Genomic DNA, 56,179 nt, shown 5'->3' on the forward strand with positions numbered 1-56,179 from the left:
GGGCGACGAGGTCGTGCAGACCCAGTGGGGTCCGCTCGGACCTGCCGACCGGGACTTCATGGACCGGGTCAAGCAGGCCGGGTTGTGGGAGAAGCCCGCGGGCGAGAAGGGCAAGGCCAAGAGGCCGGACCAGCCCAAGATCCAGGAAGCCAGCAAGCACCTCATCGAGGGGCACACGCTGCTGGACGGCGTCGTGAACCGGGCAGGTCTCCTGCTCGGCCACGAGCTGCCCACGGAGCCCACCGATGAGCAGAAGAGCTGGCTGGCCGAGATGGACGCGGCGAACGGCGACGAATTCGACGCCGTCTTCGCCAACCGGCTCCGCGCGGCGCACGGCAAGGTGTACGCCTATGCCGCGCAGATCCGGGCGGGCACCAAGAACGAGCTCATCCGCATCCTCTCCACGCAGGCGATGATCACCGTCTTCGACCACATCAAGGTGATCGAGGACACCGGTCGCGTCGACTTCGCCGGTCTGGAATCCCCTCAGCCGCTCGCACCGGCGACGGCTGCCTCCGGGACTCCGGAACCGACCGGGGACAACGCGAACGCCACAGCCAACCCGACCGATGGCGTGACCCCGACCGTGCCGGACGGCACCAAGTTCACCCGGACCGCCGAGAAAGGCGTGTTCGGCGAGAACAACGGTGTCTTCTTCGGTGCGATAGCGGTGCTCGCGCTCGCGCTGGTGGGGATGCGAGTGATATCCCGATCGAAGAAGAAAACACCGACACGGCGGAAATCTCGTTCGTTCTAATCGCACACCCAGGTTCAACCCGAAGATAGCGGCTTACCGCCGTCAGCTTCACCATGCCGTTTTATCGGACTACCACGAGGTGGCAAATGGCTATTCACCGGAGGAAATCCACGATCTGGCTGACCGCCGCCGCAGCGGCGATGGCCCTGGTCGCAGGCGGTGCCGCGGTGGTGGCAATCGGATCTTCCGACGGCTCCGCGCTCGCCGACGGTGCCGACAAGTCAGAATTCGTCGACATCACCAAGGTGAAGCCGAACGTCAAGAAACCAAAGCAGCAGAACGGCGCCACCACGGGTACGTTCACGGTCGACTGCGGCCGGAACGAGAATCAGCACTTCAACCCGGACAACTTCATCGCGCAGCCCGGCGTCCGCAACGGTGCCCAGCACCTGCACGACTACGTCGGCAACCTGTCCACGAACGCCGACTCCAACAACAAGTCGCTGGTGAAGGCCGGCACCACCTGCAAGAACGGTGACAAGTCGGCGTACTTCTGGCCCGTCGTCCGCATCGACAAGAACGACGAGAAGGACAAGGGCAAGCAGAACCCGCCGAAGAAGAACGACAAGGCGCAGAAGGACCAGGACAAGGCCGACAAGGCCGCTCCGCGGGTCGACTGCCCCGACGTCGCCTCCGCCCTCGGCGACGACATCCCGGACAAGGCGCAGGCGGAGATCGACCGCGAGCTCGGCAACCTCGACAAGCAGATCGACGAAGCGGACAAGCGGCTCGAGACCATCAAGGCCGGCGACATCAACAACGCCGTCCTCGGCCCGCTGAAGGACAAGCGCTTCGCGGCCCTGAACCGCATGATGCTGGCGTTCAGCCGGCTGGGCCAGCAGGCCCCCGACCTGAACCCGCTCGCCGCCTGCAAGCTGAAGGACCAGAACAACAAGGGCGTCGACAACGGCGGCGACAACAGCGACAACGCGCAGGCCGAGGGCACCGAGGACAAGGCCAAGAAGGCCAACCCCGAGCCCAACGACAAGCTCCAGCTCGAGGGCAACGACGGTGACATCCAGCGCGTCGAGTCCGCTGACCTGACCTTCCGCGGTTCGCCGGTCGGCAAGGTCGTCGCGATGCCGAAGTTCCTGCGCATCCTGTACGGCGACGCCAAGGTCGGCCAGAACGGCCCGAAGAACGCCAAGGACTCGTGGACCTGCTCCGGCTTCGAGGACAAGGTGCTGATCAACAAGTACCCGATCTGCCCGCAGGGCTCGAAGGTCAAGCGCATCCACGACTTCCCGGGCTGCTGGGACGGCAAGAACATCGACTCGGCGAAGCACCGCGAGCACGTCGCCTTCGCCGACGGGAACGGCAAGTGCCCGAAGGGCTTCAAGGCCATTCCGCAGCTGCGGGTCACGCTGACCTACAACATCCCCAGGGACGTCCAGCTGAAGGGCCAGTACAAGGTCGACTCGTTCCCCGAGGAGAAGCACAACCCGTTCTCCGACCACGACGACTTCGCGAACGTGATGTCGCAGCAGATCATGAACCGCCTGGTCAACTGCGTGAACTCCGGCAAGAAGTGCAAGGAGTGACCCAGCTCTGAATGCGACGAGAATCCCCCGGTGCACCTCCCGCGCACCGGGGGATTCTCGTTGTCCGCCTTCAGGTTTGTTCACCGACGTGAACATCGCCGAGGAGCATTGACGGCAAAGGTATAGACCACCAACACTGGCGGCATGGTCACCCGTTCCTGCGCGGTGCTGATCGCACTGCTGGCATCGTTGCTAGTACCGGTCACCGGCTCGTCCGTCTCGGCGGCACCGGCGACGTTCGTCCACCCGGGAGTCGTCGTTTCCCGGCCGCAGCTCGACTTCGTGCGCGCCAAGGTCCAGGCCGGCGCCCAGCCGTGGAAGCTCGCCTACGACCGCATGATGGCGTCGAAGTACGCCGACCTGAACCGCACGCCGAAGCCGCGCGCCGTCGTGGAGTGCGGGCCCTACTCCAACCCGAACTACGGCTGCACCGACGAGCGCGAAGACGCCATCGCCGCCTACACCCTGTCGCTGGCCTGGTACGTCACGCGCGACAGCCGGTACGCGGCCAAGGCCATCGCGATCATGGACGCCTGGTCGGCCACGATCCGCGACCACACCAACTCGAACGCCCCGCTGCAGACCGCCTGGTCGGCCAGCAGCTGGCCGAAGGCCGCCGAGATCATGAAGCACGTCTACGGGAACTGGCCGAACAGCGCCAGGTTCGCGACCATGCTGCGCACCGTCTACCTGCCGGAGATCCAGAACGGCCGGGCCGGCACCAACGGCAACTGGGAGCTCAGCATGATGGACGCCTCGCTGGGCATCGCCGTCTTCCTGGAGGACCGGACCGCCTACGACAAGGCCGTCGGCATCTTCCGCACCCGCGTCCCGGCGTACATCTACCTGACCTCGGACGGCTCCTTGCCCAAGACGCCGCCCGGCAGCGGCATCGACACCCGGTCCGAGATCATCTCGTACTGGCACGACCAGTCCACGTTCGTCGACGGGCTCGCCCAGGAGACCTGCCGCGACTTCACGCACACCGGCTACGGGCTGGCGGCCGCGGCGCAGTTCGCCGAGACCGCGCGGCACCAGGGCCAGGACATCTGGGGTGAGATCAAGGACCGCATGCGGTACGCGTGGGGCCTGCACACCAAGTACCAGAACGGCGAGCCGATGCCGTCGTGGCTGTGCGGCGGCACCAGGTCCGGTTCGCTCGGGCCGACGTCCGAGATCAGCTTCAACGCCCTGAACACCCGGCTGGGCATCGCGATGGCGAACACCCGGCAGTACACCGAGGCACAGCGTCCACAGGGGACGGACAACCTGTTCGTCGCCTGGGAGACGCTGACTCATGCGGCGAATCCCGCCTAGGTGGGACTAGCGTGCGTGGCATGACAGACGTGAAGCCACGCAGCCGCGACGTGACCGACGGCCTGGAGCGCACCGCCGCGCGCGGGATGCTCCGGGCCGTCGGCATGGGCGACGAGGACTGGGAGAAGCCGCAGATCGGTGTCGCCTCGTCGTGGAACGAGATCACGCCGTGCAACCTGTCGCTGGACCGCCTCGCCAAGGCGTCGAAGGACGGGGTGCACGCGGCCGGCGGATATCCGCTGGAGTTCGGCACGATCTCGGTGTCCGACGGCATCTCGATGGGCCACGAGGGCATGCACTTCTCGCTGGTCTCGCGCGAGGTGATCGCCGACAGCGTCGAGACGGTGATGCAGGCCGAGCGCCTGGACGGCTCGGTGCTGCTGGCCGGGTGCGACAAGTCGTTGCCGGGCATGCTGATGGCGGCCGCACGGCTCGACCTGGCTTCGGTGTTCCTCTACGCCGGCTCGATCCTGCCCGGCCGGGTCACGCTGACCGACGGCACCGAAAAAGAGGTCACGATCATCGACGCGTTCGAGGCCGTCGGGGCCTGTGCGCGCGGGTTGATGAGCCGCGAGGACGTCGACCTGATCGAACGCGCGATCTGCCCGGGTGAGGGAGCGTGCGGTGGCATGTACACGGCCAACACCATGGCCAGCGCGGCGGAGGCGCTGGGCATGTCGTTGCCCGGCAGCGCCGCTCCCCCGGCGACCGACCGGCGGCGTGACGGGTTCGCACGGCGTTCGGGCCAGGCCGTGGTGGAGATGCTGCGGCGCGGCATCACCGCCCGCCAGATCATGACGCGCGAGGCGTTCGAGAACGCGATCGCCGTCGTCATGGCGTTCGGCGGCTCCACCAACGCGGTGCTGCACCTGCTCGCGATCGCGCACGAGGCCGGCGTCGACCTGACCCTGGACGACTTCAGCCGCATCGGCGCGCGCGTGCCGCACCTCGCGGACGTGAAACCGTTCGGGCGGCACGTGATGACCGACGTCGACCGCATCGGCGGCGTGCCCGTGGTGATGAAGGCCCTGCTGGACGCCGGTCTGCTGCACGGCGACTGCCTCACCGTCACGGGCCGCACGGTCGCCGAGAACCTCGCCGACATCGCCCCGCCCGACCCGGACGGCCTGGTCCTGCGCGCGCTGGACAAGCCCATCCACCACACCGGCGGCATCACGATCCTGCGCGGCACGCTGGCCCCGGACGGCGCCGTGGTGAAGTCGGCGGGCTTCGACTCCGACGTCTTCACCGGCACCGCGCGGGTGTTCGACCGCGAGCGCGCCGCGATGGACGCCCTCGAAGACGGCACGATCACCGCCGGCGACGTCGTGGTGATCCGCTACGAGGGCCCCAAGGGCGGGCCGGGCATGCGCGAGATGCTCGCGATCACCGCGGCGATCAAGGGCGCGGGCCTGGGCAAGGACGTCCTGCTGCTCACCGACGGCCGGTTCTCCGGCGGCACCACGGGGTTGTGCGTGGGCCACGTGGCACCGGAGGCGGTCGACGGCGGGCCGATCGCGTTCGTCCGCGACGGCGACCGGATCACGCTGAACGTCGCGGAGGGCACGCTCGACGTGGACGCGGACCTGGAGAGCCGGAAGGAGGGCTGGGCTCCGCTGCCGCCGCGGTACGAACGCGGTGTGCTCGCCAAGTACGCCAAGCTGGTCGGCTCGGCGTCGCGCGGCGCGGTCTGCGACTAGTGACCCAGGCGGCACCTGCCCGCGGACACTGTCAGCGGGCAGGTGCGGATGAGGCGTGCTCAGCCGAGCCCGGCGGGATCAGCCGTCCTTGGCGAAGATGCGGGTCAGCACCGCGAAACCGATTCCGGCGACCGCGAGCACGATGCCCGCCACCGGCAGGCCGGACGCCGCCAGCGCGGCCCCGGCCGCCGAGAAGAGGATGAACTCCAGCACGAAACGAGTCGGTTCCACCAGGCGGCGCTTGGCCCGCGGGGCGATCGCCAGGCCCCAGATCGTCGCCGCCACCACCGGCGCCAGCACTCCGCCGAGAACGCTGAACAACGTGGTGCCACCGAGACGTGCGCCCGCCACCGCGAGGCCCGCGAGCAGCGCGAGCTCGGTGAGGAAACGGATCGCCAGCACGAAGCTCGCGGTTCGCCGCGGGTGCGCGGACTCGGTTGTCATGGCGCCGAGCCTACGGGCACCGGGCAACGGTCACGGCGTCAATAAAGGCCGTCCAGCACGTCGGCGTAGCGCTTCTCGATCTCCCGGCGGCGCGGTTTCAGCGACGCGGTCAGCAACCCGTCCTCGACGCTGAAGTCGTGCTCCAGCACGGCGAACCGCTTGATCGTCTCGTGCCGCGCCAGCTGGGCGTTGACGGTCTTGATCGCGTGCTCGACCTCGGCCTCGGCGTCGGCGAGTCCGGACGCGGTGTCCGGGTCGAGCGTCACCAGCGCGACGCAGTACTTGCGGCGGTCGCCGTGCACGATCACGTTGCTGATGTACGGCGACGCCGCGTTGATCATGCTCTCGATCCGGGTGGGCGCCACGTACTTGCCGCCCGAGGTCTTGATCAGTTCCTTCTTGCGGTCGGTGATCTTCAACCGGCCCGCGTCGTCGAGCTCGCCGATGTCGCCGGTGTGCAGCCAGCCGTCGACCAGCGTCTCGGCGGTGGCTTCCGGGCGGTTGTGGTAGCCGCGCATGACGCCGGGGCCGCGCAGCAGCACCTCGCCGTCGCCGGCGATCTTGACCTCCATGCCGGGGATCGGCGGCCCGACCGTGCCGATCCGGATCATGCCCGGCCGGTTGAAGAACGTCGCCGCGGAGGACTCGGTCAGGCCGTAGCCCTCCAGGATCGTGATCCCGGCGCGCTCGAAGAACTCCGCGATCTCCCGGGCCAGCGGTGCCGAGCCCGACACGAAGTACCGGATCCGCCCGCCCACGCGGTCGCGCAGCTTGCGGTACACCAGGCGATCGGCCAGCCAGCGGGTCGCGGGACCGTGGTCGCGGTCGGCCCACCGGAAGATCCGGAACGCGAGCCCGCCCTTTTCGCGCGCTCCCGCGACGATCCGGCCGTGGATCTTCTCGAAGATGCGCGGCGCGGCGGCCACGATCGTCGGCCGCAGCTCGCCGAGGTTGTCCACGATCCGCTCGACCGACCCGTCGACGGCGGTGGGCACGCCCGCGGCGATCATCGCCATCGTCAGCACCTTGCCGAACGCGTGCGACAGCGGCAGCCACAGGAAGTGCAGGTCGCTCGGCTGCAGAATGCCCAGTGACGCAACGGCTTCCGCCGTCGTCAGCCAGTTGTCGTGGGTGAGCTCGACGCCCTTGGGCGTGCCGGTGGTGCCCGAGGTGTAGATCAGGGTGGCGAGGTCGTCCGGTCCGAGCTCGCCGATCAACGCGTCGTAGTCGCCGCCGGCCTGCGGGACCGCGCCGAACCGGAGCACCTCGACGTCGCCGGGCATGAGGCTCGCGTGCTCGTCGGTCTGCACGACCACGATGCGGCTGCCGGAGTCGCCGACGATGTGCGCGACCTCGCCCGCGGTGCTGTTCGGGTAGATCGTGGTGGTGGCGCCACCGGCGGCGAGCACCGCGAGGTCGGTGATGATCCACTCGATGCTGGTGCCACCCATCAGGGCGACGCGATCGCCCTTGCGCAGGCCCTTCGCGCGCAGCCCGAACGCCTCGCGCGCGACCCGTTCCTCCAGCTGCGCCCACGTGAGCGAGGCCCAGCCGCCGTGGTCGCGGAACCGCATCGCCTCGGCGTCGGGCGTGCGGGCGACCCGGTCGCGCAGCAGGCCGGGGATCGACAGCGCCATTGCTCTTCCCTTCTCTGGAGCGTTGCTCCAGAGCGGTACTCTAACCGTCATGGCCGACCGAAGACAGTCCCTCCTCGACGCGGCACTCCAGCTCGTCGACGAGGGCGGCCTCGACGCCGTGACGATCGCAGCACTGACCGAGCGATCCGGCATGTCGAACGGCAGCATCTACCACCACTTCGGCAGCCGTGCGGGCGTGTTCGCGCAGCTCTACGCCGACAGCTACGGCCGCTGCGTCGCGGCCATGCGACCCGCGCTGGACGACCGCCCGGCCGTCGAGGCGGTCAGGGACCTCGCGCTGCGCTACCTGGACTGGGTCATGGCGAACCCCAGCCGCGCCCGGTTCCTGTACGCCGCGCCAGACCACGCCGACCCGCAGGCCAAGCAGGCGGAGTTCGCGCCGGTGCTGGCGTGGTTCCTGGCCCGCATGGCCACCGGCGAGCTGCGCGAGGTCCCGCCGTGGGCGCTGGAGCCCGTGGTGATGGGTCCGGCGCACGAGTCGGTGCGCCGGTTCCTGCTCGGGGTGTTCGACCTGGCCGAGGCGCGCGAGCTGGTCGCGGACGCGGTGCAGGCCGTGCTCAGACCTCAGCGGTAGAACACGTGTTCGATTATGCTGCGATCCATGCGCCAGGGATCGCTGTTCGACCTCGACGCGGAACCGGAACTGGCTCCGCTGGCCCCGCGCCGCACCGAGCTCGGCCACGGCGCGTGGATCGACGTGCAGCCGGGCTGGCTCTGCGGCGCCGACGCGCTGTTCGACCAGCTCGTGGCCGAGGTGCCGTGGCGAGCCGAACGCCGGCAGATGTACGACAACGTGGTCGACGTGCCGCGCCTGCTCTGCTTCTACCCCGGCGCACTGCCGTTCGACGTGCTGACCACCGCCCGCGACCTGCTCAGCCGGCACTACCTGCCCGAGCTGAAGGAACCGTTCACGACCGCGGGCCTGTGCTACTACCGCGACGGCCGCGACAGCGTGGCGTGGCACGGCGACACCATCGGCCGCGGCCAGACCGAGGACACGATGGTCGCGATCCTGAGCGTCGGCACGCCACGCGCGTTGCTGCTGCGGCCGCGCGGCGGCGGTGAGACGCACAGGTACGCGCTGGGGCACGGAGACCTGCTCGTCATGGGCGGATCGTGTCAACGCACCTGGGAACACGCCATCCCCAAGACCGCGAAGGCCGTGGGCCCGCGGATCAGCGTGCAGTTCCGCCCGCACGGGGTCCGCTGAGCCCTTTGTCGACCGTTTGTCGACGAGTTGCAGACGGCGGCTGCGAAGGTCATCTTCACGTCCGAGTATTGGAGCGAAAATGGCCAAACGCGTCATCGTTCGATTCGCCACCGCATTCGCGGCAACGGCACTCAGCCTCGTGTCGTGGACCGCTTCGGCGTACGCGAGCGAGCCCGACTTCCAGATCCTCGTCAACGACCGCACGGACAAGTGCATCGACGTCGCCGGGCACTCGGCCGTCGCCGGCGGAGTCCTGCACGAGTGGGACTGCGGCCACGACAGCAACAGCCACAACCAGCACTGGGGGGTGCGCAACACCAACTCCAGCGGCTTCTTCAACCTCGTGGTGCACGAGCACGGGTTCTGCATGGCCGAGCACGGACTGAACGCCCAGCTGACGCAGGAGAACTGCGACGGCCGGTCGAGCGAGCTCTGGCGGTGGGCGCCGGACGCGTCGGCGGGACGGCTCTGGCTGCAGTCCGTCAGCGGCCTTTGCGTCGCGCTGATTCCGAACACGGTGAAGAACGGCACTCCGATCGGTGTCCAGTTCTGCAGCGACAGCTCCGCGTCGCACTGGCACGCCGAACCGACCCAGTAGTCGTCATCGGCTGACGCACCGAATTTCCCGGATTCCTCCGCGGCGGAATCCGGGAAATTCAGTCACACGGCCTGGACGGCCAGCAACGCGAGGTCGTCGTGGTCGTCGCGGTCGAGCCACTTCAGCACGGCGTCCTCGCAGTGCCGCGCGATCTCCTCCGCCGACATCCCCTTGCACTCCTTCAGCACGGCCCGCAGCCGCTGCTCCCCGAACAGCTCGGTGCGGTCGGCGTGCGCGCGGGCCTCGGTGAAACCGTCGGAGTAGAGCACCAGCGTGTCGCCGGGGGCGAGCGTCACCTGTTCGCCGTGGAACCGGACGTCGGACAGGATGCCGACGATCGCCCCGACCGCGCTCACCTCGTGCACCGACCCGTCGGCGCGCAGGACGAGCGGCGCCGGATGCCCGCCGGAGGCGAGCGACAGCCGCACTCCCCCGTCCGGCAACGGCACCAGCTCGCCGACGACGATCGTGGTGAAGAGCTTGGACCCGGTGGCGCGCAACGAGGTGTTCAGCAGGTGCAGCAACCGCACCGGGTTCGTCTCGACGAGCGAGAGCGCCTGCAGCGACTGCCGCACCCGTCCACTGTGGACCGCGGCTTCCAGGCCGTGGCCGCAGACGTCGCCGAGCGCGAACGTCGCCGAGCCGTCCGTGCGCGGGTGCACGTCGTAGAAGTCGCCGCCGACCAGGGCGCGCTGGTGGGCCGGGATGAACACCGACCCCATCGCCACCCCGCGCAACTCCGGCAGCGGCAACGGCAGCAGCGCCGAGCGCAGCACGTCGATCATCCGCTGCTGCTCGGTGAGCCGCGACGCCGACTCCAGCGCCACCGCCGCGTGCTTGCCGAACAACCGGACGCGCTCGACGTCGTTCGGCGCGAAGTCACCGCGCCGCAGCACGACCAGCGCGCCACCGACGCCGAGCGGCACGGCCAGCGCGGAGCCGAAGTCGTCGGGGACGCCCCAGCTGCCGTCACCCAAAGAGGTGATCCTCGTCAACGTCGACGTGCCGGTGAGGACCTCGGACAGCACCGAGGCCCGGCGCGGCGTGCGGGTGACCGTGGGCTCACCGCCGCCGCAGCGCCACCACTCCAGGCGATCGCGCGTGGCGGGCACGACGGCGACGCAGTGCTCCCCCAGCAGCTCCGCGGCGAGCTGCACGATGGTCTTCAGCGTGGTCTGCCGCGAGGTGCCGCCCGCCAGCCGCAGATGGGCGTGGTCGAGCGCGGAGTCCGTGAAGTACCAGGCACTCCAGCCCTCGCCGAGGTCGTGCTGACGGCCCGCCACGTGCACGTCGAAGTGCTCGCCGAGGCACAGCCGGGGGAACCGGTCGGCGGCCGCCGCGTTGCGCACGCGCACCACTCCGGCGGGGTCCACGACGAGAACGGCTTCGCGCAGCCCGTCCACCAGGCGTTGCCAGCCGTCCAGGTCGATCCCCACGGCGCTGCTCATCCGCCGGAGTCCTGTGGCCGGGTCATCACGGCCTCCTGCGGGTAGTTGGCGTGCATCGCGGCATCAAGTTACCTCGCTCCCAACCTAACGTGGCAGGCTTGGCTGCGACCACCGAGGCACGGAGGCTTGGAGTGACCACGGTCAACGAAGAGACGGACGCGACCCTCGAGAGGGTTCTCTCGGCGATGAGAGACCTGCGTGACGGCAACTTCCGCCGCAGGCTGGTGGTGCCGGGCAACGGTCCCGTGTCCGCCCTCGCGGACGTGTTCAACGAGATCGCGGAGCGCAACCAGTGGCTCGCCGGTGAGCTCGGCAGGGTCCGCCAGGCGGTCGGCCAGGAGGGCAGGCTCACCGAGCGGGTGGCGCCCGCGGGCACGGCCGGTGGCTGGTCGCTGATCGCGGACTCGGTGAACGGCCTGGTCGAGGACCTGATGCGGCCGACGACCGAGCTGAGCCGCGTGCTCGCCGCCGTCGCCGAGGGCGACCTGACCAAGCGCATGTCGGACCAGACGCTGCGCGGTGAGTTCGCCACGCTCGGGTCCACGGTGAACGGCCTGGTCGACCAGCTCTCGTCCTTTGCGGACGAAGTCACCCGCGTGGCCCGCGAGGTCGGCACGGACGGCCGCCTGGGCGGTCAGGCGAAGGTTCCGGGCGTCGCCGGCACGTGGCGCGACCTGACCGACAACGTCAACTCGATGGCGAACAACCTGACCAACCAGGTCCGCAACATCGCCCAGGTCGCGACGGCGGTGGCCAACGGCGACCTGACCCAGAAGATCACGGTCGACGTCTCCGGCGAGATGCTGGAGCTCAAGAACACGCTGAACACCATGGTCGACCAGCTCAGCTCGTTCGCCGACGAGGTCACCCGCGTCGCCCGCGAGGTCGGCACGGACGGCAAGCTCGGCGGCCAGGCGAAGGTGCCCGGCGTCGGCGGCACGTGGCGCGACCTCACCGACAACGTGAACTTCATGGCGGAGAACCTCACCACGCAGGTCCGCAACATCGCCCAGGTCACCACGGCGGTGGCGCAGGGCGACCTGACCCAGAAGATCACCGTCGACGCGCGCGGCGAGATCCTGGAGCTCAAGTCCACCATCAACACGATGGTCGACCAGCTCAGCTCGTTCGCCGCCGAGGTCACCCGCGTGGCCCGCGAGGTCGGTTCGGACGGCCGGCTCGGCGGTCAGGCCCAGGTCCCCGGCGTCGCCGGCACCTGGCGCGACCTGACCGACTCGGTGAACGTCATGGCGAACAACCTGACGACCCAGGTCCGCAACATCGCCCAGGTCACCACCGCCATCGCGCGCGGCGACCTGACCCAGAAGATCACCATCGACGCGCGCGGCGAGATCCTCGAACTGAAGACCACGATCAACACGATGGTCGACCAGCTCTCGTCGTTCGCCGAGGAGGTCACCCGCGTCGCCCGCGAGGTCGGCACGGACGGCCGGCTCGGCGGTCAGGCCCAGGTCCCCGGCGTCGCCGGCACCTGGCGCGACCTGACCGACAACGTCAACTTCATGGCGAACAACCTGACCAACCAGGTCCGCAACATCGCGCACGTCGCCACGGCGGTGGCCAACGGCGACCTGTCGCAGAAGATCACCGTCGACGCGCGCGGCGAGATCCTCGAACTGAAGTCCACTTTGAACACGATGGTGGACCAGCTGTCCTCGTTCGCCGAGGAGGTCACCCGCGTCGCCCGCGAGGTCGGCACGGACGGCCGGCTGGGCGGTCAGGCCCGCGTGCAGGGCGTCGCCGGCACGTGGAAGGACCTGACCGAGAACGTCAACCTGATGGCGGACAACCTGACCAACCAGGTCCGCAACATCGCCGCCGTCGCCACCGCCGTCGCGAGCGGCGACCTCTCGAAGAAGATCACCGTCGAGGCGAAGGGCGAGGTCGCGGCCCTCGCCGAGACGCTGAACGGCATGGTCGACACGCTGCGCGCGTTCGGTGACGAGGTCACCCGCGTCGCCCGCGAGGTCGGCACCGAGGGCATCCTGGGCGGCCAGGCGCGCGTGTCCGGCGTGGCGGGCACGTGGAAGGACCTCACCGACTCGGTGAACTTCATGGCGGACAACCTGACCAACCAGGTCCGCAACATCGCCCAGGTCACCACCGCGGTGGCCCAGGGCGACCTGACGAAGAAGATCGACGTCTCGGCCCGCGGCGAGATCCTGGAGCTCAAGACCACGATCAACACGATGGTCGACCAGCTGTCGTCGTTCGCCGACGAGGTCACCCGCGTCGCCCGCGAGGTCGGCACCGAGGGCAAGCTCGGCGGTCAGGCCGAGGTCGACGGCGTGGCCGGCACGTGGTCGAAGCTGACCGACAACGTGAACCAGCTGGCGTCGAACCTGACCACCCAGGTCCGCGCGATCGCCGCCGTCGCCACCGCGGTGACCGCGGGTGACCTGACCAGGCAGATCACCGTCGACGCGTCCGGTGAGCTCGCCGAGCTCAAGGACAACGTCAACCAGATGATCGCGAACCTGAAGGAGACGACCCGCGCGAACCGCGAGCAGTACTGGTTGAAGACGAACCTGGCGCGGCTCTCCGGTCTGATGCAGGGTCACCGCGACCTGCGCGCGCTCGCGTCGTTGATCATGAGCGAGCTGACGCCGCTGGTCAGCGCCCACCACGGCGCGTTCTTCCAGATCCAGGAGGACGACGACGCCAAGCAGACGCTGGAGCTCACGGCGTCCTACGGCTTCCGCCTCGACGCCGCCCGCGCCACCCGGCTGGCCATGGGCGAGTCGCTGGTCGGGCAGTCCGCGCTGGAGAAGAAGACGATCCTGGTCACCGACGTGCCCGGCGGCTACCTGACCGTGTCGTCCGCTCTGGGCGAATCAGCGCCGGTCAACCTGGTGATCCTGCCGATCCTGTTCCAGGGCGAGACGCTCGGCGTGATCGAGCTGGCCTCGCTGAACGAGTTCACCGAGGTCCACCTCGACCTCCTCGACCAGCTCAAGGAGGCCATCGGCGTCAACGTGAACACGATGCTCGCCAACTCGCGCACCGACGCCCTGCTGGTCGAGTCACAGCGCCTCACCGCGGAGCTGAGGGCCGGTTCGGAGGAGCTGGAGGACCGCGCGCGGCAGCTGCAGACCGCGTCGAAGTACAAGTCCGAGTTCATGGCGAACATGTCGCACGAGCTGCGCACGCCGTTGAACTCGCTGCTCATCCTGGCCAAGCTGCTCGCGGACAACCTCGACGGCAACCTCAACGCCAAGCAGGTGGAGTTCGCCCGCACGATCCACTCGTCCGGTTCCGACCTGCTGCAGCTGATCAACGACATCCTCGACCTGACCAAGGTCGAGGCCGGTCACATGACCGTGCACGAGGACCCGGTCCGGGTGGACGAGCTGGTCCGCTACGTCGAGACGCTGTGCCTGCCGCTGACCGCCGAGAAGAACCTGGAGTTCTCGGTCAGGGTCGACCCGGACGTGCCGGAGACGCTGCGCACCGACGAGCACCGCCTGCAGCAGATCCTGCGCAACCTGCTCTCCAACGCCGTCAAGTTCACCCACGACGGCGGCATCCGGCTGCACGTGCGCATGGACGACGCGTCCACGGTGGCGTTCGACGTGCACGACACGGGCATCGGCATCCCGGCCGAGAAGCTCGCCGTCATCTTCGAGGCGTTCCAGCAGGCCGACGGCACGACGTCGCGCAAGTACGGCGGCACGGGCCTGGGCCTGTCGATCAGCCGCGAGCTGGCCCAGCTGCTCAACGGCGCGTTGCGGGTGCGGTCGGAGCCGGGCATCGGTTCGACGTTCACGCTGTGCCTGCCGCTGGGCAAGGTCGTCACCGACGCCTTCGTGGTGCCCGAACCCACGCCGATCGTGACGCCGGCCCCGGTGCTCGCGGCATCCGGCACGATCCGGTTCCACGGCGAGAAGGTCCTGGTCGTGGACGACGACCTGCGCAACGTCTTCGCGCTGACGAGCGTGCTGGAGCTGCACGGGCTCGAAGCGATCTACGCGGACAACGGCATCACGGGCGTGCGCGCGCTGGAGCAGTACGACGACGTGGCGATCGTGCTGATGGACATCATGATGCCGGAGCTGGACGGCAACGCGACGATCTCGGCCATCCGCGCGATGGAGCGCTACGCGGACCTGCCGGTCATCGCCGTCACCGCCAAGGCGATGAAGGGCGACCGGGAGAAGTCACTGGCGTCCGGCGCCACCGACTACGTGACCAAACCGGTGGACACCGAGCACCTGATCAGGCTGATCGCCTACTACCTCGGGGTGTCCGCGGAGGCCTGAACGGCGGCGTCCACCGTCTCGTGCAGGCTCAGCACCCCAGTGACGTCCGCGAGGTCGAACAGCCGCTTCACCGGCGGCTGGGTGGCCGCGATGCGCAGCTGCCCCCCGGCGTCGGTGAGCTTGCGGTGCCACTCGAGGACGAGGGCCAGTCCGGTCGAGTCCATGAACTGCAGACCGGACAGGTCCAGCACGGCGCGCGCGCTGGTGACGTCGGCGTCCAGCCGTGCCGCCAGCACAGGGACGGTGTCGATGTCCAGCTCACCGGCGACCGCGAGCACGCGCCACCCCTGCTGGACCTCGCTGCCGACGTTGAGCTCCATCGTCGCCGTTCCTTCCGCCACGCCCGACTCGTGCGCCCCAAATCGTGCAGCACGGCGGCAGGACGTGCGACCACCGGGGGGCTGAAAGATCCGAACGGGGGGCTGGATGTGCGACGATGCGCCTTGTGCTGAACGACCCACTGGCTGAGGTGCGGGTGACTCTGTCCGCGGAGGGCGGGTCGTGCGCTCGTGCACGTCAGGTGGTGCGCGACGCCGCCACCTCGTGGGAGTTGTCCGAAGACCTGGCCGACGACGCGCAGCTCGTCGTGACGGAGCTGGTGTCGAACGGCATCGACCACGGTGAGGGACTGATCACATTGACGGTGAGCCGCAGACCGGGCGGCATGCTCGTCGAGGTGCACGACGAGTCGTCGAAGCAACCTCAGGTGAGACCCGTGGACCCGAGCTCGGCGCGCGGCCGCGGCATGCAGCTCGTGCAGGCGCTGAGCGCGCGTTGGGGGACGACGCCGGACGGGCGGGGCAAAGTCGTGTGGGCCGAGTTGGAAGGCTGAGAACGGGTACCTGACCCGGTATGACAGCCACACCGCCCGATCCCGACCCGATGAGCACTCCTGGACTGGAGCCCGGTGGCGGGGTGCGGCCGGGAGACACACCGCCCGAATCCGGACAGACCTCAGGTGTTTCCCACCGCGAGCCCGCTCCGCCGAAAGCGGCCACGGGACGCGTGGTGATCGCGCTGATCCTCGTGGCCGCCGCGTTCGTCGCCGCGATGCTGCTGACTCAGGCGTTCCTCTTGCACTAGCTGCTCGCTACTTGGCGAGGCGCGACGCGAGCAGCGCCTTGCCCTGCTCGGCACCCTTCTGGCTCTCGTTCTGCGCCTTGCGGAAGAACTCCGCGAGCTCGGTGTCCCCGTCGCGCTCGGCGTCGGAGATGTAGGTCTCCAGCCGCAGCGCGTTGTCGAGACACGCCTCGGTGAACCAGAGGATGTTGTAGTCCTTGTCCTTCGTACCCGTGATCTGACCGGTCTCCGTGGTCGACACGGCTCCTCCTCGTCTGTCAGGGGTTTCTGGGGGTCACTCGGCGTGTACCCGACGTGGCCTGGCGAAAACCGGCTCGGCTTGTGGTGCTCCCCCGAAGGCGCGTACGGTCGGTGCGGACGGGAGTCCTAATGAACCAACTTCGCCAGAGAACTACCTACGTCCAGTCCATTCCGATCGTCGCGCTCACCGGCGAGATCGACATGATGTCGTCGCGGCCGGTGACGAACAACCTCGCCCAGCTGCTCGACCGCAAGCCGCCCGCGTTGGTCATCGATCTGCGGGGAGTGCGCTTCTTCGGGTCGGAGGGCATCCGCACGCTCGTGGAGACTCAGGCCCAGGCCGACGAGCTCGGCATCAAGTTCGGCGTCGTCAGCGACACGCGAGTTGTGTTGCGCCCCTTGGCAATGACGGCCGTCGACCAGTTGCTGCTCTTGTTCAACGACGTCGACGACGCCGTCACCGCGCTCAGCGCCTGTTAGCGCTCAAGCCGCCGATTCGCGTCTGCCGCGCGAACGCTCCACCAGGTCCAGCAGCAGGCCCTCTTTGGTGGACCACGGCGAAATGTCCACGACGTCGTGTCCCGCGACCCGCATCAGCGCTTCCGCGACCACCGCGCCCGCCAACGACTGCTGGGCCCGGTGCCGGGAGATCCCCGGCAGAGCGGCGCGTTCGCGCACCGACAGCTTCGCCAGGCGCGGGATCCACTTCTCCAGGTCCTTGAGCTTCAGCTGCCGCGGCACATAGGTGCCGGTGCGCGCTCCAGCGAGCCGGGCCAGTTGCTCGAACACCTTGGAGCAGCCGACGGCGCGAGCGCTCTCACCGGGCGGGAAGGCCTTCGCGATCTTGTGCAGGACCTCGGCGCGCATGTCCTGCACGGTCAGTCCGGCGCGGGTCAAAGTCCTTGCGCCCAAAGGCAAGGAGACCGCGCGGTCGGGTTCCGCACCGGAGCCGGAAGCCAGCTCCACGGTGCCACCGCCGACGTCCAGCACGACCATGGGGCCCGCGCTCCAGCCGAACCAGTGCCGGGCCGCGGTGTAGGAGTAGCGTGCTTCTTCCTTGCCGGACAACACCTTCAGCTCGACGCCGGTGCGTCTGTGCACCTTGCGCATCACCTCGTCGACGTTCGCGCTGTCCCTCACCGACGACGTCGCGAACGGCAGGAAGGGCACGTCGCCGGCCGTCTTCCGCGCGGCCAGCACAGCCGCGCACAACGACTCGATGCCGACGCGGCTGATGGCCCCCTTGGAATCCAGCTCGCGGTCCAGCCGCAGCCGGACCTTGTGGGACACCAGCGGCCGCATCAGGTCTCGTTCCACGACGACCAGGTGAGCGCTGAAGCACCCGACGTCCAGAACACCGACCGACATCCGCCACCTTCCTTCTCTCAACTTCCCTTTACTTCATCGGTCACCATTGTGCGAGTCTTTGCACCCGATCAGGGCAACTTGACGTAATGAGATGCGTTACAGTGCCCCGATGTCCCTGGCAGAGATCCCTTCCCGGCTCGACCACGCGGTGAAATCGGCGAACCGCGGCGTAATAGTCCTGGCCGTGGACGGGCTCTCATCGGACGTGGCCGAACAATCCTGGCTGTCGGCCTCCGTTTCCACGCTTTCCTCCACCGTGCCGACCACGTCCGCGACGGCGTGGCTGACCGCGTTGACCGGTGTCCCGGCCGACGTCCACCGCGTGCCGGGAACGGTGTACCGCAACGGATCCGGACTCGTGCACGCCGTCAACGGCGCACCGGAGATCCCGGAGCTGCCGACCGTTCTGCAACGGCACGGCGCCACCGTGCTGGCTCGCGAACTCGACCTGCTGGAGGGAACCTGGGCCCAGGCCCTCCTGCGCGGCTGCACCCGGATACCCGCGCCACCCCGGCACAAACTCACCGCTCAGGCGGAGGATCCGCCGCTGCTCGTCGCCAACGTCGTGGCCGATCTGGACAAGGCGCTGCCGGACTCGCGGTTCCTCTGGACCTACGTCAACATCGACGACCACGTGCACCGCCACGGCTACGACGAGTCCGCGCACGAGGCGATGCTGCGGCTCGACGCGCACGCTTCCCGTTGGGCCGCACAGGGTTGGACGGTCGTCGCGCATTCGGACCACGGCCTGGTGCCCGTCGATCCCGACCCGGACCTCGTCGAGGCCTGGGAGGAGATCGTGCGCGAGGAGTGCGAGCTCCCGTCCGGCGGCGCGGGCCGGCTGCGCTGGCTCTACCCGAGGCAGGACCGGCTGGAGGCCGTTTTCGACCGCGTGGCAACGACTCTGGGCGCCACCGCGACCGTGCACCACGCCACCGACCTCGGGCTGCCGCAGCCGGAGGCCGGTCCGGTCGTGGCCGTGGCGGCGTCACCGCGGTTCCCGATCCCGGACCCCTCGGTGGCCTACGAGCACGGCGGCCTGAGCCGGGAGGAGATCGACGTTCCCTGCGCGGTCTGGCAGACCGTAGAGTGAGCGGGTGCGCGTCGAATTTTCGAGCTCCATAAGGGAAATCGATGCTGCCGATTGGAATTTCGTGGTCCGCGAGAGCGGCGCTCCGGTGTTCTACGAACACGCGTACCTCCGCGCGTACGAACAGACGCCGCTGACGGACGTCGACGCGTTCGCCTATTTCGTCGTGCGGGACGGCGAGAAGCCCGTCGCGGTGACGCCCGCCTACCTCCAGACGGCCGCGGCTCCGTTGCGCTGCCTCCGCACGGCCTATCCCGAGGCACGCGACCAGCCCGCGCTGCTGAGCCACGTCTGGCACTGCTACGACGCGCACGTGCCGGCCACGACCGAGGTCCTGCCGCGCCTGCTGGACGCGATGATCAGGACCGCGTCGGTCTTCCGGGCGCGGTGGTGCGGGTTCGTGAACGTCCAGCGCGGCAGCGCGCTCTCGCAGTCGCTGCGCGCGAACGGGCTGCCCGCGCGGCACCTGCTCGACAGGTGGACCGCGGACCTGGGCGGCGTCACCGACTACGAGCACTACCTCGCGCGGCTGAGCCAGCGCGCGAGAGCGAACCTCAGACGCAACGAGCGAAGATCGCGGGAAGCCGGTGTCACCATCGAAGTGGTCCCGGTCGAGCACGCCGCGCTCGAGGAGTTCCTGCTGCTGTGCACCAAGACCGCGTCCCGCTTCGAGAACAACGGCTTCCACCCCGACCTGACCTTCGCCGCGTTCGTGCGCGGACTCGGCGATCTCGCGCACGTGATCGAGGTCCGGCAGCACGACAGGCTCGTCGCGGCCGGCGTCTGCCTCGCCGACTCCACCCGCCTGCACACCTGGACGTGCGGCGTCGACTACGCGGTCGACGGCAACTACAGCCCGTACGGCGTCCTGTTCGCCGAGTCGGTCAAACTCGCGGTCCGGCTGGGCAAGCGCGTGCTGGAGGGCGGCCTCGGCAACGGGGTCTTCAACCAGCGGCACGGCCTGAGCCCGCGCCCTCTCGACGCCGCGCTGATCCGCACCTGAAACACCATTCGCAACAAATTGTTCATCCTTGTGAATTGTTGTCAGAATGCCGCGCGTTCTGACAGGGTGAGGCTGGGCGCAAGGACACGAAAGGGACTGGACGGTCTCGTGAATCTGTCTCGACGCACCCTGCTGGCGTCTGCCGCGGCCACTCCTCTGGTCATGGGAACCGGTACCGCGAAAGCCGGCGCCTCCCCCGCGAAGCTCCGCGGAGCGCTCGACCACGGCCTGGCCAAGCTGAAAGCGGTCGCACCGGGCATCACGTCGTTCCCGGAGATCACCCGCTTCGAGAAGTGGACCTACGTCGCCGACGGTGGCTGGGTCGGCGGTTTCTGGCCGGGCACGCTGTGGCTCGCGCACCTCGACAGCGGCGACGCCGGGTTCCGCGCGCTGGCCGAGGCCGCGAACGACCGGCTGGCGCCGCGCCGGCTCGACGCGCGCGACCACGACCTGGGGTTCCTGTTCTACCCGTCGTGGGTCACCGCGTACCGGCTCACCGGCGACCCGAAGTGGCGGGACGGCGCGATCGACGCGGCGAACACGCTGATCCTGCGCTGGAACGCGGCCGGCAGGTTCATCCGCGCGTGGGGCAAGCTCGGCACGCCGGGCAACGCGGGCCGCGTGATCATGGACACGATGATGAACCTGGACCTGCTCGCGTTCGCCACCGAGCAGACCGGCGACCGCAGGTTCCTCGACATCGCGACCGCCCACGCCAGAACCACTCAGGCGAACTTCCTGCGGGCCGACGGCTCGACGCCGCACGTGTTCGACTTCGACCCGGACACGGGCGCGCCGATCGGCCAGAACACCGTGCAGGGCTACAGCCCGACCTCGTGCTGGTCGCGCGGCCAGGCGTGGGGCATCTACGGCTTCACGACGATGTACCGCCGCACGGGCCTGCGCGAGTTCCGCGACACCGCGCGCAAGATGGCCGACTACGCGTTGTCCGTGCTGACGCCCGACCACGTGCCGGTGTGGGACTACCGTTCCCCGTTGGGCATCAACGACGTCAAGGACTCGTCCGCGGGCGCGATCATGGCGTGCGGCCTGCTGGACCTGGCCAGGGCGACCGGCTCCGGCCGCTACCGCGACCGCGCGCTGAAGATCCTCGACGGCCTGGCCGGCACGTGCCTGACCACCAATTCCACCCGCGCCGAGGCGATCCTGGCCCGCGGCACCCGCAACCGCCCGTCGGAGGACGGCGTGGAGGTCTCCCTCCCCTACGGCGACTACTACCTCTTCGAGGCGATCCTCCGCGTCCTCAAACCGGCGCAGATCGCCAGGGCCATCGGGTTGTAGGGATCATTTCTCGACCACCCTCGCCGTCGGGCCGTTGCTCCAGGTCGCTTCCAGCCTGGACAACCGCCCGGCGGTGGTGCGGAAGTTGACCACCAGCGGGCCACCGGGTTGTTCGACGGCGACCGACCAGCCGTCGGACGGCGTGGCCGACATGGCCTCCACGCCCTGCGGCCGGTAGCGCACGACCACGTCACCGCCCCGCAGGTGGAAGGCGTGGACGTAGGAGCCGTCCGCCTGCCATTCCCCCTCCTGGAGTTGAGCCGGGGACGCACCTCCATCCGTACTACTGGGAGGAGCCGGAACAGACGAGCTGACCACAGGAGGCCTGGTGGACGACGAGGGCGTGCCGATCGGCGTGACGGTCGGCATCGGCAACACACCACCCGGCCCCGTCGTGGCCTCCAGGGCGGCGACGGGCGCCGGTTCCATGGCCGAGCGGATGCCGAACCACGACAGGCCGACGGCGACCGCGGTCACCACCGCCCACGCGAGCAGGTATCCGACCGACCGTCTCACCGCGACGACCCTCCTGTAGCGACTCATGGCATCAGTACTGCTGGTCGAGGACGACCCCGTGGTGCGAGCGGCGATCACGCGGGCTCTCACCGGCCAGGGCCACATCGTGCACGGTGTCGCGCTCGCGATCGAGGCTTTGCGCGAAGTCACCGCCAACACCTACGACGTCGTGGTGCTCGACCTCGGGCTGCCCGACCTCGACGGCGGCGACGCGCTGCGGATGATCCGGGGCGTCACGAACACCCCCGTGGTGATCGCGACCGCCCGCGACGACGAGGCGGAGATCATCCGCCTGCTCAACGCGGGCGCCGACGACTACCTCGTCAAACCGTTCTCCAGCGAGCACCTCGAAGCGCGGCTGCAGGCCGTGCTCCGCAGGGCGCGCGACCGCAGGCAGCTCGTCGTCGGAGGGCTGGAGATCGACACCAGCCTCCGCAGGGCCACTGTGGACGGACGGGAGCTCTCGTTGACGCACAAGGAGTTCGAACTGCTCTCGTACCTCGCGGCGCGCTCGGGCGAGGTCGTCCCGCGCGCGGAGATCCTGGCGAACCTGTGGCCGTCCACCCGCGACGACCAGACGCTCGACGTCCACCTGTCGTGGCTGCGCCGCAAGCTCGGCGAACGGGCCGCGCAGCCGCGTTACCTGCACACGGTGCGCGGGGTCGGCGTGCGTCTGGTCGCACCGAGATGAGGCGGTCACTGGTGCTGGTCGCTCTCGCGGCGACCAGCATGGTGGCGCTGGCCTTCCTGATCCCGCTCGCGATCGTCGTCAAGACCTCGGCGTACCAGCGCGCGCTCAGCGAGGCGGAGAAGCAGGCCAACGCGCTCACCCCGGCCTTGCTGATCACCCGCAAGCCGCAGGAGATCCGGCAGGCGATCAGGAGCACCCGCTACGGCGGCCAGCAGCGGCTGGCCGTGCACGTCAGCGCACCGTCGGCCACGTACGGCACGTCGCACATCACCGCCGCCAACCTGCAGGACGCCCAGAACCTCGCGACGGCGTCCACGCTGGAGCGGCCCGACGGCGTGGTCTACCTGCAACCGCTGGCCACCAGCGCGAACGGGATCGTGATCGTCGAGGCGTTCGTGCCGCACGAAGAGCTGACCCACGGCGTGCTCGGCACGTGGTGGGCGCTGGCCGGTGTCGCGATCGGGCTCGTCGCCGTGTCGGTGTTCGCGGCCGACCGGCTCGGTGCGCGTGCGGTGAAGGCCACTCGCGCGCTGGCCGAGGGGGCGCGACGGATGGGGCACGGCGACCTCTCCGCCCGCGTACCGGTGAAGGGGCCGCCGGAGATCAAGGAGGTCGGCAAGGCGTTCAACGCCATGGCCGAACGCGTCCGGCACCTCGTCGCCGCCGAACGGGAAGTGGTCGCCGATCTCTCGCACCGCCTCAGAACGCCTCTCACGGCGCTCCTGCTGGACGCGGACACCCTCGGCAGGGGTCCGGGTGCGGATCGCGTCCGCGAGGCCGTCCAGGGCCTGGAGAGGGAGGTCGACGAGATCATCAAGGCGGCCCGGTCCGGTCTGCAGCCCGACGACACCGGGGTGGACGTGGCGGGCGTCGTGCGCGACCGGCTGGTGTTCTGGTCCGCGCTCGCCGACGACCAGGAACGGCCGTGGACGATCCGCGGCGCGGACAAGCCCGCGCACGTGCCGCTGGCCCGCACCGACCTCACCGCCGCGCTGGACTCGTTGCTGGGCAACGTCTTCCGCTACACGCCGGAGGGCACGCGGTTCGCCGTGACGCTGGTGCACCAGGCCGATCTGGTGGCGCTCGTGGTCGAGGACGCCGGTCCCGGCATCACCGACGTCGAGCACGCGTTGCAACGCGGCGCCAGCGGTGGCGGATCCACCGGGCTGGGGCTCGACATCGCCCGCCGCGCCGCGGAAAGCACGGGTGGCTCTCTCCACGTCGACCGCGGGCCTCTGGGCGGGGCACGCGTGCAAATGAGGCTCCGGAGGCTCTAGGACCCCTGGTTCGGGGCCGGAAAGAACACCGCCGGCGGCGCGGACCGTGGGACGGGTCCGACACCGCCGGCGGGCACCGGCCGGCTGCGCTGCACCGCTGCCGCACCACCGAGTTCCGAGCAGGAGGGAGGAACCCGATGAGCAGTGCGCGCTTGCCTTCCCACACCGGTGTAACGAGGTGGATCAGCCGGGGCTCTCGGCGCCAGGTGTGGGGACCGGCGTATTCAGGTGGTCCGTGTTGATCGTTTTTCGCGATCTGTCACGAAGTTAGCCGACCGCGCGCCGTCGCCAATCCACCGTTCAGACGATTAATCCGTTTTAAATATATTTAAGTTCGCCCGGTCGGCTGTCCACCCCTTAAGTCTATTTAAGATAACGTCACCGTCACGCCGCCATCCCGATCCCCCGAAATGAAAGGCGCCTCATGCTCAGTGTGATGGCAGCTACGAGTTTGGCACTGTCGCTCCTCGTCGCCCCCGAGGCGCCGAGCACCGCGGATGTCGTTCCCCCCGGCAAAATCACCGTCGACGTGGTGACGGTCAACGGTTCCGGTTGCCCCGCCGGAACAGCCGCCGTCGCGGTCGCGGACGACAACACGGCATTCACGGTCACCTACAGCGACTACACCGCGCAGGCCGGTTCCGGATCGGCTCCGACCGACTTCCGCAAGAACTGCCAGCTGAACCTTCGCGTGCACTACCCGCAGGGCTTCACCTTCGGGATCGCGAAGGCCGACTACCGCGGGTTCGCGTCGTTACCCAGAGGCGCGAAGGGCATGCAACGCGCCAGTTACTACTTCTCCGGTTCGTCCTCCACCGGCACGAAGTCGCACGACATCCCCGGCCCCAAGGTCGACAACTGGCAGTTCACCGACTCGACCGAGGTCGCGGAGATCGTCTACGCGCCCTGCGGCATGGTGCGCAACCTCAACGTGAACACCGAGGTCCGCGTGTTCACGAACAGCTCGAACCAGCCGGCGTTCGTGTCCATGGACTCGACCGACGGCAGCGTCAACACCCGCTACCAGTTCGCCTGGAAGCGATGCTGAGCCGAGTTGGTCACAGAGCGCTCCCGGCGTTCTACCCAGAGTGAGCGCCGGGGCGTCTCGCCGTGACCGGGTCGTGACTTTTGACGGGTGAGTCAACCAGGGCATTGCTTCCCGCGTATACCCATGTAGATTCCCGCACACCGCGACGGCCATTCGGGTGACCGTCGATGGATCGCGCGCCGCACGCGAACGGAGGCTGCATGCCGGTGAACGCCCAGACTGCACAGGTCGACGACCTGACACTCATCGCGCTGCCCACCGCGGTGAACTGCGCAGATCTGTTCGTCCGCTTCACACTCGGCGAGTGGCGCCTGCGGAACATGGTGGACGACTGCTCCAGCGTCGCGTGCGCGCTCGTCGAAGCGGCGATCGAGTCCGCCGATCCCAAGACGTCGCGCCTGATCACGCTGCGTCTGCGGTTGAGCGGCGACTACCTGGTCGTCGAGCTCGAAGCGGCCCGCTTCACGATGCCGCCGACCTCTCCCGACCTGCGCACCGGCGAGCTGCAGCTCGGTGGCGGGGTCAAGCTGATCTGGTGCGAGCTGCCGCTGCCGACCGGCGTCAACGCGAACGCCGTGCCGCTGCCCCGGCGCGAGAAGCGCCGCTCCCCCGCGGCCGAGGCGCTGGGCGACGAGCCGGACGTCGATCCCGAGCTCATCCAGCGCATCCTCTTCGGCCTCGGCGGCTCGATGGGCGGCGGACCACAGAGGTAGCCGGCCGTCCCATCGGCAGGACATCGATGAACCGGTGTAGTTCGAGTTTCACCCGCAAGGGCGCGTCCAACGGTGGACGCGCCTTTGTCGCATCAGCGGGTTCACAATTGTGGACACTTCACCAATTGAGTTCCCCGGCCCGGACGGCGTTACGCCCGCCTGGGCCTGTTACATTCTGCGCGGCGTTCCGACCACAGCGTTCCTGAATGGCGTTCTTTCGGTACGGACGGCAATTCACCGACGACGCTTCCGGCTCGCCCATCAGTACGGTGACCGATTGACCACAAATAGTGACAAATGGCCTCAGCACATTGACTTGAGCCGACGCGACCCAATGTTGCTCTGGTTGGCGGACGTCCATTAACACCCTTTCCGATACGGTCTCGTGTCACGCCGCCCGACATGTCCTGCACATTCGGAGAGGTGTCTCATGATTAGCGCGTTGGCTGCGGCCGCCCTGGCTCTGTCCACCATCACCATTCCCCCGGTCGCGGATCCGCCCCCGACGGGCCAGATCACCATCGACGTCATCACGGTCAACGGCTCCGGCTGCCGCCAGGGCACGGCCGCCATCGCCGTCTCCCCCGACAACAAGGCTTTCACCGTCACCTACAGCGACTACCTGGCGCAGGTCGGCCCGCAGGCCAAGCCGACCGATTTCCGCAAGAACTGCCAGCTCAACCTCAAGGTCAACGTGCCGGGCGGGTTCACTTTCGGAATCGCCCAGGCCGACTACAGAGGATTCGCCCAGCTGGAAAAGGGGGCGAAAGGCACGGTCAAGGCGAGCTACTACTTCCAGGGAATGTCGGACACCGACCAGCGGTCGAAGACCTTCAACGGCGCGCTGAGCGACAACTGGCAGGTCACCCACAAGACCGATGTCGCCTCGATCATCTACCACCCGTGCGGTGAGAAGCGGAACTTCAACATCAACACCGAGCTCCGCGTGGAGAAGGGAACGTCGGACCCGAAGAAGACCAGTTTCATGGCCATGGACTCGACCGACGGCTCGATCGAGACGATTTACCACTTCGCGTGGAAGAAGTGCCCCAAACCGTAGGTGAAAGCGTCGCAGAGCAAGGCCGCCGGGCCCCTCGGTCTCCCGCCAGATGAGACCGAGGGGCCTCCTCGTTGTGCCGGTTCCACAAGGTCAAGTAGCCTTCGAACGCAGGCGTCAATGCGTTTCTCTTGCTGGAGGAATTCGTGCGACCGATCGACGCGGCGGTGGATCCGGAATGAATGCCGACACCGTGGTCTTCGACCTCGACGGGACCGTCGTGGACACGGTCACCGGAATCACGCACGCCGTGAACACCGCGTTGCGCTCATTCGGCCTGACCGAGGTCGACGACGACGAAACGCGGAAGTACGTCGGTCTGGGCGGCAAGGCGTTGGTGCGAGCGGCTCTGCAGAAGGCCGGAGCCCCAGAAGAGCTGGCTCCGGCCGTGCAGGAGGCGTACCTCACCGCGTACGCCGACGACCCCGGGCACCTGGCCCGTACGTATCCGGGTGCCGAGGACCTGCTGACGCGGCTCAGGGCACGCGGGGTGAGACTTGCCTTGTGCACCAACAAGTCCGCCCGGATCACGGGCGGGATGCTGGACGCGCTCGGCCTCGGCGAGGCGTTCGACGCGGTGGTGAGCGGCGACGAACTGCCCTACCGCAAACCGGATCCGCGGCACCTGCTCGACTCGGTCCGGCGCGCGGGCGGCACGGCGGCACTGATGGTCGGGGACAGCATCAGCGACGTCCAGGCCGCCCGCGCGGCGGGCGCGCCCGTCGTCTGCGTGTCGTTCGGCTACGGAATCGCCGGTCTGGAACCGGATTCCTGGATCGACAGCTTCGACGACTTCGAGTCAGATGTTCTGGTTCGCGAAGCCCTTGGTCGCGATCTTTGACAGCATCGCCTGCCACACCGACGAACTGGTGTGCGGGTCACCGGTCACGCCGAGCGCGGACTTGAGGCCGTTGAACGCGTTCTGCGTGTTGGTGCCCCAGATGCCGTCGATCGCCAGGCCCGCGGCGCGGAAGTTGTTGCACACGGCCTGCACGAACTTGGTGTCGGACTCGGAGTCCTTCAGCACGCGCACCGGCAGGCCGCCGAAGTCGGAGTGGATGTGGTCGTGGTGGTCGGCGTTGTACCAGCCGTCGAGCACGTACCGGAACCGGCGGCGGCACACGGCCTCGGTGGCGAGGTAGCGCTTGCGGATCGCCGCGTTGGTCGAGGCGTGCGCCTGGTCGAGCGGCGAGATGGTGTTGCCGCCGGACCAGCGCACGTGGTCGAGGTCCATGGCGGTGCCGGCGCCGTGCTGGCCGGGCTTGTCGACGTAGAAACCGGCCGAGACGATGTAACTGATCGAGCCGTAGCTCGACGACAGCGAGCGCAGGTCCCGGATCCACGCCACGAGCGCGTTGTAGAACGCGTCGGTGCACTGCCAGTTCCGCGGGGTCGTGTTGCCGCGGTCGGAACGCCAGTAGTAGACGGGCGTGCCGTCGATCTTCTGGAACGTCATCATCGCCAGCGCGCCGGCCTCGGCCGCCCGGATCTCCGACTCGGTGTGCTGATCTGCGAGCTTCGGGTCGGCCGCGGCCAGTCCCGGAGCGATGGTGGACAGGCCGGCGAGACCGGCGACGGCCGCCGCACCCGTGACGAAGCCGCGCCTGGTGACGTCTTTCTCGAACACCTCGAACACCCCAGTTCTCCCTCTGCGTTCTTGCGGTGCGAGGGAGTCTAGGGACCCCGATCAGCCCGGGGAATGCGCGCTGACCTGCGCTTTTCCTTCGCCTTTACCGCACGTCACCGAGCACGCGGATCAGGCTGCGCTCGGTCTCGGTGCCGAGTTTCTCCAGTGCCAGCTTCGCCACCGGCGCCCCGAGCTTCGCCAGTCCCGCGAACTCCAGGTGGGCGTGGTAGGCGATCCTGGTCGTGCCCGGCGTCGCCCCCGCGGTGATCGAGATGTCGTCGGTGGCGGTCGCGGTGTCGTTGCGGCCGACGAACCTCAGCCCGTCCTTCTCGTCCCGGGTGAGCTCGTAGACCAGCTCGGTCCTGCGGCCCAGGAACGTCGACACGGTGTGCCAGCGCGAGCCGACCTCGACCGGGCCGTCGTCGAGCCTGATGCAGGACACCGTGCCGGGATCCCACTGCTCGGTGCGGCCGAAGTCGCGCAGGTACTCGACGACGCCCTCCGGCGAGGAGGCGACGGTGAAGGTCCGCTCGACGTCGACGCCGGACGTGGCCGGCGCGGTGAACGCCTGCGGCGCGAGGCGGAGGCGGTACTGGTCGACCAACTCCGCCTGACCGGCGGCCCGGCGCAGCAGGCGGTCGAAGCGTTCGGCGTCGGGCAACGTCTGCAGCGCACGCCACATCGCGGCCTTGCCCTCGATGCCGATGCGCAGCGTCTCCAGTTCGAGGACGTCGCTCAACGGCGAGCGGCCGAGCAGCCGCCCGTTGAGCTTGAGCCGGCCGGCCTTCTCGGTGAGCCAGCCGATCGCGGCCTTGTGCGGCCGCGGTTCGACGCCGTACGAGCGCATGACGTCGAGCAGCTCTTTCCGGTCGGCCTCGATGTCGTCGGCCAGCGCGCGCAGTTCCGGATGCGTGCGGCTGATGCGGCGGGCCAGCTCGGTGCCCGCCATCGCGCCGGCCAGGTGGTCGTTGAGGTAGATGCCCAGCAGCTCGGTGTTCACCTGCGCCGGGTACCCGCTCACGGCCCTGCCGGACCCAGTTGGTAGCCCTGGTTCCACAGGGTTTTGATGACCAGGCCGAGCGGGGCGATCCGGCGCCGCAGCCGCATGATGTGCAGGTGCAGCGCGTTGCTCGTGTCGCCGTCCTTCGTGGGCAGGCAGAGCAGCAGGTCCTCGCGCGAGGTCAGCGAGCGGAAGCGTCTCAGCAGCTCGGCGACCAGCGCGCGTTCCGTCGGTGAGAGCACCACGGAACGCGAACGGAAGCGCAGGATGCCGGACATGTCCAGCTCCGGCACGGCGTAGCGGGCCGCGCGCGCCCGCAGCATCGCGATGCGCACGGCGAGGTCCTGCTGCGGCACCGGCGCGCGGACCCAGTCCTCCCGCATGTCCGTGAGGACGGGCGCGGGCACGTTCTTCTCCAGCACCAGCAGGCACAACGTCCCGCTGCGCTGGCACGCCTCACGTGCCGCCGCGTCCACCGGCCACCGCACGACCTCGACGGGCAGTTGGTTCACCAGGTTCGACATTCGTCCACTTCCGCGGTGTGGCTTCGGCTTCCGCGGACGCTAGCCGCGCCTGCTATTTCCGCTCTATCGCATGCATCGGCTCCAGGATGATCGGCTGCGCGCGGCGTCCGGTGAGGATGTTCCAGCCCCACTGCGCGAGCACCGCGGCCCGGTTGCGCCACCCGACCAGGAACGCGATGTGCACGACCGCCCAGGCCGCCTTGCCGATGAGGCCCTTCAGCCGCAGCTTCCGGATGTCCGCAACGGCGTCACCAGGCGAAATGGTCGCCATCGTGCCGAGGTCGAGGTACTTGAACGGCTTGGCCTCGCGCCCGTTCAGCCGCGCCTTGATCACGCGGGCGACGTGGTGGCCCTCCTGGATCGCGGGCTCGGCGATGCCCGGCAGATCGTTCAGGTTCACCATGTCGCCGATCGCGAAGACCTCGCGGGTCACCGAACAGTCCGAGGGATTCACCAGAATCCGGCCCTTGCGGTCGACCTCGGCCCCGTACGCCTCCGCGAGCCCGCGCGCCAGCGGCGACGCCTGCACGCCCGCCGCCCAGATGATCGTCCGCGCCTCGATCCGATCGCCGTCCTTGGTGGTGATGCCGGTGTCGTCGATCGACTCGGCCATCGCACCGGTCAGCACCGTGACGCCCAGCTCCTCCAGCTTGCGCCGGGTGTGGTCGCGCAACGGCCCGGAGAACGGCGGCAGCACGTGCGGCGCGGCGTCCAGCAGCGTGATCCGGATGTCGCGCGGGTCGATCTCCCGGAACTGCCCCTTCAACGCCCGGCGCGCCAGGTCCGCGAGCTGCCCGGCCAGCTCCACCCCGGTCGGTCCCGCCCCCACCACGGCGAACGACAGCCACTCCTTCGCATCCCCGGCCGCCACCGCGGTCTCGAACGCCCGCAGCAACCGCGACCGCAGGTCGACGGCCTGCTCCAGGGTCTTCATCGGCGGCGCGACCCCGGCCCACTCGTCGTGCCCGAAGTAGCTGTCGCGCGCCCCCGCCGCGACGACCAGCGTGTCGTACCCGACCGTGCGCGACGTGCCGTCCGGCAGGTCGACGTGGACACCGCGGTTCTGCGCGTCGAATCCGGTCACCTCGCCCAGCAGCACCTTCGCGTTGCGCTGCTTGCGCAGGACCGCCCGGAACGCCGGCGCGATGTCGCCGGCGGGCAGCAACGCCGTGGCCACCTGGTAGAGCAACGGCTGGAACAGGTGGTGGTTCGTGCGGTCGATCAGCGTGACCTCGACGTTCGCGCGCTTGAGGCCGCGCACGACGTTCAGGCCGCCGAACCCGCCACCGACAACGACAACTCGGTGCGTACCCATGCGGGTCGCATACCCGCCGGCGCCGGGTGTCATGCGGCGGGCGGGGCATGGCCACCCGGTGCGCTGGACCACAGCCACCCCGACCCCGCCGCGCCACCGCAAGCCGTGCACGTCAAGCAGGGTCCGGCACGCCGTCCCGTCCGGCACCCGAGCGCGCCAACGCGGCCCCGCATACCCGCTCCACCCGCCGGGTATCCGCGACCATGACCACCACCGCTGACCAGTCGCTCTGGCTGTCCGCCCTGCCCGACCGCCCGCGCCCGCCGTTGACCGGCAAGCACGCCTACGACGTGGCCGTGGTCGGCGGTGGCATCACCGGTCTCACCACCGCCCTGCTGCTCAAGCGCCGCGGCCTGAGGGTCGTCGTGCTGGAAGCCGGGCGTGTGGCCTCCGGCGTGTCCGGCAACAACACCGCCAAGGTCACCGCGCTGCAGTCCACTGTGTACTCCCAGATCCGGCGTGCGCACGGTCTCGCCGCCGCCACCGACTACGCCACCGCGTCCCAGGCGGCCGTCGCGCAGGTGGCGAGCCTCGTCGAGCTCGAAGGCATCGACTGCGACCTGCGGCGCGCCCCCGCGGTCACCTACGCCTACACCGAAGCCGAGGTGCGCGACGTCGACCACGAGCTGATCACCGCCCGCCAGGTCGGGTTGCCGGTGCGGGCGAGCGTCGACGTCGGCCTGCCGTTCGAGGCGCACGCGGCGATCCGGCTGGACGACCAGCTCACCCTGCACCCCGTGAAGTACCTGCTGGGCCTGGCCGACGCGATCGACGGTGACGGCAGCGCGGTCTGCGAGCACAGCCGCGTGCTGGACGTGAGCGGCACCCTTCTGTCCACTGCGGACGGTCAGGTGGACGCGAACCAGATCGTGATCGCCACCCACTTCCCCACGCTGGACCGCGGTCTCTACTTCGCCCGCATGGAGCTGACCCGCGCCTACTGCATCGCCGCGCGCGTCGCGAACCCGCCGCAGGCACTCGCGATCAGCACCGGCAGCCCGTCGTGGTCGATCGCCGCGCACGGCGACAAGCTCATCCTCGCCGGGCAGAGTCACGCGACCGGTCAGCCCGCGGTGGAGCCGTTCCGGCGGCTGGAGGACTTCGCCCGCCAGCACTGGCAGGTCGAGGAGATCACGCACCGCTGGTCGGCACAGGACCCGACCGCGTACGACCACCTGCCGATGATCGGCAGCTACACGCCGGGCAGCACCACGATCTTCACCGCCACCGGGTACATGAAGTGGGGCCTGACCAGCGGCACGTTCGCGGCCTCGCTGCTCGCGGACCTGGTGACCGGCAAGCCGAACGACCTGGCCGAGAGGTTCAGCCCGCACCGGTTCTCGCTCAAGTCGTTGCCGGAGCTGGTGCGCAAGAACGCCGAGGTGGCGGCCGAGTTCGTCGGTGACCGCGTGGTGCCCGCCGACGCCACGTCCAGCGAGAACCTGCCGCCCGGCCAGGCTCACGTGGTGCGTGACGGTCTGGGCAAGATGGGTGTCTACCGCGACGAGGAGGGGCATCTGCACGCGGTGTCGATGCGCTGCACGCACCTCGGTTGCCTGGTGCGGTTCAACGCGGCCGAACGCAGCTGGGACTGCCCGTGCCACGGGTCGCGGTTCGACGTGGACGGCGAGGTGCTGGAGGGACCGGCGACCCGGCCCCTCCCCAAGCGCAAGCCGCGTTAGCTCTTCGACACCAACGTGAGCACGTCGTAGCGAGCGACCGACTCGCCCTTCTGGTTCACCACGTCGGCGTCCCAGCGGACCTCGCCGTAGTCCTGGTCCTCGCGCGGCGTGATCTGCTTGGCCGTCAACGTCACCGTGAGCGTGTCGCCGGGGAACGTCGGTGTGAGGAACCGCAGGTTCTCCAGGCCGTAGTTCGCGAGCACCGGGCCCGGCTCCGGCGACACGAACAGGCCCGCCGCGAACGACACCACCAGGTAGCCGTGCGCGACCCGGCCGCCGAAGAACGGGTTGGCCGCGGCGGCCTCCTCATCCATGTGCGCGTAGAACGTGTCGCCGGTGAACTCCGCGAAGTGCTCGATGTCCGCCATCGTCACCTCACGCGGCCCCGCGACGACCGTGTCGCCGAGCCGCAGCTCGGCCAGCGTCTTGCGGAACGGGTGCACCGAGTCGTCGCCGCGAGGCGCCCCGGTGACCCAGCGGTTCGTGACGGCGGCCAACGTGCGCGGGCTGCCCTGCACGGCCGTGCGCTGCATGTGGTGCAGCACGCCGCGCATGCCGCCCATCTCCTCGCCGCCACCGGCCCGGCCCGGACCGCCGTGCACCAGCATCGGCAGCGGTGAGCCGTGTCCGGTGGACTCCCCGGCGTCCTCGCGGTCCAGCACCAGCAACCGGCCGTGCCACGGCGCCACGCCGATCACGACGTCGCGCACGAAGTCGGTGTCCGCGGAGACGATCGAGCCGACCAGCGAACCGGAGCCCCGCGCCGCCAGCGTCACCGCGTCGTCGGCCGACGAGTACGGCAGCAGCGTCGACACCGGCCCGAACGCCTCGACCTCGTGCGGCTGCACGGCATCGGCAGCCGCGCGCAGCAGCATCGGCGACATGAACGCGCCGCGCTCGGCATCAGCGTCCACAAGGGACAGTGGACCTTCGCCGTAGACGACCGAAGCGTTCTCCTGCAACGCCTTGAGCGACCGGCGGACCTCCTCGCGCTGCTCCAGGCCGGCCAGCGCGCCCATCTTCACCGACTTGTCGGCCGGGTTGCCGATCACGACCTCGGCCAGCCGGGCGGACGTCGCCTCGGCCACCGCGTCCATCAGCTCGGCGGGCACCAGCGCACGCCGGATCGCGGTGCACTTCTGGCCTGCCTTGGTGGTCATCTCGGTCACCAGCTGCCCGACGAACAGGTCGAACTCCGGCGTGCCCGGCTGAGCGTCCGGCCCGAGGATCGAGCAGTTCAGCGAGTCGGCCTCGGCGTTGAAGCGCACGGACGACCGGATCACGGCCTGGTGCGTGCGCAGGTGCTGGGCGGTCGATGCGGACCCGGTGAACCCGACCAGGTCCTGCGGCGTCAGGTGGTCCAGCAGGTCTCCGGCCGAGCCGCAGACGAGCTGCAGCGATCCCTCGGGCAGCAGACCGGAGCCGAGCATCAGCTCGACCAGCTTCTCGGTCACGTAAGCGGTCTGCGAGGCGGGCTTGATCAGCGACGGCACCCCGGCGATGAACGCGGGCGCGAACTTCTCCAGCGGCCCCCACATGGGGAAGTTGAACGCGTTGATCTGCACCGCGACACCGCGCAGAGGCGTGCAGATGTGCTGACCGACGAACGTGCCGCCACGGCCCAGCGGCTCCACCGCGCCGTCCACGAAGACCTTGTCGTTCGGCAGCTCGCGCTTGGCCTTGGACGCGTACCCGAGCAGCACGCCGAAGCCGCCGTCGATGTCGATCCACGAGTCGGACCTGGTCGCGCCCGTGCGCGCGGACAGCGCGTACAGCTCGGCCTTGTGCTCCTTGAGGTACAGCCCCAGCGCCTTCAGCAGCTGCGCGCGCTGGTGGAACGTGAGCTCGCGCAGGGCGGGTCCGCCGACCTCGCGGCCGTACCGCAGCGCCGCACCCATGTCGATGCCCGCGGACGAGATCCGCGCGATCTCCTCACCCGTGACGGCGTCGTGCAACGGGGCGCCCTCGGCGTCCGGCGTGTGCCACCGACCCGAGACGTAACTGCGCAGCAAGCCCATCGAGCCAACCCTTCTCGCGCTGGGCCGGCGGGTCCGCGCCGACCTCGTTCCCGCACCGTAGCAGTCAGGCCGCCACGCGGCCTCTGACCTCCAGGTACACCGCGCGGACCTCCAGCGTGCGCTCGACCTTCTCCAGCACGGGCGCGAAGAACCGCTGCCGGTGCTCGGTGTCGCTCATCGAGGTCACCGAGAAGTACATGCTGCCGAACGCCGCGAACAGCGTCGCGTTGCGCAACATCGCCGACGGCACACCTGGGAACACCGACATGTTCGCGGGCGCTCCGATCCACTGCTCGGCGATGGCGGGTGTGACGACGATCAGGCCCAGCACCACGAAGAACGCGAACAGCGCGAGCCCGATCACCGCCGCCTGCACGAGCTGGCGGATCGCGAGCATCACCAGCAGGTTGCGCAGCTGCCGTCCGTTCAACCGCTTGGGCGGCAACGGTTCCGCGAGCTCGATCCCCGCCAGCGGCGTGCCCTTGCAGGCGAGGGCCAGCACCTCGGGGCGCAGGTCCTGCTCGACCCTGCCGATCTCGTCGCGCAGGCGGGCGGCGGCCGCGAGCACAGTGATCGCGACGAACATCAGCACGATCAGCGACACCCGCGGCCACCGCAGCTGGTTCATCGCCTGCCACAGCTCACCGGTGAAGAACAGGAACAGCGTCACGAACAGCATCGGCGGCAGGGCCCTGCCGAGCAGGTGCACGCTGTTGCGCAGGTCGGCGATCACGTGCCGGATGGCTGCCTTGAGCAGCGCGCCCAGGCCGTAGGTGGTGGCCAGCATGGTCGCCACGAAGGCCAGGCCGAAGAAGGCGACGAACCACAGCGGGACGACCCACCAGTCGTGTGGGTCAGCTCCAGGCGTGATGATGTCGTCGTTGACCACGTACTGCAGCAGCGGCACGATCACCGGCATCGCCGCGTACGCCGCCAACAGCACGACGGTCGTCTGACGGGAGAAGCTCGGCAACCGCCGTACGAACACCGAAAGCAGGATCCACGCGGACACCATCACCGCGACGATCACGCCGAGCAGCACCCACTTCGACAGCCCGGTCGAGCGCAGCAGCACCAGCCACGCGAGGCTGCCGACGGCGACGAACGTCAGCGCGGGCAGCATCCGCGGCAGCACGTGCGACCGGAAGCCGTAACCCTCGATCATCGTGGGCGCGCCCTGCCGCACGAACCACTGCTCAGTGCGCCGCACCACCACCGCCGCCGGGGAGACCACGGCGGAGATCATGCCTCACCGCTCGAACAACCGCGCCATCACGCTGAAGTAGTGCGTCGGGGCGATCCGGGCGAGCGCGTCGAAAACGTACGCATCGGGCCCGACCAGGATCCGCGCCTTCCCGCGTTCGACCCCGCGGTGGATGATCTCCGCGGCCTTGTCCGGGGTCGTCAGGGCGACCTTGTCGAAGTCCTCGGCCATCTGCTCCAGCGACCGCCCACGGCCCTCGGGGTCGCTGTGGATGCGGGCGTTGCGCACGATGTTGGTCTTGATGCCGCCGGGGTGGACGGTGACCGCGGAGACACCGGTGCCGCGCAGCTCCTGGCGCAGCGCGTCGGTGAACCCGCGGACGGCGAACTTCGCGGCGCAGTACGCGCTGTTCCTCGGCATGCCGAGCAGCCCGTACACGCTGGAGGTGTTGACGATGACGCCGTAGTTCTGCTTGACCAGCAACGGCAGGAACGCCCGCGTGCCGTTGACGACGCCCCAGTAGTTGATGTCGAACAGCCAGGAGTCGTCCTCCGGCCGTGCGTTCAGCACGGTCGTGGACGTGGCCACGCCCGCGTTGTTGAACACGGCCGCGATCGGCAGGTCCAGCCAGTCCTGGACCTCCCCGGCGAACCGGTGCACGTCGTCGGCGTCGCGCACGTCGAGCACCCGGCACAGCACCGGACCGTCCAGCGACTTCGCGGTCTGCTCCAGCCCGGCCTCGTCGACGTCGGCGAGGACCACCGGGCAGCCGTGCCGGGACAGTCGCTGGGCGAGGCTGCGGCCGATTCCCGACGCGGCCCCGGTGATCACGGCCGGACGACCGGCGATCTTGCGCACCATGTGACCAGTAGATCACCAGGGGCAAGCGCCCTACTGGCGCAGTTCGGGGAACTGCTCGTCCCTCCACTCCACCGCGTCGATGCCCTTTTCCTCCCGTGTGCGCAGATCGACCCGGCGGATCTTGCCGGACACCGTCTTCGGCAGCTCGGCGAACTCCAGCCGCCGGATCCGCTGGAACGGCGCCAGGTTCTCCCGCGCGTGCCGCAGGATCGCGAGCGCCGTGTCCCGGTCCGGCGGCCAGCCCGCGCTCAGCGCCACGTACGCCTTGGGCACCGCGAGCCGCAACGGGTCCGGTGCCGGCACGACCGCGGCCTCCGTGACCGCCGGGTGCTCGATCAGCACGCTCTCCAGCTCGAACGGCGAGATCTTGTAGTCCGACGCCTTGAACACGTCGTCCGTGCGCCCGATGTAGAACAGGTAACCGTCCTCGTCACGGGAGGCGATGTCGCCCGTGTGGTAGTAACCGCCGGCCATCGCCTCGGCGTTGCGCTCGGGGTCACCGTGGTAGCCGGTCATCAGCGACATCGGCCGTTGCCGCAGGTCGATGCAGATCTCGCCCTCGTCCGCCGGTTCGCCGGTGATCGGGTCGACGAGCACGACCGGGACGCCCCGCACCGGCCGTCCCATCGAACCGGGTTTCACCTCGTCGCCGGGCAGGTTGCCCACCGACAGAGTGGTCTCGGTCTGGCCGAAGCCGTCCCGCAGCGTGAGGCCCCAGTGCTTCCGGACCTGTTCGATCACCTCGGGGTTGAGCGGCTCGCCCGCCGCCACGACCTCCCGCAGCGAGCCGGGTCCTGAGCTGAGGTCGGCCTTGATGAGCATCCGCCACACGGTCGGCGGCGCGCAGAACGTGGTGACGCAGGCGTCCTTGATCTGGGCGAGCAGCTCGGCCGCGTCGAACCGCGTGTAGTTGTGCACGAAGATCGTCGCTTCGGCGATCCACGGCGCGAAGAAACAGCTCCAGGCGTGCTTGGCCCAGCCGGGCGAGCTGATGTTGAGGTGCACGTCGCCCGGCCTGATGCCGATCCAGCGCATGGTCGTGAGGTGCCCGACCGGGTACGAGGTCTGGGTGTGCTCGACGAGCTTGGGGCGGCTGGTGGTGCCGGAGGTGAAGTACAGCAGCAGCCGGTCGTCCGCCTTCGTCTGCGGGTGCGGCAACGGGTCGTCCGGTGCCTCGGCGGTCTCGGCGTAGTCGAGCCACCCCGCCGCGGCACCGCCGACCGCGATCAGCACCGGTCCGTCCTCGAACTTGCCGGCGTCCTCGGCGCGGGCGATGACGTGCCGGACGTCGCCGCGCCGCAGCCGGTCGGCGAGGTCGGCCGGTCCGAGCGCGGTGGTGGTCGGCATGATCACCGCGCCCAGCTTCATCACGGCGAGCATCGACTCCCACAGCTCGACCTGGTTGCCGAGCATGATCATCACGCTGTCGCCCTTGCCGACGCCGTGCCCCGCGAGCCAGCGCGCGACCCGGTTCGACCGGTGGCGCATCTCGTCGTAGGAGTAGTCGCGGCCCGTCCCGTGCTCCTCGACGATGTGCAACGCCGTGGTGGCGTTGCCCTCGGCGATGTGGTCGAACCAGTCGTGCGCCCAGTTGAAACCGGCCTCGAAGCTCGGCCAGCGGAACGCCGCGGGATCGGTGAGCATCAGGTCGCGGGCCGCGCGGTAGGTGTCGTGACTGGACATGCGCAGAGGGTGCGGAGACCGGGGGCCATCGGTATACCCCCGTACGGGGGTGCACCCCTTTTCGAGGGTGCTCTCGTCGGCGAGACTGCGGGCGTGCTGCCAGACCGCTTTCAGGCGCTGCTGCCGCAACGCCTGGACATGCTCCGCCGCGCGACCGGGTTGCCCGTCGTGTTCGGCGGCGCCGTCACGCCCGGCCGCAGCCTGGTGCTCAGCTCGTTCTACGGCACGCACAGCACGTCGTTGCACGGGCTGCGCGTCGGCACCGGACGCGGCCTGGGCGGCACGGCGATCGCGATGGGCGCGCCGGTGCGGGTGAACGACTACGCCTCGACCCGCGCGATCACGCACGAGTTCGACCAGATGGTGGTCGTCGACGAACGACTCACCTCGGTCTTCGCCTACCCGGTCACGGTTCGCGGCACCGTGCACGGCGTGCTCTACGGGGCCGTGCGCGGGCACACGACCGTCGGCGACCGGGCGATCAGGATGGCCGGCGCGATCGCGCACGGCCTCGCGGGGGACCTGGACATGCCTTCACTGCACACCCAAGCCGCGTTGCGGGAACTGGCCGAGGTCACCCGGCTCGTCGGTGACCCGGCGCTGCGCGAGCGGCTCCGCAAAGTGCACCAGGACCTCGGCGGCGAGACCCCGGTGACCGTCCCGAGCGGACTGACGCCGCGCGAACTCGATACGCTTCGGCTGGCCGCGGTGGGTGCGTCGAACCGGGAGATCGCCGATGAGCTCGGTCTGAGCACCGAGACCGTCAAGGCCTACCTCCGCGGTGCGATGCGCAAGCTGGGGGTGCACAACAGAACCGCCGCCGTCCACGCGGCGAGGTCGACGGGAGCGCTGTAGAGGATGTCCTGGTTCGAGAAGGCCGTGATCGGCACCGACCGCCTGCTGTACAAGCTGACCGGCGGCAAGGTCATGACCGTCTCGCTGAGCAAGCAGACCGGGCTGACGTTGATCACGGTCGGCGCCAAGTCCGGTGAGCAGCGCCTGAACCAGGTGCAGTACGTGGCCGACGGCGACGGGATGCTGGTCGTCGGCTCGAACTGGGGCAAGCCGCACCACCCGGCGTGGACCGCGAACATCCTCAAGAACCCGGACATCCAGGTGAACCTGCGCGGCGACGTCCGCGACGTGCGGGCGAGCTTGCTGCAGGGGGCCGAGCGCGAGGCCGCCTGGCGCAAGATGGTGGCGGCCTGGCCGGCGTTCGAGGACTACGTGGCCCGCTCAGGAGGCCGCGAGCTGCGGGTCTTTCGCCTCACTCCGCGCTGACTCCCAGGCGAGCCAGACGCAGCCGGCCAGCACCAGCACGCCGTGCGCGATCCGTGCCGCCGGCGGCGTGAAGAACTGCGGCAGGAACAACGCGAACCCGGCGGCGAACAGGATCGACGCCGTGGTGCGCAGCCTGACCGCGACCATGACCGCCGCAACGCCCATCGTCACCAGCCCGACCGCGAAAGTCGTGATGGCGACGGGGTTGTAGCGCACGGCCTCGGCGAGTTCGAGGAGGTTCGGCTGCCCCGCGATGGCGTGCAGACCGAAGTCCTCCGCCCCGTAGTAGGGCAGCGTCAGGCCGGCGCCGACCCAGAACGTGATCGCGGCCGTCCGGTGGATCTCCAGCAGCGAGATCGCCACCAGGATGAACCCGATCATGGCGAACAGGTGCGCCGCGACCCACGCGCCCGACCCCATCGCGGCGGCCGCCCCCTGCGTCGTGGTTTCGTCCTCCCACGGCCGCAAAGCCGGGTACAGCAGGAAAAGCAGGCCGGCAACGGCGAGCGGAACTCTCATTTCTTCCCCCTGAGGTCGTCGAGGTACATCCGGACGAGCTGGTCGTAGGTGTCGTCGAGGCCTTCCGGCAGACCGAACCCGCCGCTGGACTCGATCGACGCGAAGCCGTGCACGATCACCCGCAGCCGCCGCGTGGCGTGGACGGCTTCGGAGCCCTCCAGGCCGTAACCCCGCAACGTCGCGAGCATGACCTCGATGAGCTTCAGGCCCGCTTCGCGCTGCAGTTCGTCGTGCAACGGGTCCATCGGCATGGCCCCGTACCGCTTCGGGCGTTCCTGCACGTAGGCGCGGTACGCGTGCATGAGGGCCTCGACGGCGTCGTCACCCGACAGCCCGAGCACCGCGCTGGTGAACCTGCCGGTCATCTCCTCCAGCACCCGCACGCCGACGTGCCCGCGCAGCTCGGCGAGGTTCGCGACGTGCTTGTACAGCGAGGGCGTGGCGACACCGGTGCGGGCGGCGACGGCGGCGAGCGTCAGTCCTTCGACGCCCTGCTCGTCGACGAGGTCCAGCGCGGCGTCCACGACCTTCGAGGTGGTGAGACCGGGGCGAACAGGCATAGCTCAAAAGCTAATGCCATTAGCCACCCTCGTCAAGTGGCGTGCCAGCGCCACGAACGTCGTCAGCGCCACCAGCCCGCACACCCCACGCCACCCGAACTGGACGTACGCCCGCACCCCGAGCCACGACCCCACCGCGCCACCGACGTACGCGCAGGTCATGTACGCGGTGTTGAGGCGCCCGCGATGGGTGTCGCTCAGCGCGTACATGCGGATGGAGTTGGCCACCATGCCGCACTGCATGGCGACGTCGAGCACGAGCGTGCCGAGCACCAGCGCGACCACCCCGCCGACGCCGCCCGAGCCACCGACCGCGAGCACCGCGGCCGACCCGATCACCGCGAGCATGCACACGAGGTTCACCGGATCCGAGCCACGCCGGTCCACGATCCGACCGGCGACCGGCGTCGCGGCCATCGTCACGACGTTGACCAGTGCCAGCAGCCCCACCGCCTGCGCGCCGAAGCCGTAGACCGGGCCGGTGAGCAGCAGCGCGACGCTCCCCCACACCGCGCTGAAGGCCCCGAAGACCAGGGCCTGGTAGAGGCACGATCGCCGCAGCTCGGGCTCGCTTCGCAGCAGCCGCAACGGTTCCCGCAGCAGGTCCGGAATGGACTGTCGCGTGTGCGGTTCACTCACTGGCAGCGCGCGCCACAACGCCACCGCCATCACGACCGCGAGCCCCGACGCCACCAGGTACGGCGCACGCCAGCCCAGCCACTCACCGAGCACGCCGCTGACGGTGCGCGCGAGCAGCATCCCGCCGATCGACCCGGCGAGCATCGTCCCGCTGGCGGCACCCCGCTGCTCCGGTGCCACCATCCCGGCGACCATCGGCCCGATGATCGGCGCGATCACCGTGGAGAGCCCGACCGCGACCCCGGCGGCGAAGAGCGGCCCGAGCGACGGCGCGAACCCGGCCACCGCGAGCCCCAGCCCGGTGACGGTGAACAACGTGGCGATCAACGGCCGGTACGGCACCCGATCTCCCAGCGGCACCAGCAGGAAGATCCCGCACGCATAACCGATCTGCGCCGCCGTGATCACCACCGCCGCCTGGTCGGCCGAGATCCGCAACCCCGCCGCCACCAACGGCGTGACCGCCTGCGGGAAGTACACGTTGCCGACCGCCACACCGCAGGCGACCGCCAGCAGCCACCGCATCCCCCGAGTCATGCCGTTCGACGCTGCCGATCTCCGCCACCTGGCGCAACCGAGTTCCGGTGAGAGCGCTCCCACCCTGAGGTAAACATGAAAACGTTTACACGTTGACCGAGAGTCACGGCGTGACAACACTTCCGAACCACTGGGCGCACAACCAAATACCGGAAAGGTCGGTTCGATGCAGCGACGCATCGGGACGGCCCTCGCCGCCGCCTTGTTGGTGGCCGCGGGGATCACCGTCGCCACCACCAGCCAAGCTCCCCCTGCCAACGCGGCGGTGACCTGGGCCGACGAGTTCAACGCCCCTGCCGGCACCGGTGTGGACGGCAGCAAGTGGCAGTTCGAAGTCGGGAACAACAACGGCAACAACAAAGAGTCCCAGTGGTATCAGGCCGGCACCGCGAACACGGTGCACGACGGCCAGGGCCACCTCGTGATCACCGCCAAGCGCGAGAACCCCGGCAACTACCAGTGCTGGTACGGCCGTTGCGAGTACACCTCCGCGCGCATCAACACCGCCGGGAAGTTCACGCAGACCTACGGCCGGTTCGAGGCGCGCATGAAGCTGCCGCGCGGCAAGGGCATGTGGCCCGCGTTCTGGATGCTGGGCGCGGACATCAACAGCGGCACCCCGTGGCCGAACTCCGGCGAGATCGACGTCATGGAGAACCTGGGCCACCAGCTGAACACCGTCTACGGCACCATCCACGGCCCGGGCTACAGCGGCGCGGGCGGCAAGTCCCACGCCTACAACGGCCCGAACTTCGCCGACGACTTCCACAACTTCGCGGTCGACTGGCGGCCGGGCGAGATCGTGTGGTCGGTGGACGGCAACGTCTACGCCCGCAACACGCCGACCGACGTCAACGGCAACCCGTGGGTGTTCAACAAGCCGTTCTTCATCATCATCAACCTCGCGGTCGGCGGTGAGTGGCCGGGCTACCCCGACGGCAGCACGACGTTCCCGCAGCAGCTCGTGATCGACTGGGTCCGCGTCTCCAGCACCGACAGCCCGCCGCCCAGCGGTGGCACGGAGATCCGCGGCATCGGCGGCAAGTGCGTCGACGTGGCCGGTGCCAACACCGCCAACGGCACGCCCATCCAGATCACCGACTGCAACGGCAACGCCGCCCAGAAGTGGAGCCGTCCCGGTGACGGCACGATCCGCGCGCTGGGCAAGTGCATGGACGTCTCCGGCGGCGGCACCGCGAACGGCACAGCGGTCCAGTTGTGGGACTGCAACGGTTCCGGGGCCCAGAAGTGGACCGTCAGCGGGGCGCAGGACATCGTGAACCCGCAGGCGAACAAGTGCCTGGACGCCACCGGGAACTCCTCGGCCAACGGCACGAGACTCCAGATCTGGCAGTGCGGCGGCACGGCCAACCAGAAGTGGCAGGTGTGAGGCCTCTTCCGGAGCGCGGACGCCGAACCCTCGCGGTGGCAGGGTTCGGCGTCTTCACGCCAGCAACCGGGCGACCGCCCAGTCCTGCACGGCGACCCCGACCGACTTGAACACCGTGCGGCCCTGCCGCAACGGCGGATTCCCCAGCGCCGCACCGAGCTCGACGAGCGACTCCAGCCGCAGCACCCCGGACCGCACGGCCCGGATGATCTCCCCGGCCTCGCTCAACGCCGCCTCGACCTGGTCCACCACCACGACCTCCGCGGTCGTGAGCAGCTCCTCCGGCAGCTCGCGCATCACCGGCCGGTACGAGCCGATCGCGTTGACGTGCACCCGTTCCTTCAGGGCGTGGCACGAGAACAGCGGCTTCGTCGACGCCGTCGCACAGCACACCACGTCCGCGTCCGACACGGCCTCCTCCGCGTCCAGCGCCACGTCCAGCACCGTGTCCGGCAGCTCGTCCTTCAACGACTCCAGCAGCACCTCGGCCTTGCGCGCGTTGCGGTTGAACACGACGAGCTTCTTCAACGGCCGCACCGCGTGCACGGCCCGCACCTGGTCCGCCGCCTGCGCTCCGGCCCCGAGCAGGGCGAGGTGCGAGGCGTCCTCGTCGGCCAGCAGGTCCGTCGCCACGCCGACCACGGCACCGGTCCGCAACGTCGTGAGCGGCACCGCGTCCGTGACGAACTGCCCGTCCGGGTCCGAGTAGACGACCGTGCCGGTGATCACCGGGTCGCGTTCGATCTCGATGCTGACCACCTTGACCGCCGTGGACGCCGTGGGCAGGTGGTGCGCCGTCATCACGAGCGACCGGCTGTCGCTGAACGCCTGCCGCGGCGGCAGTTCGAACTCCCCCGCCGTCAGCCCGATGAACGCTGCACGGACGGCGTCGATCGCCGCGGCCATGGTCATGGTTCGGATGGTAACGACCGGGTCCCGGCCGGGGTCCGGGGCCCGGTCCGCCTCACCGGCTCAGGCGCATTCCAGTTCCATCTCGTCGATGCGGACGAACTGCGCGGCACCGCCGGTGCTGAAGATCGCCTGCACGTAGACGGTGTTGCGGCCGTTCAGGTTCACGTGCGTGACGATCTGCTGGTAGTGGTCACGCCCCAGCCACGGCGCCTCAGTGGCGATCATCTGCCAGCCGTTCGGGTCCCAGACCTGCAGTTCGACCTGGTTGTCGCGGCCGAGCGGGTTGGCCCAGATCCGCGCCTCGCAGTTGCCCCGCGAGCCCCAGCCGGACACGTCGACCTTGCGCCGGTTGGCCGCCCACCCGCCGTGGGAGTACAGCCAGCCGTTGACCGAACCCTTGAACGCCACACCGGGCTCGCCCTGGTCGTCGTAGCCCGCCAGCGCGTCCCCCTGCTGGCCCGGCTCCCAGCGGTTCCAGTAGGACCCTTCGAATCCGTCGTGCACGTAACCGCTCGCGTTCGCCGTCCCGGTGAACACGGCCAGCGCCGCCAGGGCCGCCGCCGCTACTGCTGCCACCCGCATGTTCTCCCCCTCTTCCTGGGAATCCGACGCGACCAGTTGACCAACCGGGCCAGCGCCGCCGCTTCGGCAACGGCTGCGGATTTAGCGCGACGGCTTCGCGTAGTTAGCCGGAAACGGAATGGAGGTGGCGCCGGTGCGCGGTGAGGCCGAAAGCTGGAACGATGACACCGCTCTTCGGACGAGAAGCCCAGCTGGCCCAATGGGACGACGCCCTGACGACCGGAGGCGCGCTGACGCTGCGGGGTGAACCGGGCATCGGCAAGTCGCGCCTGGTCACCGAGTTCGCGCGGATCGCCCGCTGCCGCGGCCGCACGGTCCTGCGCGGGCACACCCTCACCGAAGCCCTGCTCCCGGTCACCCGGCGCGGCTGGCCGGACCTGCCGGCGTGCTACCGCGACGCACTCGGCGAACTGGTCCCGGAGTGGCGCACCGGCCGGCCCGTTCCCCCGGACGTCCTGGCCGAGGCCGTCGTCCGCCTGCTGCACACCGTCAACGGCGTGCTGCTCCTCGACGACACCGCGGTGCACCCTCACCTCGCCGCGAGCGCGGCCGTCGTCACCACCGAACGCACCTGCGCCGGCCCCGGCCTGGTACCACGACTGTCCGACGACGCCGCAGCCGCGCTGGTCGACGCCCTGGGCGGCGGACCGGACGTGCTGGACCGGGCGGAGGGCCTCCCGCTCGCGATCGTGGAGCTGTGCGCGACCGGTGGTTGTCCGGCCCTGGAGGCCTTCACCCGCACGGCACTGGCCGCGCTGAGCCCGGCGGCCACCGAGGTCGCCCACGCCGCCGCCGTCATCGACGACGTCCTGACGTGGCAGGAGGTCCAGCCGCTGACCGGCCTCGACCCGGACACCGTCGCCGCCGCGCTCGACGACCTCGCCGCCGCGCACCTGGTGACCGGCAACCGCTTCCGCCACGGCCTGATCCGCGAAGCCGTGCTGGCCAGCGCCTCCCCCACCCGTGCGGCCAGGACGTGGGTCGCCCTCGGCCGGCACCGCCTGAGCCGGCGGTCACCGCTGGAGGCCTCCGCCGCGGCAGCACGCGCGGTGGAACTGGCCCCCACCAACGACATCCGCGCTGCCGCCGTCGACACGCTCACCGCGGCCCTGGTCGAGCTCGGGCGCTTCGACGAGGCGCTCGCCCACCTGGCCACCACCCCACCGACGCCGGACACCCGTGCCCGCGCGGCCAGGTGCGCCGTCGAACTCGGGCGCTTCGACGAGGCCCTCGCCCACCTCGCGACCGCGCACACCCACGCCCACGCGGCCAGGTTCGGTGACCGCCGCCCCACCGCTCTGCGCGACGGCACCGGACTCCTCCTCGCCGCGCGCCAGGCCATGACCGGAGATCCGGCCGGCGCCGTGGAACCGTTGACGCGGCTGCGTCGCCTGCCGGACTGGCAGTGGCGGGCCGACCTCGAACTCGGCGTCGTCGACTGCCTGACCGTGGTCAGCCCGTTCCGCCTGCAGCAGGCGCGCCCGCAGGCCCGCGGCGCACTGCTCGCTCTCGCCGACCACCACCTGCGGACCGTCGCAGTCCTGTGCGGTGAGCCCGCCGACCTGCCGCCCGCGACCGCCGACCTGTGGCGTGCCCTGCTCGCCGCCGACCTCTCGGGCGCCCTGCACTACGCCGACACCCTGACCTCGTTCCCGGAGACGCGCGGAGTCCGCGCCCTGCTGTCCGCCGTGGACCGCGACGACCTGTCCACCGCCGCGTCGTTGCTGGACAAGGGCATCGGCTCGTGGACCAACCGCGGCCTGGCACGGCTCGCGTTCGGCGACGAGCGCGCCTGGGAGGACCTGGACCGCTCCCCGTTCCTGGCCGCCGTCGCCGCCGTCGTGGTGCAGGACGCCTCGCGGGCCACAGCCGCCCACGGCGTTTTCACCTCGCTCGGCAACAACCCGTGGCGCCGCCGCTGCGAGAAGGTGATGCGCGAGGCGGGCATCCCGATTCCCCGCCGAGGCCGAGGCGACGCCAGCGTGCCTCCCCACCTGCGCGCGTTCGGCATCACGAGCCGCGAGATGGACGTGTTGCTGCTCCTCGCCAACGGCGCCACCAACGCCGCGATCGCGGTGAAGCTCTCCGTGTCCCGGCGGACCGTCGACACGCACGTGCGCAACCTGCTCGCGAAGACCGGCAGCAGCCGCCGGACGAACCTCAGCGCTCTCGTGTGACGTGCGCGAGGAACGCGGTCCACGCGGTGGCGCCGACCTCGATGTGCGCGACGGGCGCCTTGCTGTCCCGGATTCCGATGCCGGTGGCGACCTCCACGCAGGAACTCGCGTTAGCGCTCCGGGTGCTCTTGCGCCACTCCGCCATCGGTGTCTCCTCATGTCAGCAGCCGCTTGATCAGCTCCTTCGATTGTTCCGCATCCCAGGCGATCTCATCGAGCGCCTCCACCACCCGCTCGTACGACTTCACCGCGTACGGCGCCTCGATGATCAGGCTGGAGTTCTCGCTCTCCAGGAACACCACCGGCTCGTACTTGTCGAAGGTCAACAGGTCGAACGAGCCGGCGAACCCCGCGTGCGCACCGGCCGAGAGCGGGACGATCCGGATCTCGGCGTAGGACCGCTCCGCGATCTTCAGCAGATGCCGCAGCTGCGCCTCCAGCACGGCAGCACCACCGACCGGTGACAGCAGCACCGACTCGTGGAGGTAGAAGACGCATTTCAGGCCCTTGCCCAGCACCGTCTGCCGCTCGACGCGGGCCTGCACGCGCTCCTCGACCTCGTCGTCGGGAACGTTCGCGCCCGCCTCGATGACCGCCTGCGCGTACCGGGGCAGCTGAATCAGGCCGTGCACGAGCGAGACCTGCCAGCTGATCAGCTTCTTGGCGGCGCGTTCGTGCTCGATCAACGTGCGCGGCCGGATCGGCGTGCACGCCCCGTGGTCCTGCCACCAGCCCTTGAGGTTGGCCTCGTTGAACAGCGACAGCAGGTGGTCGCGTTCCTGCGGCGGCGTCCGGCACACGCCCAGCAGCAGCGCCAGTTCCAGCTCGGTGGCCCCGCCCTTGCCGTTGACCAGGTCGGACACCTTGGCCTCCTGCCAGCCCACGAGCTCGGCGACGGCGCGGGCGGTCATGCCGGTGTTCGCGATGGCGGCGCGCAGGCCGTCACCGAACTCCCGACCCCTTGCGGTGGAGAATCTTTTCGGCATGACGAGAACGGTAGTCTCATTCCTGAGCATTCCAGAACGTTTGGTGACAACACAACCCGAAAGGGCGTTAGCTTGGAGATCCTCCAAGTCGCACAATAATTCTGTGAGGTTCAGATGGACACCCCATGAGGGGCTGCGACACGCCATCCCCGACGAGCCGGCCAGGGGGCAGCTCGTCGAGACGCTCTGCGGCGATCCCTTTGTGCCGCAAGAGATAAGCCTGTGGCGAGACAAGATCTGCTGGCCGACGTGCTGGGACTGCGACGGCGCCTGGCGAGAGAGTGAGGGGATCCTGCCGTGGCCGCGGAAATCCTGACGGAGGACCTGCTCCGCATATCTCTTCAACGGCTCTCGCGTGAGGTGGTGAAGAGTTATCCACAGTTCGGCGAGATGCTCGCACAAAATATGTTGCGCACATGTGGGCTGATTCCCGACGTCGAGCGCGCGGCGCACTATCGGGAGCTCGGCACGCTTCTCATCGACCTCGGCCGGTTGTACCTGGCCGAGGCCGACGTGCTGGCCACGGTCGAGATGCCGCCGACTTGAAGGCCTACGACATCACGACGGCGCGGCCGTTGGTGTCGAACTCGTGGGCGAGGGTCGTCAGGGCCTGACCACCGGCGGCCCAGGCCGCCGTCCAGGTGAGGCACTCGGCCGCGCCGTTGCCGCCGCGTTCGACGAGGTCGGTGCCGATCTCGTCGAGCCAGTCCCACGACGTCCCGCCCACCCCGGCCAGGAAGGCCTCGTCCCACGTGCGCACCAGCTCACGGATGGTGCCCTCGGCCCGCGCCTTCTCGTTGACCGACCTGATCCAGGCCTGACGCTCGGCCTCGGTGAGCACCGCGCCCGTCTCGGGCTCGCGGAATCCCGGCAGGTCGTGCGCCAGGCCGCCCGATCCGACGTACAGCACGCGTTTCGAAGCGAAGAACTCGCCGACGCGGCGTCCCAGCGACGCCGCGCGGCGGAAGGACGCGTGCGGCGGTGAGGCGCAGTTGACGAAGACCGGCAGCACGGGCTTCGCGTCGATCGACCCCAGCAGGTCGCGGGCCGTGTGGCCGAACGCGTGGTCCAGCGCGGCCTCGTACGCGGTGGCGATGTCGAAGTCGTGCGCGACGAGGTCGGCGACCAGTGCGCGTCCCAGGTCGGACGGCACGTCGTAGGCACCGGAGGGACCCGCGACGTCACCCTGCGCGGTCGCCGACAGCACCACCGCGAAGGTGGGGACGACCGCGCGGAACGCACGACGGTGGTCCGTGCCGAAGAACACCACGAGCTCCGGGTCGAACGCCTGCACCGCCTCGCGCGCGGTGGCGATCGCTTCCCGGACCGGCCCGTGAGGAGCGCCCGGCAGGGTGACCAGGTGCGAGGCGCAGACCGTCAGGCTCTTGTTCACCAGGCCATCCTAGGTTCCCCCGTCGGTTCCCGAGTCCACAGTGGAGTCCGCCCGAGTCCCCCTGACCGCACCTCCCGTACAGCGGGATCCGGCAGGTGGGGGAAGATATCGGTCATGACCACCGCCGACAACGGTTTCGCCGACCTGGGGCTCAGGCCCGACATCCTCAACGCGCTCACCACCCTGGGCTACGAGGAGCCGACGCCGATCCAGTCCGAAGCGATTCCGCCGCTGCTCGCGGGCAACGACCTGCTCGGGCAGGCCGCCACGGGCACGGGCAAGACGGCGGCGTTCGCGTTGCCGCTGCTCGAACGCATCGCCGACCGCATCGGCAAGGGCGAGAAGCCGCTCGCCCTCGTGCTCGCGCCGACCCGTGAGCTCGCCGTGCAGGTGTCCGAGGCGGTGCACCGCTACGGCCGGCACATGGGCGCGCGCGTGCTGCCGATCTACGGCGGCCAGCCGATCGGCCGTCAGCTGCGCGAGCTGTCCCGCGGCGTCGACGTGGTGGTCGCGACCCCGGGCCGGGCGATCGACCACCTGCAGCGCGGCACCCTGCAGCTGAGCGAGCTGAAGATCGTCGTGCTGGACGAGGCCGACGAGATGCTCGACATGGGCTTCGCGGAGGACATCGACGCGATCCTCGCCGAGGCGCCCGCCGACCGGCAGACCGTGCTGTTCTCGGCCACGATGCCGCCGCGCATCGACCGCATGGCCAAGAGCCACCTGCGCGAGCCGGTGCTGATCCAGATCGAGCGCGAGAAGACCGAGCCGGGCGAGGCCCCGCGCGTCCGGCAGACCGCGTACCTGGTGCGCCGCGAGCACAAGCCGGCCGCGCTCGGCCGCGTGCTGGACGTCGAGTCGCCGACCGCCGCCGTCGTCTTCTGCCGCACCCGCGACGAGGTCGACCAGCTCACCGAGACGCTGAACGGCCGCGGCTACCGCGCCGAGTCGCTGCACGGCGGCATCAGCCAGGAGCAGCGCGACCGCGTGATGTCCCGCCTGCGCGGCGGCACCGCCGACCTGCTGGTCGCCACCGACGTCGCCGCCCGCGGCCTCGACATCGAGCAGCTCACGCACGTCGTCAACTACAACGTGCCCTCCGCCCCCGAGGCCTACACCCACCGCATCGGCCGCGTCGGCCGCGCGGGCCGCGAGGGCGTCGCGATCACCCTGGTCGAGCCGCGCGAGAACTCGATGCTCAAGACCATCGAGCGCGTCACCAAGACCAAGATCCCGATGGAGAAGGTCCCGACGGTCGCCGACCTGCGCGCCCGGCAGCTGGAGCTGACCCGCTCGTCGCTGCAGGAGTCGCTGATGGAGGACGACCTGTCGCGCTTCCGCGTCGTGGTCGAGACCCTGGCCGACGAGTTCGACGTCATGGACATCGCCCTGGCCGCCGTGAAGCTCGCCCACGAGGCCTCCGGCGCCGCGGCGGACGAGGAGGAGATCCCGGAGGTCCGCCCGCGCGAGGACCGTCCGCGCCGCGACGGCACCACCGCCGGCCCGCGCCGCGAACGCCGCGGCCCGAGCGAGGGCATGACGAGGCTGTTCCTGGGCGCGGGCCGCTCGTCCGGCATCCGCCCGCAGGACATCGTCGGCGCCATCACCGGCGAGACGAACCTGAAGGGCCGCGACATCGGCGCGATCGAGATCGCGGACCGCTTCTCGCTGGTCGAGGTGCCGGGTCCGGCCGCGAACGACGTGATCACGTCCCTGCGCGACGCCACCATCAAGGGCAAGCGCATCACGATCCGCCGCGAACGCCAGCCGCGCTAGCGCTTGCGGGCCTCGACCAGGAACCGGGTCGAGGTGCAGACGAACTCGCCGTGCTCCTGGATGTGCTCGTGCATGTCCAGGAGCCGGTCGCGGTAGCCCTCAACGGTGAAGCCGGGCACGGTCCACAGCACCTTGCGCAGGAAGTGCACGACCGCGCCTACGTCGAAGAACGCGACGCGCAACGCCACCGGTTCCAGCCGAAGCACCTCCAGCCCGGCGGCCTCGGCGTCCGCACGTGCCCGCGAGGTGCTGCGAGCGTCGCTGACGGGCTGCGGCCCCATCATGAAATCGGTGAGCTCCCGATTCGTCCCGGCGCCGATCTGCTGCGAGAAGTAGATCCCGCCCGGCCTGAGCACCCGTGCGATCTCCGCCCATGGCGTGACCACGGGGTGCCGGCTGATCACGAGATCGAAGGCCGAGGAGCGGAACGGCAACGGCCCCTCGTCGGGCGCCTGCACGACCAGTGGCAGGTTCCGGGCGGCGACAAGAGCGTTGGGCGGCCACGACTCGGTGGCGGCCATCAGCGGCGGCAACGCGGGTGCGGACGCGGTGACCTCACCGCCGCCGGTCTGCAGGTCCAGCGCGGACTCCACGGCGGCGAGCCTGGCCGCGATCTGCGCCGCATAGCCCCACGGCGGGCGTTCCTCGGTGGCGCGGCCGGCGAACCAGGAGAAGTCCCAGCCCTCCAGCGGTACCGCGGCGCCCTCCGCCACCAGGTCTTCGAAGATCCCCATGGCCGGACATGCCACCACGCAGACACGCGACGAGCCACTGAATACTCCGGACTGCGCGCCATCCGTCCGGCTGATCATCTCGTTCTCCGGACAACCGCCCTCTCGCCGCCACTACGATGCCCTGTGGACTCCTTCGACCTCCGCCGCCTGACGGACCACGACTTCGAACTGGTCTGCGGCGATCTGCTCGAAGCGGTGCTGGGACGATCTCTCGAGGTGTTCCCCGCGGGCGCCGACGGCGGCATCGACCTTCGCCACATGTCGGCCACGGACGGAACTCTCGTCGTTCAGTGCAAGCATTGGGCGGCCGGCAGCCGGTCCGCGTTGATCAGGCACCTCGTCGGGACGGAGTTGCCCAAGGTTCGCGAGCTTCGTCCGAAGCGCTACGTCGTCGCCACCAGCCTGCGGCTGACCGTTGCCGACAAGGACAAGCTCCACCAGGCGTTCCACCCGTTCATCCACAGCACCGGCGACATCTTCGGCGGCGACCAGCTCGTGGAGGAACTGCGAAAGCGCCCCGAGATCGTGCGGCGGCACTTCCGCCTGTGGCTGAGCAGCACGACCGTCCTGCAGACGTTGCTCGCGAAGGACGTCGTCCAGCGGTCCTCCTGGTTGTCGGCCGAGCTGGAGGAGACCGCGAAGACGTTCGTCCCGCACGGGGGATTCGAGAACGCACGGGCGACTTTGCAAGCGACTCAGGTGTGCGTGATCACGGGCTTGCCCGGCATCGGCAAGACCACTGTCGCCCGGATGCTGGCGTTGTGGCTGGCAGGCGACGGCTACGAGATCGTCGAGGTGTCCGAGGACGCCGGCGAGATCGCCAGGCTCTGGGACGCCTCCGCGCGCCAGGTCTTCGTCTACGACGACTTCCTCGGCAGCAACACGCTCGACGAGCTGGGGAAGAACGAAGACCACCGGCTGCTCGCCGCGATGCACAAGATCGCCGCCACACCGGGCAAGGCGCTCGTCCTCACCACCCGCGGCTACGTCCTGGAACGTGCCCGCCAACGCCATCGGGTCTTCGGAGAGGCCGATCTCGATCCCGTGCTGAGCGTTGTCGAACTCTCCGACCTGACCCCGGAAATCCGCGCTCACATCCTGTACAACCACGTACAGCACTCCCGGCTGCCGGTGGCCCAGAAGCACCAGTTCGCCGCCGCTGAAGTGTGGCGCCCCATCGTCAGGCACCCGAACTTCAACCCGCGCCTGGTCGAACGGACGTTGAACCTGGCTCCCGCCACAGACCAGAACGCGGCCGCCACGATGATCGCGAACCTCGACAACCCCCGTCGGATCTGGGAGACGATCGTCGAGAACGAGCTCAGCGACGCGGCCGTCCACCTGCTGGAGATCGTGTTCACGCTGAGGGCGTCCGTTGAGGACGTTCAAGAAGCATGGACGTCATACCGGCGCGCGCTGTCGCTGCCCAGTGACAGCAGGACGTTCCGGCAGACGTTGCGCGTTCTCGACGGAACGATGATCCTGGCCGATTCGGTGGTGAAGCCCCACAACCCGTCCATCACCGACTACTTGGCCTACCACCTGGGACACGCACGGGCGGACTTGCGGGCACTGATCACGAGCTTCATCCACGGTGATCAGATCGTCAGACTCACGATGGCGGCGTTGGACGGCGACAGCGATCCACTTCTCGAGTCCCTCAAGCAGGTGAGCGACGTCGTCACGAAGGCCGTGATCGACACTGACGAGCCGTTCGACCGCCCGTACGGCTGGGACGAAGTTCAGCACCTCACCTGGATGATCGATGTCGCGGACGCGATCAAATCCAGCGAACTGATGACACGCGTTGCCGGGCTCGTCGAGCAGGACCCGCCGCGGTGGCGCTGGCACAGGCACGACGACGCCCTGATCGACCTGGCCGTCCTGATGGCGACCACGCCGGGCTTTCCCGTCCGCATCGCTCGCACGTTCGCCGAGCAGCTCAGCGAGGACATCCTCGCCGATCTCACGACAGCTCCTCCGGACGACTGGTGGGCCTTCCACGACAGGTTCCACAACGTCATCGACCGGCTGCCCGGTGTGCCGTACGAAGCAATGCGCGAAGCCCTGGAGTTCCTCCTCTCGGCGGGAGAGGAGAAACTGGCAGAGCTCGCAGGGGTGGACGAGATCGCCGCTGACCTCACACGTGCGGTCGAGCAGTTGCTGAGTTTTCTGGACGAGCACAACCGGTACGGACCGGCCGACGCGTTCGACGTCGTCTCACGAATGGTCGAGAACTCGGAAGCGCCCGAGCCGCGGTTCCCCTCGGCGGCCACCCGGCGGGCGGTGCGCCGGGCATGGCGGCGCCGGTACTCCGGTGACGAGCAGATCGCCGTGCTGATGGCGGGACTCGCTGACCTGTGAGCCCGCGGCGGCACCTGCCCGGGGTCGCGAGGCGCCGCGTCCTTCTTCGCCTCGCGCCCGGCCGGGCAGGTGCCGCAGGGGGTTACAACGACCGAACGGCCGCGCGGTTACGCCCGAAGGCGGTAGGCGCGCAACACCGTTTGGTCGACCGTGTTGCCGTCCGTGTCCGTGGCCACCACGCGTAGCGACACGTAACCCTCGGGCTTCCCAGCCGGTGGCACGATCGACTTCACCGGCACCCAGTTGGCGCCGTCGTCGAACGATGCGTAGGCGTGCAGCTCACGAAGGGTGCCCGATGGGCGCGACGCGGTGAACTTCGCCGGCATCGGCACGCCGGCCTTCCAGCTGTTGCGCAGGTCGACCGGCAGCGTGTAGTCGACCTCCAGCAACGGCAGCCGGCCCTCGTTGGCCGCCGAGAACCCCCACGTGGTGTGCACGTTCGTGGACAGCGCCGACGTGTCACGAGCCCCGTCCAGGGTCAGCGTGTAGCGGCCGTCCCGCGCGGGCGCCGCGAAGGTGCCCTGCCACAGGCCGGCGTACCCCACGACCTCGTTGTCACGACGCAGTTCCGTCGAGCCGTAGCCGCTGTACATCCAGCTCTCGACCCAGCCCGAGCCGCCGAACGGCGAGATCCGGAAGTTGATCGCGTCGCCGGTCCGCTCCACGCCGCCGCCCTGCGACCAGGTCACCTGGGTCGGGCGACCGAGGCGGGGTGACGACACCGCGCGGAGGTTCGTGCGCTCGTAGCACTGACCGGCGGCGTAGGTCGCCGGTTCGAGATCGGACCACGTGGTGACCGTCGGGTCGTCGCCCGCGCCGAAGCTGCGGCCGTCGAAGCCCTCCTGGTACCAGGTGCCCGGGGTGAAGTACTCGGTGCGCTGCACGGGGGCCGTCAGCCTCTCGTCCAGCGCGCCCACGCGGTGGTTGATCGCGCCGTTGACGACCGGGTAGTTCCTGGTCGTGACGAAGCCGTCCGCGCCGGACGTGTGGTAGCGCGCCTTCACCTCGGCGAGGTCCGCGCGACGGACGTGCTTGGTGCCGATCGGCAGTTTGCCCTTGTCCTGCAAGAACAACGTGTACGAGACCGGCGAGCCCGCGATGCTGCGCAACGTCAGCCGCGAGGGCGTGACGGCGACGTGGTGCTCCGCCACCGCGATCACCGGGATGACCGTCTGCTCCTCGTACCCGAACGGCACCGGCCCCGCCCAGAGCACGGCGAGCGCACCGGCCGCCTGCATCTCCCTCGCGACGTCGTACGGGTTCTCGCCCGCGGTGCGGACGAGAGCGAGCTTGCCGCGCACGTCGGTGCCGCGTTCGGCGACGTCGAACTTGTGCTCGCCCACCGGCAGGTACTTGCTGCTCTCGTAGTACCGCACGGGGAACCCACCGACGACCGAGATCAGCGGCTGACCGGCCTTCAGGCCCGAGTCGTAGGTGAGGTCGGGCAACGGCGGGCCGAACGACAGGCCGTACAGCGGAACCCGGCCGTCGACGACACTGGCGACACCGCTGATCTTGCCGGGTGCGAACGGCACGGCCAGGTCGGCGTTGCGGTACCAGACCTCCGCGGTCGGATCGTCGAGGTCGACGCTGATCTGCCTGCCCTGCCGGGCGTCCAGCGCGAGCGTCTGGTCGGCGCGCAACGACAGCCGACCGGCCACCTCGGTCGCGGACACCGGCGTGAACCAGGCGTAGTTCGGGGTCAGCTCGTCGATCCGGCCGATGACCGCGTAGTCCGCCACCGGCAGCCGCGCCGAACCCACGCCGCCCGCGATGCTCAGCACCGAGGCTTCCCGGGTGGACAGGTCGACCAGCACGACGAACTCGTTCGGGACGGGCTTGCCGTCACGGCCGGTCATGGTCACCGTCAGGGTGTGCTGTTCCTCCTGCACGTACGCGCCGACCGACGTGAGCACCTCGGCACCGGCACCGGAAGCCGTGAGGTGACCGAAGAAGGTGCCGTTGCCCTTGCTCGGGTCCAGCACCACGTCGACCGCCGCCGTGCCGCCCGCCGGCACCGTCACGGACGCCGGCACCGAGAAGTCCGGGCCCAGGTCGTGCTTGAGGGAGAGCGTTA

At 69.5% G+C, this 56,179-nt stretch carries 54 protein-coding genes (2 of these 54 running past the window's edge); 29 read left to right on the forward strand and 25 right to left on the reverse strand.

The window, feature by feature from the left end; translation table 11 throughout:
* The 4 genes from ACWEIJ_RS34615 to ilvD all read left to right on the forward strand — a co-directional run.
* Positions 1-757, forward strand: partial view of a DUF4142 domain-containing protein gene (locus ACWEIJ_RS34615; RefSeq protein ID WP_449841458.1) — the 3' portion only. Its footprint begins 143 nt before the window's first position; the window shows 757 of its 900 coding nt (coding positions 144-900); its start codon lies off the left edge, out of view; its stop codon occupies positions 755-757.
* An 86-nt stretch (positions 758-843) separates the two neighbouring features.
* Complete coding sequence (locus ACWEIJ_RS34620; RefSeq protein WP_449841459.1) at positions 844-2,298, forward strand: DUF1996 domain-containing protein; 1,455 nt, start codon at positions 844-846, stop codon at positions 2,296-2,298.
* Between the two features lie 144 nt (positions 2,299-2,442).
* On the forward strand, positions 2,443-3,615 hold the full coding sequence (locus tag ACWEIJ_RS34625; RefSeq protein WP_449841460.1) for an alginate lyase family protein: 1,173 nt from the start codon (positions 2,443-2,445) through the stop codon (positions 3,613-3,615).
* Positions 3,616-3,635: 20 nt separating this feature from the next.
* Positions 3,636-5,315 carry a dihydroxy-acid dehydratase gene (ilvD, locus tag ACWEIJ_RS34630; protein ID WP_449841461.1) on the forward strand — a complete coding sequence of 560 codons (1,680 nt, stop codon included), beginning with the start codon at positions 3,636-3,638 and terminating at the stop codon, positions 5,313-5,315.
* A 78-nt stretch (positions 5,316-5,393) separates the two neighbouring features.
* Here the strand turns inward: ilvD and ACWEIJ_RS34635 are convergent, their stop codons facing one another.
* Both ACWEIJ_RS34635 and ACWEIJ_RS34640 read right to left on the reverse strand, forming a co-directional pair.
* Entirely contained in the window at positions 5,394-5,759 is a 366-nt protein-coding gene (locus ACWEIJ_RS34635) for a YrdB family protein (RefSeq protein ID WP_449841462.1), read from the reverse strand.
* Between the two features lie 38 nt (positions 5,760-5,797).
* The gene (locus ACWEIJ_RS34640) at positions 5,798-7,396 is read right to left on the reverse strand and encodes an AMP-dependent synthetase/ligase (protein WP_449841463.1); all 1,599 of its coding nucleotides are present in this window, start codon (positions 7,394-7,396) and stop codon (positions 5,798-5,800) included.
* A gap of 49 nt (positions 7,397-7,445) precedes the next feature.
* Between ACWEIJ_RS34640 and ACWEIJ_RS34645 the strand changes: the two genes are divergently transcribed.
* From ACWEIJ_RS34645 to ACWEIJ_RS34655, 3 genes are all read left to right on the forward strand, one after another.
* Positions 7,446-7,991 carry a TetR/AcrR family transcriptional regulator gene (locus tag ACWEIJ_RS34645; protein ID WP_449841464.1) on the forward strand — a complete coding sequence of 182 codons (546 nt, stop codon included), beginning with the start codon at positions 7,446-7,448 and terminating at the stop codon, positions 7,989-7,991.
* A 27-nt stretch (positions 7,992-8,018) separates the two neighbouring features.
* On the forward strand, positions 8,019-8,627 hold the full coding sequence (locus ACWEIJ_RS34650; protein ID WP_449841465.1) for an alpha-ketoglutarate-dependent dioxygenase AlkB: 609 nt from the start codon (positions 8,019-8,021) through the stop codon (positions 8,625-8,627).
* A 79-nt stretch (positions 8,628-8,706) separates the two neighbouring features.
* Positions 8,707-9,225, forward strand: a complete 519-nt coding sequence (locus ACWEIJ_RS34655) for an RICIN domain-containing protein (protein WP_449841466.1) — start codon at positions 8,707-8,709, stop codon at positions 9,223-9,225.
* Between the two features lie 62 nt (positions 9,226-9,287).
* On the opposite strand, the gene ACWEIJ_RS34660 is transcribed toward ACWEIJ_RS34655, so the two are convergent.
* Complete coding sequence (locus tag ACWEIJ_RS34660; protein ID WP_449841467.1) at positions 9,288-10,673, reverse strand: PP2C family protein-serine/threonine phosphatase; 1,386 nt, start codon at positions 10,671-10,673, stop codon at positions 9,288-9,290.
* A gap of 131 nt (positions 10,674-10,804) precedes the next feature.
* Here ACWEIJ_RS34660 and ACWEIJ_RS34665 point away from each other — a divergent pair, with 131 nt between their 5' ends.
* Complete coding sequence (locus ACWEIJ_RS34665) at positions 10,805-14,953, forward strand: HAMP domain-containing protein (protein ID WP_449841468.1); 4,149 nt, start codon at positions 10,805-10,807, stop codon at positions 14,951-14,953.
* Here the strand turns inward: ACWEIJ_RS34665 and ACWEIJ_RS34670 are convergent.
* On the reverse strand, positions 14,926-15,294 hold the full coding sequence (locus ACWEIJ_RS34670) for an STAS domain-containing protein (protein WP_449841469.1): 369 nt from the start codon (positions 15,292-15,294) through the stop codon (positions 14,926-14,928). The two genes, ACWEIJ_RS34665 and ACWEIJ_RS34670, sit on opposite strands and share 28 nt — an antisense overlap.
* A gap of 95 nt (positions 15,295-15,389) precedes the next feature.
* Between ACWEIJ_RS34670 and ACWEIJ_RS34675 the strand changes: the two genes are divergently transcribed.
* Together ACWEIJ_RS34675 and ACWEIJ_RS34680 are read left to right on the forward strand one after the other, a co-directional pair.
* A complete protein-coding gene (locus ACWEIJ_RS34675; protein WP_449841470.1) occupies positions 15,390-15,785 on the forward strand; it encodes an ATP-binding protein in 396 nt (131 codons plus the stop codon).
* Between the two features lie 20 nt (positions 15,786-15,805).
* Positions 15,806-16,036 carry a DUF6480 family protein gene (locus tag ACWEIJ_RS34680; protein ID WP_449841471.1) on the forward strand — a complete coding sequence of 77 codons (231 nt, stop codon included), beginning with the start codon at positions 15,806-15,808 and terminating at the stop codon, positions 16,034-16,036.
* A 7-nt stretch (positions 16,037-16,043) separates the two neighbouring features.
* Here ACWEIJ_RS34680 and ACWEIJ_RS34685 read toward each other — a convergent pair whose 3' ends face one another.
* Complete coding sequence (locus tag ACWEIJ_RS34685; RefSeq protein WP_355440434.1) at positions 16,044-16,274, reverse strand: hypothetical protein; 231 nt, start codon at positions 16,272-16,274, stop codon at positions 16,044-16,046.
* Positions 16,275-16,402: 128 nt separating this feature from the next.
* On the opposite strand from ACWEIJ_RS34685, the gene ACWEIJ_RS34690 reads away from it, so the two are divergent.
* Positions 16,403-16,753, forward strand: coding sequence for an STAS domain-containing protein (locus ACWEIJ_RS34690; protein ID WP_449841472.1), 351 nt, complete (start codon positions 16,403-16,405; stop codon positions 16,751-16,753).
* 3 nt (positions 16,754-16,756) lie between these two features.
* Here the strand turns inward: ACWEIJ_RS34690 and ACWEIJ_RS34695 are convergent, their stop codons facing one another.
* Entirely contained in the window at positions 16,757-17,641 is an 885-nt protein-coding gene (locus ACWEIJ_RS34695; RefSeq protein ID WP_449841473.1) for a Ppx/GppA phosphatase family protein, read from the reverse strand.
* Between the two features lie 109 nt (positions 17,642-17,750).
* On the opposite strand from ACWEIJ_RS34695, the gene ACWEIJ_RS34700 reads away from it, so the two are divergent.
* From ACWEIJ_RS34700 to ACWEIJ_RS34710, 3 genes are all read left to right on the forward strand, one after another.
* Positions 17,751-18,734, forward strand: a complete 984-nt coding sequence (locus ACWEIJ_RS34700) for an alkaline phosphatase family protein (RefSeq protein WP_449841474.1) — start codon at positions 17,751-17,753, stop codon at positions 18,732-18,734.
* A gap of 61 nt (positions 18,735-18,795) precedes the next feature.
* Positions 18,796-19,734, forward strand: a complete 939-nt coding sequence (locus ACWEIJ_RS34705) for a GNAT family N-acetyltransferase (RefSeq protein WP_449841475.1) — start codon at positions 18,796-18,798, stop codon at positions 19,732-19,734.
* Between the two features lie 108 nt (positions 19,735-19,842).
* Positions 19,843-21,036 (forward strand): glycoside hydrolase family 88 protein, encoded by a 1,194-nt coding sequence (locus ACWEIJ_RS34710; RefSeq protein WP_449841476.1) that lies wholly within the window; start codon positions 19,843-19,845, stop codon positions 21,034-21,036.
* A gap of 3 nt (positions 21,037-21,039) precedes the next feature.
* Here the strand turns inward: ACWEIJ_RS34710 and ACWEIJ_RS34715 are convergent, their stop codons facing one another.
* Positions 21,040-21,552, reverse strand: coding sequence for a hypothetical protein (locus tag ACWEIJ_RS34715; RefSeq protein WP_449841477.1), 513 nt, complete (start codon positions 21,550-21,552; stop codon positions 21,040-21,042).
* A 25-nt stretch (positions 21,553-21,577) separates the two neighbouring features.
* On the opposite strand from ACWEIJ_RS34715, the gene ACWEIJ_RS34720 reads away from it, so the two are divergent.
* The 6 genes from ACWEIJ_RS34720 to ACWEIJ_RS34745 all read left to right on the forward strand — a co-directional run bounded on the left by ACWEIJ_RS34720 (position 21,578) and on the right by ACWEIJ_RS34745 (position 27,179).
* Positions 21,578-22,243 (forward strand): response regulator transcription factor, encoded by a 666-nt coding sequence (locus tag ACWEIJ_RS34720; protein ID WP_449841478.1) that lies wholly within the window; start codon positions 21,578-21,580, stop codon positions 22,241-22,243.
* Positions 22,240-23,520 (forward strand): ATP-binding protein, encoded by a 1,281-nt coding sequence (locus ACWEIJ_RS34725; RefSeq protein WP_449841479.1) that lies wholly within the window; start codon positions 22,240-22,242, stop codon positions 23,518-23,520. The genes ACWEIJ_RS34720 and ACWEIJ_RS34725 overlap by 4 nt, the downstream gene beginning before the upstream one ends.
* 424 nt (positions 23,521-23,944) lie before the next feature.
* Positions 23,945-24,568, forward strand: a complete 624-nt coding sequence (locus tag ACWEIJ_RS34730; protein WP_449841480.1) for a DUF4360 domain-containing protein — start codon at positions 23,945-23,947, stop codon at positions 24,566-24,568.
* A 200-nt stretch (positions 24,569-24,768) separates the two neighbouring features.
* Complete coding sequence (locus ACWEIJ_RS34735; protein WP_355440404.1) at positions 24,769-25,281, forward strand: ATP-binding protein; 513 nt, start codon at positions 24,769-24,771, stop codon at positions 25,279-25,281.
* Between the two features lie 430 nt (positions 25,282-25,711).
* The gene (locus tag ACWEIJ_RS34740; protein WP_449841481.1) at positions 25,712-26,341 is read left to right on the forward strand and encodes a DUF4360 domain-containing protein; all 630 of its coding nucleotides are present in this window, start codon (positions 25,712-25,714) and stop codon (positions 26,339-26,341) included.
* Positions 26,342-26,516: 175 nt separating this feature from the next.
* Positions 26,517-27,179 carry an HAD-IA family hydrolase gene (locus tag ACWEIJ_RS34745; protein WP_449841482.1) on the forward strand — a complete coding sequence of 221 codons (663 nt, stop codon included), beginning with the start codon at positions 26,517-26,519 and terminating at the stop codon, positions 27,177-27,179.
* Here the strand turns inward: ACWEIJ_RS34745 and ACWEIJ_RS34750 are convergent.
* The 4 genes from ACWEIJ_RS34750 to ACWEIJ_RS34765 form a co-directional block, all read right to left on the reverse strand.
* The gene (locus tag ACWEIJ_RS34750; protein ID WP_449841483.1) at positions 27,138-27,974 is read right to left on the reverse strand and encodes an extensin family protein; all 837 of its coding nucleotides are present in this window, start codon (positions 27,972-27,974) and stop codon (positions 27,138-27,140) included. The genes ACWEIJ_RS34745 and ACWEIJ_RS34750 overlap by 42 nt on opposite strands.
* Positions 27,975-28,068: 94 nt before the next feature.
* Entirely contained in the window at positions 28,069-28,986 is a 918-nt protein-coding gene (locus ACWEIJ_RS34755) for an SRPBCC family protein (protein ID WP_449841484.1), read from the reverse strand.
* Positions 28,983-29,489, reverse strand: a complete 507-nt coding sequence (locus ACWEIJ_RS34760; protein ID WP_449841485.1) for a helix-turn-helix domain-containing protein — start codon at positions 29,487-29,489, stop codon at positions 28,983-28,985. The genes ACWEIJ_RS34755 and ACWEIJ_RS34760 overlap by 4 nt, the downstream gene beginning before the upstream one ends.
* A 52-nt stretch (positions 29,490-29,541) precedes the next feature.
* Positions 29,542-30,915, reverse strand: coding sequence for an NAD(P)/FAD-dependent oxidoreductase (locus tag ACWEIJ_RS34765; protein WP_449841486.1), 1,374 nt, complete (start codon positions 30,913-30,915; stop codon positions 29,542-29,544).
* 92 nt (positions 30,916-31,007) lie between these two features.
* Between ACWEIJ_RS34765 and ACWEIJ_RS34770 the strand changes: the two genes are divergently transcribed.
* Positions 31,008-32,486 (forward strand): FAD-dependent oxidoreductase, encoded by a 1,479-nt coding sequence (locus ACWEIJ_RS34770; protein ID WP_449841487.1) that lies wholly within the window; start codon positions 31,008-31,010, stop codon positions 32,484-32,486.
* Here ACWEIJ_RS34770 and paaZ read toward each other — a convergent pair.
* The 4 genes from paaZ to ACWEIJ_RS34790 form a co-directional block, all read right to left on the reverse strand.
* Positions 32,483-34,504 carry a phenylacetic acid degradation bifunctional protein PaaZ gene (paaZ, locus tag ACWEIJ_RS34775; RefSeq protein WP_449841488.1) on the reverse strand — a complete coding sequence of 674 codons (2,022 nt, stop codon included), beginning with the start codon at positions 34,502-34,504 and terminating at the stop codon, positions 32,483-32,485. The two genes, ACWEIJ_RS34770 and paaZ, sit on opposite strands and share 4 nt — an antisense overlap.
* Positions 34,505-34,568: 64 nt before the next feature.
* Positions 34,569-35,750: a hypothetical protein gene (locus ACWEIJ_RS34780; protein WP_449841489.1), complete on the reverse strand. Its 1,182-nt coding sequence runs from the start codon at positions 35,748-35,750 to the stop codon at positions 34,569-34,571.
* Between the two features lie 3 nt (positions 35,751-35,753).
* Positions 35,754-36,569 carry an SDR family NAD(P)-dependent oxidoreductase gene (locus ACWEIJ_RS34785; RefSeq protein WP_449841490.1) on the reverse strand — a complete coding sequence of 272 codons (816 nt, stop codon included), beginning with the start codon at positions 36,567-36,569 and terminating at the stop codon, positions 35,754-35,756.
* Between the two features lie 30 nt (positions 36,570-36,599).
* Positions 36,600-38,252, reverse strand: coding sequence for an AMP-binding protein (locus ACWEIJ_RS34790; protein WP_449841491.1), 1,653 nt, complete (start codon positions 38,250-38,252; stop codon positions 36,600-36,602).
* 93 nt (positions 38,253-38,345) lie between these two features.
* Between ACWEIJ_RS34790 and ACWEIJ_RS34795 the strand changes: the two genes are divergently transcribed.
* Together ACWEIJ_RS34795 and ACWEIJ_RS34800 are read left to right on the forward strand one after the other, a co-directional pair.
* Entirely contained in the window at positions 38,346-39,107 is a 762-nt protein-coding gene (locus tag ACWEIJ_RS34795; protein ID WP_449841492.1) for a helix-turn-helix transcriptional regulator, read from the forward strand.
* A 3-nt stretch (positions 39,108-39,110) separates the two neighbouring features.
* A complete protein-coding gene (locus ACWEIJ_RS34800; protein ID WP_449841493.1) occupies positions 39,111-39,533 on the forward strand; it encodes a nitroreductase family deazaflavin-dependent oxidoreductase in 423 nt (140 codons plus the stop codon).
* On the opposite strand, the gene ACWEIJ_RS34805 is transcribed toward ACWEIJ_RS34800, so the two are convergent.
* From ACWEIJ_RS34805 to ACWEIJ_RS34815, 3 genes are read right to left on the reverse strand one after another with little or no spacing between them, the layout of a single operon-like run.
* A complete protein-coding gene (locus tag ACWEIJ_RS34805) occupies positions 39,489-40,052 on the reverse strand; it encodes a hypothetical protein (RefSeq protein WP_449841494.1) in 564 nt (187 codons plus the stop codon). The genes ACWEIJ_RS34800 and ACWEIJ_RS34805 overlap by 45 nt on opposite strands.
* Positions 40,049-40,612: a TetR/AcrR family transcriptional regulator gene (locus tag ACWEIJ_RS34810; RefSeq protein ID WP_449841495.1), complete on the reverse strand. Its 564-nt coding sequence runs from the start codon at positions 40,610-40,612 to the stop codon at positions 40,049-40,051. Before ACWEIJ_RS34810 ends, ACWEIJ_RS34805 begins: the two co-directional genes overlap by 4 nt.
* A 3-nt stretch (positions 40,613-40,615) precedes the next feature.
* Positions 40,616-41,788 carry an MFS transporter gene (locus ACWEIJ_RS34815; RefSeq protein WP_449841496.1) on the reverse strand — a complete coding sequence of 391 codons (1,173 nt, stop codon included), beginning with the start codon at positions 41,786-41,788 and terminating at the stop codon, positions 40,616-40,618.
* 166 nt (positions 41,789-41,954) lie between these two features.
* Between ACWEIJ_RS34815 and ACWEIJ_RS34820 the strand changes: the two genes are divergently transcribed.
* Complete coding sequence (locus tag ACWEIJ_RS34820; protein WP_449841497.1) at positions 41,955-43,178, forward strand: RICIN domain-containing protein; 1,224 nt, start codon at positions 41,955-41,957, stop codon at positions 43,176-43,178.
* A 54-nt stretch (positions 43,179-43,232) separates the two neighbouring features.
* Here ACWEIJ_RS34820 and ACWEIJ_RS34825 read toward each other — a convergent pair whose 3' ends face one another.
* Positions 43,233-44,090, reverse strand: a complete 858-nt coding sequence (locus ACWEIJ_RS34825; RefSeq protein WP_449841498.1) for an ornithine cyclodeaminase family protein — start codon at positions 44,088-44,090, stop codon at positions 43,233-43,235.
* Positions 44,091-44,150: 60 nt separating this feature from the next.
* Complete coding sequence (locus tag ACWEIJ_RS34830; RefSeq protein WP_449841499.1) at positions 44,151-44,666, reverse strand: hypothetical protein; 516 nt, start codon at positions 44,664-44,666, stop codon at positions 44,151-44,153.
* Between the two features lie 167 nt (positions 44,667-44,833).
* On the opposite strand from ACWEIJ_RS34830, the gene ACWEIJ_RS34835 reads away from it, so the two are divergent.
* A complete protein-coding gene (locus tag ACWEIJ_RS34835) occupies positions 44,834-46,849 on the forward strand; it encodes a helix-turn-helix transcriptional regulator (RefSeq protein ID WP_449841500.1) in 2,016 nt (671 codons plus the stop codon).
* Here the strand turns inward: ACWEIJ_RS34835 and ACWEIJ_RS34840 are convergent.
* The gene (locus ACWEIJ_RS34840; RefSeq protein ID WP_449841501.1) at positions 46,833-46,994 is read right to left on the reverse strand and encodes a DUF397 domain-containing protein; all 162 of its coding nucleotides are present in this window, start codon (positions 46,992-46,994) and stop codon (positions 46,833-46,835) included. The genes ACWEIJ_RS34835 and ACWEIJ_RS34840 overlap by 17 nt on opposite strands.
* 10 nt (positions 46,995-47,004) lie before the next feature.
* Complete coding sequence (locus ACWEIJ_RS34845; RefSeq protein WP_449841502.1) at positions 47,005-47,835, reverse strand: helix-turn-helix domain-containing protein; 831 nt, start codon at positions 47,833-47,835, stop codon at positions 47,005-47,007.
* Between ACWEIJ_RS34845 and ACWEIJ_RS34850 the strand changes: the two genes are divergently transcribed.
* Both ACWEIJ_RS34850 and ACWEIJ_RS34855 read left to right on the forward strand, forming a co-directional pair.
* Positions 47,834-48,151 carry a zinc finger protein gene (locus ACWEIJ_RS34850; protein ID WP_449841503.1) on the forward strand — a complete coding sequence of 106 codons (318 nt, stop codon included), beginning with the start codon at positions 47,834-47,836 and terminating at the stop codon, positions 48,149-48,151. The two genes, ACWEIJ_RS34845 and ACWEIJ_RS34850, sit on opposite strands and share 2 nt — an antisense overlap.
* Entirely contained in the window at positions 48,133-48,381 is a 249-nt protein-coding gene (locus ACWEIJ_RS34855) for a hypothetical protein (protein ID WP_449841504.1), read from the forward strand. The genes ACWEIJ_RS34850 and ACWEIJ_RS34855 overlap by 19 nt, the downstream gene beginning before the upstream one ends.
* A 4-nt stretch (positions 48,382-48,385) precedes the next feature.
* Here the strand turns inward: ACWEIJ_RS34855 and ACWEIJ_RS34860 are convergent, their stop codons facing one another.
* Complete coding sequence (locus tag ACWEIJ_RS34860; protein ID WP_449841505.1) at positions 48,386-49,228, reverse strand: DODA-type extradiol aromatic ring-opening family dioxygenase; 843 nt, start codon at positions 49,226-49,228, stop codon at positions 48,386-48,388.
* Positions 49,229-49,342: 114 nt separating this feature from the next.
* On the opposite strand from ACWEIJ_RS34860, the gene ACWEIJ_RS34865 reads away from it, so the two are divergent.
* Positions 49,343-51,004 carry a DEAD/DEAH box helicase gene (locus tag ACWEIJ_RS34865; RefSeq protein ID WP_449841506.1) on the forward strand — a complete coding sequence of 554 codons (1,662 nt, stop codon included), beginning with the start codon at positions 49,343-49,345 and terminating at the stop codon, positions 51,002-51,004.
* Here ACWEIJ_RS34865 and ACWEIJ_RS34870 read toward each other — a convergent pair.
* Positions 51,001-51,738: a methyltransferase domain-containing protein gene (locus tag ACWEIJ_RS34870; RefSeq protein ID WP_449841507.1), complete on the reverse strand. Its 738-nt coding sequence runs from the start codon at positions 51,736-51,738 to the stop codon at positions 51,001-51,003. The genes ACWEIJ_RS34865 and ACWEIJ_RS34870 overlap by 4 nt on opposite strands.
* A 123-nt stretch (positions 51,739-51,861) precedes the next feature.
* Here ACWEIJ_RS34870 and ACWEIJ_RS34875 point away from each other — a divergent pair, with 123 nt between their 5' ends.
* Positions 51,862-54,102, forward strand: a complete 2,241-nt coding sequence (locus ACWEIJ_RS34875; RefSeq protein WP_449841508.1) for an nSTAND3 domain-containing NTPase — start codon at positions 51,862-51,864, stop codon at positions 54,100-54,102.
* Between the two features lie 107 nt (positions 54,103-54,209).
* Here ACWEIJ_RS34875 and ACWEIJ_RS34880 read toward each other — a convergent pair whose 3' ends face one another.
* Positions 54,210-56,179: the 3' portion of a S8 family serine peptidase gene (locus ACWEIJ_RS34880; RefSeq protein WP_449841509.1), read on the reverse strand. The gene runs 1,429 nt beyond the window's last position; 1,970 of the gene's 3,399 nt are visible here — the last part of the coding sequence; its start codon lies off the right edge, out of view; the stop codon is at positions 54,210-54,212.

Source organism: Lentzea sp. NPDC004789 (assembly GCF_053601075.1).

Coding starts and splice junctions, on each gene's coding strand:
- ACWEIJ_RS34680 (WP_449841471.1), top strand. CDS start 15,806: ATGACAGCCACACCGCCCGATCCCGACCCGATGAGCACTCCTGGACTG.
- ACWEIJ_RS34690 (WP_449841472.1), top strand. CDS start 16,403: ATGAACCAACTTCGCCAGAGAACTACCTACGTCCAGTCCATTCCGATC.
- ACWEIJ_RS34770 (WP_449841487.1), top strand. CDS start 31,008: ATGACCACCACCGCTGACCAGTCGCTCTGGCTGTCCGCCCTGCCCGAC.
- ACWEIJ_RS34655 (WP_449841466.1), top strand. CDS start 8,707: ATGGCCAAACGCGTCATCGTTCGATTCGCCACCGCATTCGCGGCAACG.
- ACWEIJ_RS34825 (WP_449841498.1), bottom strand. CDS start 44,090: ATGACCATGGCCGCGGCGATCGACGCCGTCCGTGCAGCGTTCATCGGG.
- ACWEIJ_RS34785 (WP_449841490.1), bottom strand. CDS start 36,569: ATGGTGCGCAAGATCGCCGGTCGTCCGGCCGTGATCACCGGGGCCGCG.
- ilvD (WP_449841461.1), top strand. CDS start 3,636: ATGACAGACGTGAAGCCACGCAGCCGCGACGTGACCGACGGCCTGGAG.
- ACWEIJ_RS34820 (WP_449841497.1), top strand. CDS start 41,955: ATGCAGCGACGCATCGGGACGGCCCTCGCCGCCGCCTTGTTGGTGGCC.
- ACWEIJ_RS34735 (WP_355440404.1), top strand. CDS start 24,769: ATGCCGGTGAACGCCCAGACTGCACAGGTCGACGACCTGACACTCATC.
- paaZ (WP_449841488.1), bottom strand. CDS start 34,504: ATGGGCTTGCTGCGCAGTTACGTCTCGGGTCGGTGGCACACGCCGGAC.
- ACWEIJ_RS34800 (WP_449841493.1), top strand. CDS start 39,111: ATGTCCTGGTTCGAGAAGGCCGTGATCGGCACCGACCGCCTGCTGTAC.
- ACWEIJ_RS34760 (WP_449841485.1), bottom strand. CDS start 29,489: ATGTCGAACCTGGTGAACCAACTGCCCGTCGAGGTCGTGCGGTGGCCG.
- ACWEIJ_RS34865 (WP_449841506.1), top strand. CDS start 49,343: ATGACCACCGCCGACAACGGTTTCGCCGACCTGGGGCTCAGGCCCGAC.
- ACWEIJ_RS34845 (WP_449841502.1), bottom strand. CDS start 47,835: ATGCCGAAAAGATTCTCCACCGCAAGGGGTCGGGAGTTCGGTGACGGC.
- ACWEIJ_RS34840 (WP_449841501.1), bottom strand. CDS start 46,994: ATGGCGGAGTGGCGCAAGAGCACCCGGAGCGCTAACGCGAGTTCCTGC.
- ACWEIJ_RS34675 (WP_449841470.1), top strand. CDS start 15,390: ATGCGCCTTGTGCTGAACGACCCACTGGCTGAGGTGCGGGTGACTCTG.
- ACWEIJ_RS34725 (WP_449841479.1), top strand. CDS start 22,240: ATGAGGCGGTCACTGGTGCTGGTCGCTCTCGCGGCGACCAGCATGGTG.
- ACWEIJ_RS34625 (WP_449841460.1), top strand. CDS start 2,443: ATGGTCACCCGTTCCTGCGCGGTGCTGATCGCACTGCTGGCATCGTTG.
- ACWEIJ_RS34835 (WP_449841500.1), top strand. CDS start 44,834: ATGACACCGCTCTTCGGACGAGAAGCCCAGCTGGCCCAATGGGACGAC.
- ACWEIJ_RS34740 (WP_449841481.1), top strand. CDS start 25,712: ATGATTAGCGCGTTGGCTGCGGCCGCCCTGGCTCTGTCCACCATCACC.
- ACWEIJ_RS34780 (WP_449841489.1), bottom strand. CDS start 35,750: ATGATCTCCGCCGTGGTCTCCCCGGCGGCGGTGGTGGTGCGGCGCACT.
- ACWEIJ_RS34720 (WP_449841478.1), top strand. CDS start 21,578: ATGGCATCAGTACTGCTGGTCGAGGACGACCCCGTGGTGCGAGCGGCG.
- ACWEIJ_RS34815 (WP_449841496.1), bottom strand. CDS start 41,788: ATGACTCGGGGGATGCGGTGGCTGCTGGCGGTCGCCTGCGGTGTGGCG.
- ACWEIJ_RS34810 (WP_449841495.1), bottom strand. CDS start 40,612: ATGCCTGTTCGCCCCGGTCTCACCACCTCGAAGGTCGTGGACGCCGCG.
- ACWEIJ_RS34700 (WP_449841474.1), top strand. CDS start 17,751: ATGTCCCTGGCAGAGATCCCTTCCCGGCTCGACCACGCGGTGAAATCG.
- ACWEIJ_RS34660 (WP_449841467.1), bottom strand. CDS start 10,673: ATGAGCAGCGCCGTGGGGATCGACCTGGACGGCTGGCAACGCCTGGTG.
- ACWEIJ_RS34635 (WP_449841462.1), bottom strand. CDS start 5,759: ATGACAACCGAGTCCGCGCACCCGCGGCGAACCGCGAGCTTCGTGCTG.
- ACWEIJ_RS34790 (WP_449841491.1), bottom strand. CDS start 38,252: ATGTCCAGTCACGACACCTACCGCGCGGCCCGCGACCTGATGCTCACC.
- ACWEIJ_RS34730 (WP_449841480.1), top strand. CDS start 23,945: ATGCTCAGTGTGATGGCAGCTACGAGTTTGGCACTGTCGCTCCTCGTC.
- ACWEIJ_RS34745 (WP_449841482.1), top strand. CDS start 26,517: ATGAATGCCGACACCGTGGTCTTCGACCTCGACGGGACCGTCGTGGAC.
- ACWEIJ_RS34695 (WP_449841473.1), bottom strand. CDS start 17,641: ATGTCGGTCGGTGTTCTGGACGTCGGGTGCTTCAGCGCTCACCTGGTC.
- ACWEIJ_RS34650 (WP_449841465.1), top strand. CDS start 8,019: ATGCGCCAGGGATCGCTGTTCGACCTCGACGCGGAACCGGAACTGGCT.
- ACWEIJ_RS34805 (WP_449841494.1), bottom strand. CDS start 40,052: ATGAGAGTTCCGCTCGCCGTTGCCGGCCTGCTTTTCCTGCTGTACCCG.
- ACWEIJ_RS34620 (WP_449841459.1), top strand. CDS start 844: ATGGCTATTCACCGGAGGAAATCCACGATCTGGCTGACCGCCGCCGCA.
- ACWEIJ_RS34645 (WP_449841464.1), top strand. CDS start 7,446: ATGGCCGACCGAAGACAGTCCCTCCTCGACGCGGCACTCCAGCTCGTC.
- ACWEIJ_RS34640 (WP_449841463.1), bottom strand. CDS start 7,396: ATGGCGCTGTCGATCCCCGGCCTGCTGCGCGACCGGGTCGCCCGCACG.
- ACWEIJ_RS34870 (WP_449841507.1), bottom strand. CDS start 51,738: ATGGGGATCTTCGAAGACCTGGTGGCGGAGGGCGCCGCGGTACCGCTG.
- ACWEIJ_RS34850 (WP_449841503.1), top strand. CDS start 47,834: ATGACGAGAACGGTAGTCTCATTCCTGAGCATTCCAGAACGTTTGGTG.